Origin of the sequence: Natrarchaeobius versutus, assembly GCF_041205745.1 — an archaeon.
Classification (GTDB): Archaea; Halobacteriota; Halobacteria; order Halobacteriales; family Natrialbaceae; genus Natrarchaeobius; species Natrarchaeobius versutus.
On sequence record NZ_JBGFCC010000007.1, the window covers coordinates 57,672 to 113,913 of the forward strand.

At 64.0% G+C, this 56,242-nt stretch carries 56 protein-coding genes (1 of these 56 running past the window's edge); 21 read left to right on the plus strand and 35 right to left on the minus strand.

The window, feature by feature from the left end:
- Positions 1–49: the final stretch of an ABC transporter substrate-binding protein gene (locus AB7C87_RS15795; protein WP_369730451.1), read on the plus strand. Its footprint begins 1,541 nt before the window's first position; the window shows 49 of its 1,590 coding nt (coding positions 1,542–1,590); the start codon falls outside the window, past its left edge; the stop codon is at positions 47–49.
- A 102-nt stretch (positions 50–151) separates the two neighbouring features.
- Here the strand turns inward: AB7C87_RS15795 and AB7C87_RS15800 are convergent, their stop codons facing one another.
- Together AB7C87_RS15800 and AB7C87_RS15805 are read right to left on the minus strand one after the other, a co-directional pair.
- Positions 152–841, minus strand: a complete 690-nt coding sequence (locus tag AB7C87_RS15800; protein ID WP_369730452.1) for a creatininase family protein — start codon at positions 839–841, stop codon at positions 152–154.
- A gap of 163 nt (positions 842–1,004) precedes the next feature.
- Positions 1,005–2,129 carry a Gfo/Idh/MocA family protein gene (locus AB7C87_RS15805; protein ID WP_369730453.1) on the minus strand — a complete coding sequence of 375 codons (1,125 nt, stop codon included), beginning with the start codon at positions 2,127–2,129 and terminating at the stop codon, positions 1,005–1,007.
- A gap of 198 nt (positions 2,130–2,327) precedes the next feature.
- Here AB7C87_RS15805 and AB7C87_RS15810 point away from each other — a divergent pair, with 198 nt between their 5' ends.
- Positions 2,328–2,570, plus strand: coding sequence for a sporulation control protein (locus AB7C87_RS15810; protein WP_369730454.1), 243 nt, complete (start codon positions 2,328–2,330; stop codon positions 2,568–2,570).
- A 110-nt stretch (positions 2,571–2,680) separates the two neighbouring features.
- Here AB7C87_RS15810 and AB7C87_RS15815 read toward each other — a convergent pair whose 3' ends face one another.
- The 8 genes from AB7C87_RS15815 to AB7C87_RS15850 all read right to left on the minus strand — a co-directional run bounded on the left by AB7C87_RS15815 (position 2,681) and on the right by AB7C87_RS15850 (position 11,489).
- Positions 2,681–3,649: a sugar phosphate isomerase/epimerase family protein gene (locus tag AB7C87_RS15815; RefSeq protein WP_369730455.1), complete on the minus strand. Its 969-nt coding sequence runs from the start codon at positions 3,647–3,649 to the stop codon at positions 2,681–2,683.
- 123 nt (positions 3,650–3,772) lie between these two features.
- On the minus strand, positions 3,773–4,939 hold the full coding sequence (locus AB7C87_RS15820; protein WP_369730456.1) for a Gfo/Idh/MocA family protein: 1,167 nt from the start codon (positions 4,937–4,939) through the stop codon (positions 3,773–3,775).
- A gap of 111 nt (positions 4,940–5,050) precedes the next feature.
- Positions 5,051–5,254 (minus strand): DUF8005 family protein, encoded by a 204-nt coding sequence (locus tag AB7C87_RS15825; protein WP_369730457.1) that lies wholly within the window; start codon positions 5,252–5,254, stop codon positions 5,051–5,053.
- Positions 5,247–6,461, minus strand: coding sequence for an ABC transporter ATP-binding protein (locus tag AB7C87_RS15830; RefSeq protein ID WP_369730458.1), 1,215 nt, complete (start codon positions 6,459–6,461; stop codon positions 5,247–5,249). Before AB7C87_RS15830 ends, AB7C87_RS15825 begins: the two co-directional genes overlap by 8 nt.
- 2 nt (positions 6,462–6,463) lie before the next feature.
- On the minus strand, positions 6,464–7,477 hold the full coding sequence (locus tag AB7C87_RS15835) for a carbohydrate ABC transporter permease (protein WP_369730459.1): 1,014 nt from the start codon (positions 7,475–7,477) through the stop codon (positions 6,464–6,466).
- 1 nt (position 7,478) lies between these two features.
- Complete coding sequence (locus tag AB7C87_RS15840; RefSeq protein WP_369730460.1) at positions 7,479–8,492, minus strand: carbohydrate ABC transporter permease; 1,014 nt, start codon at positions 8,490–8,492, stop codon at positions 7,479–7,481.
- Positions 8,493–8,494: 2 nt separating this feature from the next.
- Positions 8,495–9,955 carry an extracellular solute-binding protein gene (locus AB7C87_RS15845; RefSeq protein WP_369730461.1) on the minus strand — a complete coding sequence of 487 codons (1,461 nt, stop codon included), beginning with the start codon at positions 9,953–9,955 and terminating at the stop codon, positions 8,495–8,497.
- Between the two features lie 457 nt (positions 9,956–10,412).
- A complete protein-coding gene (locus AB7C87_RS15850) occupies positions 10,413–11,489 on the minus strand; it encodes a TrmB family transcriptional regulator (protein ID WP_369730462.1) in 1,077 nt (358 codons plus the stop codon).
- A 116-nt stretch (positions 11,490–11,605) separates the two neighbouring features.
- On the opposite strand from AB7C87_RS15850, the gene AB7C87_RS15855 reads away from it, so the two are divergent.
- Positions 11,606–12,436 (plus strand): DUF8054 domain-containing protein, encoded by an 831-nt coding sequence (locus tag AB7C87_RS15855; RefSeq protein ID WP_369730463.1) that lies wholly within the window; start codon positions 11,606–11,608, stop codon positions 12,434–12,436.
- Here AB7C87_RS15855 and AB7C87_RS15860 read toward each other — a convergent pair.
- The 5 genes from AB7C87_RS15860 to AB7C87_RS15880 all read right to left on the minus strand — a co-directional run bounded on the left by AB7C87_RS15860 (position 12,423) and on the right by AB7C87_RS15880 (position 19,360).
- Positions 12,423–13,376, minus strand: coding sequence for a carbohydrate kinase family protein (locus AB7C87_RS15860; RefSeq protein WP_369730464.1), 954 nt, complete (start codon positions 13,374–13,376; stop codon positions 12,423–12,425). The two genes, AB7C87_RS15855 and AB7C87_RS15860, sit on opposite strands and share 14 nt — an antisense overlap.
- 221 nt (positions 13,377–13,597) lie before the next feature.
- Entirely contained in the window at positions 13,598–16,102 is a 2,505-nt protein-coding gene (locus tag AB7C87_RS15865; protein WP_369730465.1) for a beta-glucosidase family protein, read from the minus strand.
- Between the two features lie 213 nt (positions 16,103–16,315).
- Positions 16,316–16,930, minus strand: a complete 615-nt coding sequence (locus AB7C87_RS15870) for a nitroreductase family protein (RefSeq protein WP_369730466.1) — start codon at positions 16,928–16,930, stop codon at positions 16,316–16,318.
- 346 nt (positions 16,931–17,276) lie between these two features.
- The gene (locus AB7C87_RS15875) at positions 17,277–18,353 is read right to left on the minus strand and encodes a methionine synthase (RefSeq protein ID WP_369730467.1); all 1,077 of its coding nucleotides are present in this window, start codon (positions 18,351–18,353) and stop codon (positions 17,277–17,279) included.
- Positions 18,350–19,360, minus strand: a complete 1,011-nt coding sequence (locus tag AB7C87_RS15880) for a 5-methyltetrahydropteroyltriglutamate--homocysteine methyltransferase (protein WP_369730468.1) — start codon at positions 19,358–19,360, stop codon at positions 18,350–18,352. Before AB7C87_RS15880 ends, AB7C87_RS15875 begins: the two co-directional genes overlap by 4 nt.
- A 282-nt stretch (positions 19,361–19,642) precedes the next feature.
- Here AB7C87_RS15880 and AB7C87_RS15885 point away from each other — a divergent pair, with 282 nt between their 5' ends.
- Positions 19,643–20,500 (plus strand): SDR family NAD(P)-dependent oxidoreductase, encoded by an 858-nt coding sequence (locus AB7C87_RS15885; protein ID WP_369730469.1) that lies wholly within the window; start codon positions 19,643–19,645, stop codon positions 20,498–20,500.
- A gap of 2 nt (positions 20,501–20,502) precedes the next feature.
- A complete protein-coding gene (locus AB7C87_RS15890) occupies positions 20,503–22,542 on the plus strand; it encodes an AMP-binding protein (protein ID WP_369730470.1) in 2,040 nt (679 codons plus the stop codon).
- Between the two features lie 133 nt (positions 22,543–22,675).
- Here AB7C87_RS15890 and AB7C87_RS15895 read toward each other — a convergent pair whose 3' ends face one another.
- The 4 genes from AB7C87_RS15895 to AB7C87_RS15910 form a co-directional block, all read right to left on the minus strand.
- The gene (locus tag AB7C87_RS15895) at positions 22,676–23,737 is read right to left on the minus strand and encodes a Brp/Blh family beta-carotene 15,15'-dioxygenase (protein WP_369730471.1); all 1,062 of its coding nucleotides are present in this window, start codon (positions 23,735–23,737) and stop codon (positions 22,676–22,678) included.
- Positions 23,730–24,518 (minus strand): lycopene cyclase domain-containing protein, encoded by a 789-nt coding sequence (locus AB7C87_RS15900; protein WP_369730472.1) that lies wholly within the window; start codon positions 24,516–24,518, stop codon positions 23,730–23,732. Before AB7C87_RS15900 ends, AB7C87_RS15895 begins: the two co-directional genes overlap by 8 nt.
- Before the next feature lie 186 nt (positions 24,519–24,704).
- Positions 24,705–26,558: a cation:proton antiporter domain-containing protein gene (locus AB7C87_RS15905; protein ID WP_369730473.1), complete on the minus strand. Its 1,854-nt coding sequence runs from the start codon at positions 26,556–26,558 to the stop codon at positions 24,705–24,707.
- Positions 26,559–26,697: 139 nt separating this feature from the next.
- On the minus strand, positions 26,698–27,552 hold the full coding sequence (locus AB7C87_RS15910; RefSeq protein ID WP_369730474.1) for a bacteriorhodopsin: 855 nt from the start codon (positions 27,550–27,552) through the stop codon (positions 26,698–26,700).
- Between the two features lie 505 nt (positions 27,553–28,057).
- On the opposite strand from AB7C87_RS15910, the gene gatB reads away from it, so the two are divergent.
- The 5 genes from gatB to AB7C87_RS15935 all read left to right on the plus strand — a co-directional run bounded on the left by gatB (position 28,058) and on the right by AB7C87_RS15935 (position 32,698).
- Positions 28,058–29,548, plus strand: a complete 1,491-nt coding sequence (gatB, locus tag AB7C87_RS15915) for an Asp-tRNA(Asn)/Glu-tRNA(Gln) amidotransferase subunit GatB (RefSeq protein WP_369730475.1) — start codon at positions 28,058–28,060, stop codon at positions 29,546–29,548.
- 54 nt (positions 29,549–29,602) lie between these two features.
- Positions 29,603–30,619, plus strand: a complete 1,017-nt coding sequence (locus AB7C87_RS15920) for an MBL fold metallo-hydrolase (protein WP_369730476.1) — start codon at positions 29,603–29,605, stop codon at positions 30,617–30,619.
- Between the two features lie 116 nt (positions 30,620–30,735).
- Positions 30,736–30,870, plus strand: a complete 135-nt coding sequence (locus AB7C87_RS15925; RefSeq protein ID WP_369730477.1) for a transporter — start codon at positions 30,736–30,738, stop codon at positions 30,868–30,870.
- Between the two features lie 93 nt (positions 30,871–30,963).
- Complete coding sequence (locus AB7C87_RS15930) at positions 30,964–32,295, plus strand: NAD(P)/FAD-dependent oxidoreductase (RefSeq protein WP_369730478.1); 1,332 nt, start codon at positions 30,964–30,966, stop codon at positions 32,293–32,295.
- Positions 32,296–32,371: 76 nt separating this feature from the next.
- A complete protein-coding gene (locus AB7C87_RS15935; RefSeq protein WP_369730479.1) occupies positions 32,372–32,698 on the plus strand; it encodes a hypothetical protein in 327 nt (108 codons plus the stop codon).
- A 13-nt stretch (positions 32,699–32,711) separates the two neighbouring features.
- On the opposite strand, the gene AB7C87_RS15940 is transcribed toward AB7C87_RS15935, so the two are convergent.
- Together AB7C87_RS15940 and artA are read right to left on the minus strand one after the other, a co-directional pair.
- Positions 32,712–33,425 (minus strand): metallophosphoesterase, encoded by a 714-nt coding sequence (locus AB7C87_RS15940; protein WP_369730480.1) that lies wholly within the window; start codon positions 33,423–33,425, stop codon positions 32,712–32,714.
- Positions 33,422–34,435, minus strand: coding sequence for an archaeosortase A (gene artA, locus AB7C87_RS15945; protein WP_369730481.1), 1,014 nt, complete (start codon positions 34,433–34,435; stop codon positions 33,422–33,424). The genes AB7C87_RS15940 and artA overlap by 4 nt, the downstream gene beginning before the upstream one ends.
- A 147-nt stretch (positions 34,436–34,582) precedes the next feature.
- Between artA and AB7C87_RS15950 the strand changes: the two genes are divergently transcribed.
- From AB7C87_RS15950 to AB7C87_RS15970, 5 genes are all read left to right on the plus strand, one after another.
- Positions 34,583–34,819, plus strand: a complete 237-nt coding sequence (locus AB7C87_RS15950) for a DUF7979 domain-containing protein (RefSeq protein ID WP_369730482.1) — start codon at positions 34,583–34,585, stop codon at positions 34,817–34,819.
- 169 nt (positions 34,820–34,988) lie between these two features.
- Positions 34,989–35,399: a DUF7124 domain-containing protein gene (locus tag AB7C87_RS15955; RefSeq protein ID WP_369730483.1), complete on the plus strand. Its 411-nt coding sequence runs from the start codon at positions 34,989–34,991 to the stop codon at positions 35,397–35,399.
- A 115-nt stretch (positions 35,400–35,514) separates the two neighbouring features.
- Positions 35,515–35,991: an OB-like fold-containing membrane protein gene (locus tag AB7C87_RS15960; protein ID WP_369730484.1), complete on the plus strand. Its 477-nt coding sequence runs from the start codon at positions 35,515–35,517 to the stop codon at positions 35,989–35,991.
- Entirely contained in the window at positions 35,991–36,542 is a 552-nt protein-coding gene (locus AB7C87_RS15965) for a metal-dependent hydrolase (protein ID WP_369730485.1), read from the plus strand. The genes AB7C87_RS15960 and AB7C87_RS15965 overlap by 1 nt, the downstream gene beginning before the upstream one ends.
- A 54-nt stretch (positions 36,543–36,596) precedes the next feature.
- A complete protein-coding gene (locus AB7C87_RS15970) occupies positions 36,597–37,133 on the plus strand; it encodes a DUF5815 family protein (RefSeq protein ID WP_369730486.1) in 537 nt (178 codons plus the stop codon).
- A gap of 152 nt (positions 37,134–37,285) precedes the next feature.
- Here AB7C87_RS15970 and AB7C87_RS15975 read toward each other — a convergent pair whose 3' ends face one another.
- Both AB7C87_RS15975 and AB7C87_RS15980 read right to left on the minus strand, forming a co-directional pair.
- Positions 37,286–37,540, minus strand: a complete 255-nt coding sequence (locus tag AB7C87_RS15975) for a DUF3194 domain-containing protein (RefSeq protein WP_369730487.1) — start codon at positions 37,538–37,540, stop codon at positions 37,286–37,288.
- Entirely contained in the window at positions 37,541–37,936 is a 396-nt protein-coding gene (locus AB7C87_RS15980; protein ID WP_369730488.1) for a prefoldin subunit beta, read from the minus strand.
- A gap of 115 nt (positions 37,937–38,051) precedes the next feature.
- Between AB7C87_RS15980 and AB7C87_RS15985 the strand changes: the two genes are divergently transcribed.
- Positions 38,052–39,254: a DUF7350 domain-containing protein gene (locus tag AB7C87_RS15985; protein WP_369730489.1), complete on the plus strand. Its 1,203-nt coding sequence runs from the start codon at positions 38,052–38,054 to the stop codon at positions 39,252–39,254.
- Between the two features lie 63 nt (positions 39,255–39,317).
- On the opposite strand, the gene AB7C87_RS15990 is transcribed toward AB7C87_RS15985, so the two are convergent.
- The 7 genes from AB7C87_RS15990 to surE all read right to left on the minus strand — a co-directional run bounded on the left by AB7C87_RS15990 (position 39,318) and on the right by surE (position 43,237).
- On the minus strand, positions 39,318–39,800 hold the full coding sequence (locus tag AB7C87_RS15990) for a DUF2243 domain-containing protein (RefSeq protein ID WP_369730490.1): 483 nt from the start codon (positions 39,798–39,800) through the stop codon (positions 39,318–39,320).
- Between the two features lie 279 nt (positions 39,801–40,079).
- A complete protein-coding gene (locus AB7C87_RS15995; RefSeq protein WP_369730491.1) occupies positions 40,080–40,340 on the minus strand; it encodes a KEOPS complex subunit Pcc1 in 261 nt (86 codons plus the stop codon).
- A gap of 6 nt (positions 40,341–40,346) precedes the next feature.
- Positions 40,347–40,481, minus strand: a complete 135-nt coding sequence (locus AB7C87_RS16000) for a DNA-directed RNA polymerase subunit P (protein ID WP_124196427.1) — start codon at positions 40,479–40,481, stop codon at positions 40,347–40,349.
- 20 nt (positions 40,482–40,501) lie between these two features.
- Positions 40,502–40,765, minus strand: coding sequence for a 50S ribosomal protein L37ae (locus AB7C87_RS16005; RefSeq protein WP_149082781.1), 264 nt, complete (start codon positions 40,763–40,765; stop codon positions 40,502–40,504).
- Positions 40,766–40,807: 42 nt separating this feature from the next.
- Complete coding sequence (locus tag AB7C87_RS16010) at positions 40,808–41,020, minus strand: hypothetical protein (protein WP_369730492.1); 213 nt, start codon at positions 41,018–41,020, stop codon at positions 40,808–40,810.
- Between the two features lie 388 nt (positions 41,021–41,408).
- Positions 41,409–42,158 carry a DUF2103 domain-containing protein gene (locus tag AB7C87_RS16015; RefSeq protein WP_369730493.1) on the minus strand — a complete coding sequence of 250 codons (750 nt, stop codon included), beginning with the start codon at positions 42,156–42,158 and terminating at the stop codon, positions 41,409–41,411.
- A gap of 203 nt (positions 42,159–42,361) precedes the next feature.
- Positions 42,362–43,237, minus strand: coding sequence for a 5'/3'-nucleotidase SurE (surE, locus tag AB7C87_RS16020; RefSeq protein ID WP_369730494.1), 876 nt, complete (start codon positions 43,235–43,237; stop codon positions 42,362–42,364).
- Between the two features lie 221 nt (positions 43,238–43,458).
- On the opposite strand from surE, the gene AB7C87_RS16025 reads away from it, so the two are divergent.
- Positions 43,459–43,848 (plus strand): FxLYD domain-containing protein, encoded by a 390-nt coding sequence (locus tag AB7C87_RS16025; protein WP_369730495.1) that lies wholly within the window; start codon positions 43,459–43,461, stop codon positions 43,846–43,848.
- 130 nt (positions 43,849–43,978) lie between these two features.
- Positions 43,979–45,499, plus strand: coding sequence for a flippase (locus AB7C87_RS16030; RefSeq protein ID WP_369730496.1), 1,521 nt, complete (start codon positions 43,979–43,981; stop codon positions 45,497–45,499).
- A gap of 37 nt (positions 45,500–45,536) precedes the next feature.
- On the opposite strand, the gene AB7C87_RS16035 is transcribed toward AB7C87_RS16030, so the two are convergent.
- Positions 45,537–47,033, minus strand: coding sequence for an MATE family efflux transporter (locus tag AB7C87_RS16035; protein WP_369730497.1), 1,497 nt, complete (start codon positions 47,031–47,033; stop codon positions 45,537–45,539).
- Positions 47,034–47,311: 278 nt separating this feature from the next.
- Between AB7C87_RS16035 and AB7C87_RS16040 the strand changes: the two genes are divergently transcribed.
- Entirely contained in the window at positions 47,312–48,568 is a 1,257-nt protein-coding gene (locus AB7C87_RS16040; RefSeq protein WP_369730498.1) for an acyl-CoA thioester hydrolase/BAAT C-terminal domain-containing protein, read from the plus strand.
- A 205-nt stretch (positions 48,569–48,773) separates the two neighbouring features.
- Positions 48,774–51,263, plus strand: a complete 2,490-nt coding sequence (locus tag AB7C87_RS16045; RefSeq protein WP_369730499.1) for a DNA topoisomerase I — start codon at positions 48,774–48,776, stop codon at positions 51,261–51,263.
- A gap of 17 nt (positions 51,264–51,280) precedes the next feature.
- Here the strand turns inward: AB7C87_RS16045 and AB7C87_RS16050 are convergent, their stop codons facing one another.
- Positions 51,281–51,898 carry a TlpA family protein disulfide reductase gene (locus tag AB7C87_RS16050; protein WP_369730500.1) on the minus strand — a complete coding sequence of 206 codons (618 nt, stop codon included), beginning with the start codon at positions 51,896–51,898 and terminating at the stop codon, positions 51,281–51,283.
- A 302-nt stretch (positions 51,899–52,200) separates the two neighbouring features.
- Complete coding sequence (locus AB7C87_RS16055) at positions 52,201–52,845, minus strand: TlpA family protein disulfide reductase (protein ID WP_369730501.1); 645 nt, start codon at positions 52,843–52,845, stop codon at positions 52,201–52,203.
- Between the two features lie 189 nt (positions 52,846–53,034).
- Here AB7C87_RS16055 and AB7C87_RS16060 point away from each other — a divergent pair, with 189 nt between their 5' ends.
- Positions 53,035–53,838, plus strand: coding sequence for a LysE family translocator (locus AB7C87_RS16060; protein WP_369730502.1), 804 nt, complete (start codon positions 53,035–53,037; stop codon positions 53,836–53,838).
- A gap of 2 nt (positions 53,839–53,840) precedes the next feature.
- Here AB7C87_RS16060 and AB7C87_RS16065 read toward each other — a convergent pair whose 3' ends face one another.
- Positions 53,841–55,151: a DUF7544 domain-containing protein gene (locus tag AB7C87_RS16065; protein ID WP_369730503.1), complete on the minus strand. Its 1,311-nt coding sequence runs from the start codon at positions 55,149–55,151 to the stop codon at positions 53,841–53,843.
- Between the two features lie 258 nt (positions 55,152–55,409).
- Entirely contained in the window at positions 55,410–56,081 is a 672-nt protein-coding gene (locus tag AB7C87_RS16070; RefSeq protein WP_369730504.1) for an HD domain-containing protein, read from the minus strand.
- Positions 56,082–56,242: the final 161 nt, after the last annotated feature.

The following is a 56,242-nucleotide window of genomic DNA, read 5'->3' on the forward strand; positions in this document are numbered from 1 at the left end:
GACCGAGTCACGGTACGGGCTCGAGCAGGTCGAAATCGACGCCGAATAACCCCGATCCCGTTTTCTCGCCCAATCCCGTTCTCTTGCCCGACCTCGTTCTCTCGCCCAATCCCGTTCTCTCGACTCCGGGCGCATTCTACGCCGCGATCGACTACTCGAGTCGCTCGAGGTACGAAACCAGCGCGTCGACGGCGGTCTCGAACACCTGTTCGCCCTGCTCGGCTGTCGCACCGGTCGCGTCGCCGACCGCGCCGTTCTCGCTGAACTCGTCGGTGAAGTGGCGAACGACGCCGCCGTCGACGACGGTGTCCCACTCCGCGGCGTCTCCGTCGACCGGCTCGCCGACGTCCTCCGGACAGAGATACAAGAGGACGGACGTCTCGATTTCGCCGGCGTGGCCGACGTGATCTTCGATCGCGCGCATCCACTCCCACGGGTAGACGTCGAGATCGGTCGAGTCCGAGGCGGTCACCTCTCGCGAGAGGTGTGAGAGCGCGCCTCCATTTCCGCCGTGGCCGTTGACGAGAACGACCGTCTCGACGCTCGTCCCCGAAAACGAGGTGACGACGTCGCGAACGTAGCGTCGAAGGGTCTCCGGCGATACCGAAAGCGTCCCCGGAAAACGGCCGTGATAGGGAGCGATACCGACCGGAATCGGGGGCACGACGACGGTCTCGCGGTCGGTTTCTCCATCCGCCGCGACCGCGATCTCGTTTGCGACGATCGTATCCGTTCCGACCGGCGCGTGTGGGCCGTGTTGTTCGGTGCTTCCGACCGGCACGAGCGCCGTCGTCGGGGCCGCCTCGTCGATCGCCGTCCAGGAACTCCGCTCGAGTTGCATATCGATCGATGGCGGGACGATTCCAAAGACCCGTCGATGTCAGTCGTCCGACCGGCGACCGTAACGGACGGCGGCCCGACCGATAGGCGCCCGAAGGGGTGGCTTCGTCCGGCTATGGCTCCGCTCGGCGATCGGATGGACGATTCGAGTCGGTGTGAAAATCCTACGCCGGCGACACCCACTCACCCTGCTCGTCGCTGTCTTCGATCGCCGCGAGCACGCGCTGGGCGGCCAGCCCGTCCTCGAAGCTCGGTTCGAATCCGGTCCCCTCACTGACCGCTCGCAGGAACTCGTAGTTCTCGTGGACGAAGGTATGCTCCCAGCCGACGACGTGGCCGGGCGGCCACCAGTGGTCGACGTACGGGTCGTCCTCGTCGGTCACGAGGACCGTCTGGTAGCCCCGGTCGCCCTCGAGCATCACCTCGAGTTCGTTCAGCCGCTCGAGAGAGAACTGCAAACTCCCGTTCGAGCCCTGGATCTCGATCGTGTGATCGTTCTTGTGGCCGGTCGCGAACCGCGAGGCCTCGAGCGTTCCCATCGCGCCGTTTTCGAACGCGAGTTGCGCGGAGTAGGCGTCGTCGACGGTGACTGGGCGCGTCTCGTCGCTTCCGTCGACGGGTCGATCCTCGACGAACGTCCGGAGGTGGCCGCTGACACGCTCGATTTCGCCGGCGAGGTCGTCGTCGCCGACCAGAAAGCGGACGAGATCGACGGTGTGGGCGCCGAGGTCGCCAAGCGCGCCCGAACCGGCCAGTTCCTCGTCGTTTCGCCAGGACCACGGCGCGTCGGGGTCGACCAGCCAGTCCTGAAGATACCGACCGCGGACGTGATGGATCTCGCCGAGTTCGCCCGCCTCGAGCAGGTTCTTCGCGTACTGGATCGCGGGGACGAACCGGTAGTTAAACGCACAGCCGGCCGGAACGTCGCCGCCGGCCTCTCGAGCCGCCTCGGCCATCTCTTCGGCCCCCTCGAGCGTCGGCGCGAGCGGTTTCTCGCAGAACGTCGGCGTACCGGCCTCGAGGGCCGCGATCGACGGCTCGGCGTGGATGTGGTTCGGTCCGAGGTTGTAGAAGACGTCGACTTCGTCGACGACGTCCGCCCAGTCTGTCGCGGTCGACTCGAAGCCGAGTTGGTCGGCCGCCGCCGACAGCGCCTCTTCGTCGCGGCCGACGAGCACGCTCCGCTCGACGTCGGGCGCGTCCGGGAAGAACATCGGAAGCCGCGCCATCGCGTTCGCGTGTGCCTTGCCCATGAATCGGTAGCCGAGGACTCCGACTTTCAGTGTCATACCTAAACCTTCACAATAGCTGTAGTTAGAAGTTTCCGTCCCGGCGGTCCGATCAGGGGAACTGACCGCTCAACGAGTTTCGTTCGCGGGAGACGACGAGCAAAACACGAACGTCCCTCGAACACCGGGTTGGTCGTTCTTGAGCACTTTTCATCGAATCGGAGAAACTATATCTGTCACTGCTAAGTACAGTTCTCTATGCCCGCTATCAGCCTAGTATTCCTCGCCGCACAAGCCATTATTTCATCATTTGTCTATTATCTGGCGGGGAGATATGGGGCTCGTTCGCCATTAATCTCCGGCATCCTCGTTTTCGTGCTTGGATTTGCTCTTGTACTCGTACTCGACACCGTTATCTGGCTATTTGCGGTCGAAATTCTACTCATTCTTATCTACTTTGTTGGATTGCGTACGGAACGACAGCCTTCAGTTTCAGCGTGATTCACACAGGTCGATAGCGCTCAATACGCACACTGACCGGTCAGTTCACCGTGGATGTGGGTGGAACCAATATCGCGAGAAGGCGTCTATGACAGCCTCTCTCGAGACCGTTACTCGGCCCAGTACGCCTCGCCGGGTTCGGTCTCGAAGACGGCTCGCTGGAGGAGATCGATCGCCTTCTCGAGTCCCTCGCGGGAACTGGTCAGCGAGTCCTCGTGTTCGATGCTCAGGGTACCGTCGTAGCCGACCATCCGGAGCGTCGAGACAAGCTCTTTCCAGTGGGACTCGTCGTGGCCGTAGCCAACGGAGCGGAACAGCCACGAGCGATTGATCTCGTCGTCGTAGGCCGCGGTGTCGAGGACCCCTTTCAGGCGGGCTTGCTCCTCGTAGACGCGGGTGTCCTTGGCGTGGAAGTGGTGGATCGCGTCGCGTTCGCCGAGGAACCGGATCGCGTCCGTGATCGAGATTCCCTGCCAGTAGAGGTGTGAGGGGTCGAAGTTCGCGCCGATGCGCTCGTTTGTCTCCTCGCGCAGGCGGGCCATCCCCTTCGGTTCGTACACCAGCATGTTCGGGTGCATCTCGATGGCGACGTCGACGCCGTGGTCGTCGGCGAACTCGGCTAACTCTCCCCAGTAGTCGAGGGCGACCTCCCACTGGTACTCGTGAGCGTCTGCGTGTTCGGTCGGCCACGGAGCCGTGATCCAGTTTGGCGTCTCGTCGTTCGGACTCCCCGCCGGCAGGCCGGAGAAGCCGGTGACGGTGTTGACGTCGAGTTGGCCAGCGAGTTCGATCGCCTCCCGAAGTTCGGTGTCGGCCGCTGTCGCCTGCTCCTCGTCGGGATGTAACGGGTTGTTGTGGATCGCGAGTGCGCTGATGTGCATTTCGTACTCCGACAGCAACTCCGCGAGTTCCGCCTGGGCGTCCTCGTCGTCTAAATACTCGGCGCGTGGGAGGTGGACGTCACCGGGAAAGCCGCCGACGCCGGGTTCGATCGCGGAGACGCCGAGATCCGAGAGGTACTGGAGCGCTCCCTCGAGCGATTCATCTGCGAGCGGTGGGGTGTGAACACCGATGTCCATACGGCATGGTACCACGGCATCAGGCAAAGTAATTCCTATTCCGGAAGCGAGTAACGGCTTCGAGTTTCGCGCTCCGGCGGCGCTTCACCCGGGCGTCCGCTCGAGTCGCTGGTGGGCGATGGATCAGTCCTGACGTTCCTCGAGCGCGACGGATTCGTCTTCGGTACCCATCAGCGAGGCGGATTCGTCGTCCGCTTCGAGCGAGACCGTCCGTCCGCGCTCGCTCGAACGGTAGATGCCGTCGAGGATTCGCTGGACGGTCAGGCCGTCCTCGACGGCTCCGGCCGGGGTTTGGCCCCCGTCGCGTTCGCCACCGGAGCGGTTCGCGAGAATCGCTTCGACGAACGCGGCCTGCTCGTCAGCGTGGCTGTCGTTCTCGCGGGTCTCGATCGTTTCGTCGATCGTATGATCGGTGGCGCTCGCGCTTGCCGAATAGATCGTCAGATCGTCGGTCAGCAGGTCGAACCGCGCCGCCGCCTCGGTCCCGCGGACGACGAACTCGTGGGTCGGCGGCCGGTTCGTCGCCCAGGCGACCTCGAGGCTGATCGTCCGGTCGTCGTCACAGCGAACGAACGCACTCGCGGAGTCGTCGACGTCGAACGCGTCGGGACCGGCGTCGTCGCCCCACATCTCGATGTAGGCGTAGTCCTCGCGGTGACCGAACTGCGACCGCGTTACGCCGGAGACCTCGAGCGGATCGGGATAGTCGAGAACGTACATCGCAAGGTCGATCGCGTGGACGCCGAGGTCGATAAGTGCGCCGCCGCCGGAGACCTCCTTTCGGGTGAACCAGGAGCCGCGGCCGGGAATCCCCCGCCGACGGACGTAGTTGGCCTCGACGTGGGTCACCTCGCCGAATTCACCACGGGCGATCCGATCCCGTAGCACCGCTACAGCGTTCAGAAACCGGTTGTTGAACCCCACCATCGCGACGCCGCTCGAGTCGGCCGCCGCGGCCTCGATTCGCCGGGCGCTCTCGAGGGTGTGTCCGAGGGGCTTCTCGAGGAGGACGTGGATGTCCCGTTCGAAGGCGGCGACGGCGTACTCCTCGTGAAAACGGTTGGGCGTCGTGACGATCACTGCGTCGACGTCGTCGTAGAGGTCGTGGTGGTCGTCGTACACCTCGACGCCGTACCGATCCGCAAAGCGCTCGCGGGCTTCGGGTGCGACGTCCATCCCGCCGACGAGCGTGATCTCGGCCTCCTGCTCGAGGAGTCGGTCGGCGTGGTGATGGCCGATGTTCCCGAGACCGACAAGTCCGATCCGAACGGGTTCGTGGCCCCCGCTCATCGACACCACCTCGTCGAGGCTGAGTCGAATCCGCTTCGGGTCCCGTTCCGCGCTCCGGTCGTGATTCCGGACCGAGTGCGGCCGGCCGTTCGATCGTCGTCGTTCGTCGATTCAGTACAACTGCTCTTCTCGTTCCGATCGTTCATTCTGTGTGTCGGTTGGCTGCTCGCGTCGCGTTCGTCCGCGACGATACTGTCTGATTGCCGGTACGATCTTGTTCTTCAGGTCGAGACCGAACGAGACGATCCCGTAGATCCAGAAGAAAAACAACACGGAGAGCCCGCCGTAGTAGACGAGCGGGACGAGTTCACTCACGGCGACCACCGGAGTCGATCTCTGCCGGACGCTCGGTGGACGCTTCGCCTCGAGTGCCAGTCGAGACGTCCTCGATCCCGTGGACGAGCGCATCGCCCGACCGAGTCTCGAAGAGGTGGATCTTCGACCGGTCGAGGACGACGCTGACTCGATCGTCTTCCTCGATGGTCGAATCGGGATCGACGCTCATGAGCAACTGGTTCGAGGCGGTCGAGGCCTCCTCGGTCGTCATCGTGGCCTCTCGTGAGTCGTCGAGCGAGAGGTAGACGAAAATTTCGTCACCCATCGGTTCCAAGACGTCCGTCGTCGCGTCGATCACGGCCGACGAACTCGAGATCGACTCCGCCGTCTCGACGGGATAGATATCCTCCGGACGGACGCCCATCGTGACCTCGGCTCCGGTCTCGAGATCGAGTCCGTCGACGTCGAACTCGAGGTCGAAGTGTTCGGTCACGAGCCCACTGCCGGTGAGTTCGCCCTCGACGAAGTTCATCGACGGCGAGCCGATGAAGCCGGCGACGAACCGGTTTGCGGGCTCGTTGTAGCAGGTAAGCGGCGGGGCGATCTGCTGGAGTTCGCCGGCGTTGATGACGGCGATCCGATCAGACATCGTCATCGCCTCCGCCTGGTCGTGAGTGACGTAGATGATCGTCGTGTCCAGCTGTTTGTGTAGGCGCTGGAGTTCGGTTCGCATGTGGACGCGCAGTTTGGCGTCCAAGTTCGCGAGCGGTTCGTCCATCAGGAAGACGGCGGGTTCGCGCACGATCGCGCGGGCGATCGCGACGCGCTGTTGTTGCCCGCCCGAGAGTTCGTTTGGCTCGCGATCGAGCATCCCCTCTAGTTGGACGACTTCGGCCGCTTGCTCGACGCGACGATCGATCTCGTCCGTATCGAACTTGCGCAGACGAAGGCCGAACGAGACGTTCTCGTAGACGTCCATGTGGGGGAACAACGCGATGTTCTGGAAGACCATCGACACGCCCCTGTCCTTTGGCGGTAGGTTCGTGACGTCGGTCTCGCCGATGGTGATGGTTCCCTCGGTCGGTTTGGTCAGCCCGGCGATCGTCTCCATCGTCGTCGACTTGCCACAGCCCGAGGGGCCGACGAGACAGATGAACTCGCCATCTTCGATCTCGACGTTCATGTCGTCGACCGCGACGACGTCGTCGTAGCGTTTCGTGACGTTTTCTAGTGTTACTCGTGCCATGGTTACTCCTTGAGTGCTCCGTCGGTGAGTCCGCTAACGATCTTCTCCTGGGCGACAACGACGAGGATCAACATCGGCAACACGCCGACGATGCTCGCCGCCGCCATCAGATTGAAGTCCGTCGTATACTGCGTCTGATAGCTCAGGATCCCGCCGACGAGCGGCGACCACTGATTCGGTTCGTTCTGTAGCGCCATGATCGAGCTAAAGAAGTACTCGTTGTAGACGGCGATGAACGTCAACACGGCCGCCGTCGCCACGCCGGGTGCCGAAAGCGGCATGATCACGCGGAACAGCGCCCCCAGCCGAGTCGTCCCCTCGACGCGAGCCGCGTCCTCGAGTCCGTCGGGAATCTGGCTGTAGAACGTCGTGAGGATGAAGATCGCGAGCGGCAGGAACAGCGCGCTAAAGGGCATGATCATCGACCCTGGCGTGTTGACGAGCCGAGGCGGCGCGAACAGTTCGATTCCGAGGAACGGAACGACGATCGCGTTCCCCAGGAACGCGTCGAACAGCGGGATGAGAAACGCCGCCGGCGGGAAGTACGAGACCGCCAGGACGGCGAGCATCATCAGCCCGCGTCCGGGGAACTCGAGTCGGCCGAAGACGTAGCCCGCGAGGCTCGCGAGGACGATGACGATGATCGTCGTCACGCTCGCGAGCACGAAGCTGTTGAAGACGTAGAGGTGAAACGGCACCTGCTGGAACACCTCGACGAAGGCGGAGACGTTGAATCCCTGTGGCGTTGGGAACGGAATCTCCGCTCCGACGATCGGAACGGTGATCTCCCAATCACCGGCGAGAATCTGCGTGTTCGGCGTCAGCGCGAGTACCAGAAGCCAGTAGAACGGGAACAGCGTCGTGACGAGGAAGAAGCCACACGCGACGTAAAACAGCGCCCGATAGAGCCGGTTACGCTTGTCGGGGTCGTTGACGACGCCGTGGGTCCAGCGCTCGAGCGGTCCCTTGTTCTCGTCGTCGTCCGATCGCGTCGCAGGTTCGTTTGCAGTTGCCATCTCAGAGGCCCTCCTTGTACTGCTGGTAGATGACGCCCATCACGGCGACGGCGATGATGCCGGCGGTGACGAATGCGATCGCGGAGGCGAGCCCCCGGTTCGTGTTGAACGTTTCGACGACCATACACGACAGCGATGGAACCGTCGTACAGCCCGACACCGAGTCGATGAGGCCGTAGACCCGCATCGCGTCGATCGTCCGGAACAGGATCGCGATCCCGAGTGCGGGAAGCACCAGCGGGAACGTGATCAGTTTGAACTGTTGCCACTTGCTGGCCCCGGCGACTTCGGCGACGTCGTAGAGGCTCCGATCGATGCTCTGGAGCCCGGCGAGGATCAGCAGGGCCATAAAGGCCGTCGTCTTCCAGATGTCCGCGACGGTGACGATCAGGAGCGAACTCGCCGGATCGTTGAGCGTGTTCGTCTCCGCGACGAGACCCCAGCTGGCGAGGTACTCGGTCAGGAAGCCGGTGTCCGGATGGAACATCAGGTAGAAGATCATCCCCTGAATGACGATCGGGATCGCCCACGGGATGATGATCGCGGCCCGAACCCACCGTCGGCCACGGAACTCGCGATCGAGTACGAGCGCCTGTCCGAATCCGATGATCGTCTCGAAGAAGACGCCCACGACGGTGAAGATGAGCGTCACCGCCAGCGCGCTCCGCAACAGGCCGTCCACGTGGACGTACGGAAAGCTCCCGCTCGTCGTCACCTCCGGCAGGAACGTCGTCGTTCCCGGCATCCGCGCGTCGGCGTTGCCGGTGAACAGCTGGGCGTAGTTTTCGAGACCGACGAACTCGGGATCCGACAACACGTTCTGGTACAGCGACAGCTCGAACGTCCGCAACAGCGGATAGAGCGCGATCGCCCCCAGCAAGAGGATCACCGGGGTCAACAGCAGGTAGGCGAACCCCGTCTCCCCGAGGTTCTCCATCCAGCGCGTGATGGCGACGATCGGCCCCGATCGGTTCGATCGTTGTACGGGGCCGCTCGTCCGGTCATCGGTGGCCATACTTACTCTTCGGTGGCCTCGAGTCCATCTTGTAAGTCGGCGGCGGCGTCTCCGGGGCTCTTGTCACCGGAGACGGCCGCGTTGACTTCTTCGGCGATGAGTTCGGACTGATCCGGCCACACCGTCGTCACGGGACGTGGCATGGCGTTCTCGCCGGCCACCCGGAGCGTGTCCATGTAGTGGCCCATCGGCTCGACCTGCTCGGCCTCCTCGGTGTCGAACAGGTGGGGCTTCGGCGGGATCCAGCCCCAGAGGTCGAACATGCCGAGGTTGAACTGGTCGGTCATCGTCGCGCGAAGGACCTCGACGGCGTCGTCGGTCCGTTCGGAGTTCGGGTTGAGCGTGAGGTGCCACCCGCCGAGTGCGGCCGTCGAGCCGCCGGTTCCGGGTTGGTTCGCGTCCCCCTCGCTGACGGCGTAGGGGATCGGCATCGCGCCGTAGTCCTCGACGTCGAGTGGGTCGTCTTCCTCATCGACGTTCAGGTTGATCGCGTACGGCCAGTTGCGCTGCATGACGGCCTCGCCGTTGAGGATCGCCTCGCGGGCGTTTTCTTCCTGCCAGCCGAGAATCGAGTCCGGTGCGATTCCCGTGGGGTAGTCCTCGTCGGTGTGTTCGTCGTGTTCGTCGGCGACGAACGTCCGCATCATCCGAAGCGCGTCGACGAACTCCGGTTCGTCGACCGTTACGGGCCGGTCGCCGACCGGTCCGAAGAGGTTGTCGAAACCGCCGAAGTACGCGCCGCCGAACGATGACATGACCTCGTTCCACGTACAGCAAGCGGTCCCCTCGTAGACGTCCCACTGGGTCGCGAGGCCGTAGCTCGCGTCCGAACCCTCGACGATTTCCTCGGTGAGTTCCGCCCACTCCTGCCAGGTCATCGGTTCGGTCGCCCACGCCTCGAAGTCGTTCTCGTCGTAACCGGCTTCCCGGGCGTAGTCCTTCCGGTATTGCATCGTCGGATAGTCCGGGAAAATTGGAACGCCGAATAGGTCGTTCGTCTCGGGTTCCCGTGCCGTCGCAGTGAACGACTCGAAGTACTCGTCTTCGATCTGTGCGAGATCGTCGTCGTCGAGTTCGTCGCTCAGGTTCGCGATCTGACCGCGCTGAATAAAGACGTTTACCCAGCCGTTGTCCATGAGGAGCAAGTCTGGCTCCGTTTCCTCGGCCTGGAGCAGGTTCGTGTACGTGTCCCGCCGATCGCCCGTGTCCTCGTCGCCCGCCTGCAACCGGATCTCGATCCCGTCCGCGCCGCTGTCGTGGAACAGGTCGACGACCTGATCGCCGACCGCGTCGATCATGTTCGGATCGGCGCCGACGACGACGGCCTCCTCGGACGCCTCGTCGCCGTAGATACAGCCTGCCAGGCCCACCGCGGCCCCGCTGGCACCAGCCGCTTTGACGAACGTCCGTCGCGAGACGCTCGAGTCAGTTCGATTACCCTCCCGTGAGTGTCTCTCACTCATGCGAAAAAATATGATAGTCTCGACTATTTATATCTATCGGAGAGGTACAACAGGTGTAGTTAATTGATTAATCCAGTGGTATCCGCGGCTGATATAGTGGCCGCTTCCAGTCATTGGATACCTAATCGTCAGACGGAAGCTCGGCTCGAGTGATACGAGAACCACGTCGGCGAACGGAAAGACGATCCGTGAGCTGTGCGGTCTGTGTGTCGATCGGTACAGTCGTTACTGTCATCGGGTCTCGAGTGCATCCAATCGCCACCCGGCGGACGAATCGGGCACTGTCGTTGATCGGCGACGAATCGAACGAACGGAAAACGGACGGCCCGAATCATACGGTCTGCCGTCCGTCAGTTCCGGCACGACCGCGACCGAAAAGCGGTTGCGCCGAGAAATCGGGACAACAGAGCCGGTAAACCGGGATAGCAGAGCCGGAAAATCGGGACAGCAAACCGTCTCAGTCGATCGACTCGACGATGATCCGCATCGCCTCGAAGTCCTCGAGGAACGCACCCCAGCCGCCGACGGTGTACGTCCCGCCGTCACCCTCGATCGTCAGCGACGTTTCGCCGGCCAACTGAGAGAGTGGCGCGGACTGATCGTCGTCCATCGAGACGCCGGCGTAAGTGAGGTCGACGACCGCTCCGCGTTTGGTCACCTCCCTGCCGGTTTCGGTTTCGAAACCGCGAATCGCCGCCTCGATCGTCGCCCCGTCCTCGAGAAGTGGCTCGATGTCGCGAATACACTGCCGGAGGTCGACGTACGTAAACGGCGGTTCGTCCGGACGGTCGGTGTACACCGTCTCGAGAACCTCCCAGAGGCAGGTGATGAAATACCAGTTGAAGACGTACGCGTGGGTCCAGTCGTTGACGATGACGCCGTACTCGTTGGTCGAGCCACCGTAGGGCGAAAAGCACGTCCACGACCGATCGACGAGGGCGACGAACGGCGAGGGCAGGTCGCGACGGCGCGCCTCAGAGCACGCTCGCTCCAGTTCGTCGATCGGCGGAATCGTGAGATCGTTTGCGGTCTCGGGGAACAGACAGAGCCTGACGTCGACCCCGTTCTCCCGGGCCGTCTCAAGGGCGTCTGAGAGCTCGTCGAACTGTGCCGGCGTCAGTCCGATCTGGACCTGGCTCTCGGCCGCACGGATCAGTTCGTCGGCCCGCGCCAACACGGTATCGAGGCGCTTGACGATGCTCACCTTGTGTTCCTCGATGTCCGGCTGACTCCACCGATCTTCGATCTCCTCGGCCGCGGTCTCGAACCGATTCGCCCGCGAGCGTAGATCCGCGAGCACCTCCGCGGGGTCGTGAGCCCGCGCGTGGAGGCTGTCTTGCTCGTACGTTTCGACGTATCCCTGCTCTTCGAGCCCGCGTAACACGTCGTAGATCCGCGGATCGGGAACCGAACTCGCCTGTGCGACGTCGGTCGCCGACGCGGAACCGAGCTCGAGCAACGTCACGAACGCGTCCGCCTGATACGGCGACAGTCCCGCGTCCTCGAGCGTCTCGATCAGTTCCTCGGCGTCCATTCGGTCTCACCGGGAACGGTCGGAGTTTCGTTCATCCGAGTCGGATATCACACCCGTTGTAAAAAAGACTGTCTCCGTCGCTACACTGAAGACGATCGAACCGAAACCGGCGTCGCATGTCGGACCTCGTAGAGCGCGTTCGCCGGCCGGCGTCCACCGGGTCGAACCGCTGTTGGCCGTGTACGATCGCGAACGGACTCCTGTTGACGATCGTCGTCGGTGGTCTCGCACTCACCGGGCGGCGACTGGCCGCGGCCTTCCTGGCCATCGGTGGGGTCGCCGCGATCGGCCTCCGGGGCTATCTGGTTCCGTACACGCCCCGATTTGCACCTCGACTCGTCGCTCGCCTTCCGATAGCCGCGTTCGACCACGACGATCGAGCGGACGGCTCGCTCTCGGCGGTACCCGCCGACGGCTCCGGTGGCGCAAGCTCACGGCCCACACCGAGCGGTGAGGACGTCGTTACCGCGTTGCTCGAGGCCGGCATCGTGGTTCCCGTCGAGGACGACCTCGCGCTCGCGGATTCGTTTCGCGAGGATTGGCGCCGCGAGATGGCGACGCTCCGTGGCCGGAATCTCTCGGCTCTCACCGCCTCCGTCGACGACCTGACGGGGCCGTCGATCGACGCTCGAGTGGGACGTGACTGGCGCGGACGTCCCGCGACCGTCCTGCTTGCGGGTCCGAACGGGACGACCTCCCTCCCAAAACACAAAGCGGTCGCCGAACTCGCCGCCGCGCGGGCGCTCGAGTCCCGTCTCGAGGACGAACGGATGCGACTCGCCGCCGGTCGCCCGTTACGGTCGCTCCTCGAGCGGTGTCCCGTCTGTGACACCGATCTGACTGTTTCGCGCTCGAGTTGCTGTGGCGAGGTGACGCCCGCGGGTGAGACGCCGTCGGAGAAACTGTTCTGTCCGGACTGCGACGCTCGGCTCTTTACCTACGACTGATCTCTCGGACCGCCGCCCGGTCCGGCAGGGTGGTCATCGCGCCCGGTTCCGTCGTCGCGGCGGCCCCGACCGCATCGGCGAACGCGAGCGTCTCCTCGAGACTCCGTCCGCCTCGCATCGCCGCGATCGCACCGGCGACGAACGCGTCGCCGGCACCCGTAGTGTCGACGACGTCCGCTTCGTATCCCGAGTGCTCGGCCGCTCCCGCTGACCAGGGGGCGTCGTCGTCGGCGACCGCGAGCGATCCGTCGCCGCCTCGCGTCGCTAACACCGTGTGGGGGCCGGCCGCCAGGGCCTCTCGAGCGACGTCTTCGATCGAGTCGCCCGTAAAGCCAAGCGCCTCGAGCTCTCCGCGGGTCGCCTTCAGAACGTCGACGGACGCGAGCGCGTCCCGAACGATCACGCGAAGCGTCGCCTCGTCGGGCCAAAGCTCGGTCCGGGTGTTCGAATCGAACGACACCGTACAGCCAGCGTCGGCCGCCCGCTCGAGCAGATCGAGCGTCGCCTCGCGCGAACGGCCACTCGAGAGCGCGACGCCGCCCGCGTGGACCCACTCGAGGGTCGCGAGGACCGAATCGTCGATTCGGCCCGGCTCCATGCGCGTGTCCGCGGTTCTGTCGCGGTAAAACGAGAAGCTCCGGTCGCCCGCTTCATCGTGGGCGACGAACGCGAGCGACGTCTTCGCGTCGGGGTCGGCCTCGAGGAAGCGATCGGGAACGCCGTACTCGTCGAGCGTCTCCAAGAGGTAGTCGCCGAACGGATCCTCGCCGACGCGACTCCAGAACAGTGGCGTCTGCTCGAGGCGGGCGAGCGCGACGGCGACGTTCGCGGGCGCACCGCCTGGTCGCCGTTCGAACCCACCGACGCTCGAGATCGGTCCCGGGTGTTCGGGGAGGAAGTCGATCAGCGTCTCGCCGGCGACGAGTATCTCGTGGTTCATGCGCGTCAGTTTCCTCCGGCCGCGAATAATGTGTTGTGAATCGCGAGTCGAAACGAAAGTCCCTGCTGAAACGATTGACACACCGCTCACAGACAGCGCCCGGAGACCGGACGAACGGACCGGTCTCCGAGACGACTATCGTGAGCGGGTGTGCAAAGACGTTCAGGGGCTACTCTACCGTGGGGACGAGCCGCTTGGTGACTCCCTGCGGTCCGACACGCTCACTCGAGGATTCGGTATAGCGCCATCACGTCGTCGAAGGTTGCCTCCCCGTCGCCGTCGATGTCGTACCGGCCGGGGACCGGTTGGTCGTCGGTGATCGATGCCCCGTTTTCGACGGTGAGTGTCGCCGACTCTCCGCCGACGGACACCTCGTACTCGCCGGGCTCGACGACTAGCGGTCCGACGCCGGGCATATCGCCGGGGACGACCTCGAGCGTCGAGAGATCGAGGTGGACCTCGACGGTTTCGGAGTCGCCCGCCTCGAGGCGGACGCGATCGAAGCCCATCAGCCGGCGGTGGGGCTGGAGCACGGAGCCGTAGAACTCGGTGTTGTAGACGTCCACGACGTGTTCGCCGGCCATCTCGCCGACGTTCTCGACGGTCACCTGCGCCGTCACCGACGGCGTCGAGGCGGGATCGTCGACCGCCGGCGGTGACAGCGACAGCTCCGAGTACTCCCAGTCGGTGTAGGAGAGCCCGTGGCCGAACTCGTACTGGATCATCCCGTCGCTGGCGTCGACCGACTGTCTGGGCGGGTAGTCGTCGTAGCAAAGCGGGACGTGGCCGACGTGGGCCTCCCAGGTGAACGGCAATCGTCCGGAGGGGTTGTACTCGCCGAAGAGGGCATCGACGATCGCGACGCCCGCGTCACTGCCGGGCTGGCCGGCGAACAACACCGCGTCGAGGTGCTCGAACGTCTCCTGGGTCCCGCGGGGACTCCCGGCGAGGATCACCCCGACCAGCGTCGTCCCGTCGTCGGTCTCCGCGTCGACAAGTTCGACGAGTTCCCGTTGGGCGTCGGGAAAGCGCATCCTGTCCCGGTCGCCGAACCCTTCGTTGTGTGGCCCCTCGCCGAGGACGACCACGACCGCGTCGGCGTCTCCGGCGGCGTCGACGACTGCCTCCGCCTGCTCGTCGGTGACGTCGAAGAAGCCGTTGTCGAAGTTCTCGTAGATGCTCTCGTACGATGCCGGATCGAACTCGGTTGGCACGTGCGTGAGCCGATCGCCGAGGCGATCCTCGAGTTCACCCGCGATCGTGTGCTGGCGCGGGCGCGGCCCACCCGGGCTCAGGTCGCCGTCCTCGACGCCCTGCCAGCCGAGCGTCCAGCCGCCGTGTTGCATCAGGAACCGGTTCTCCGTTCCGCGGTTCACGCCCGGCCCGGTCACCAGCAGTTCCTCGGATCCCGAAAGCGGGAGCGCTTCGGTTTCGTTCTCGAGCAACACGAGTGACTGCGTCGCCAGTCGTTCGGACGTCTCGGCCGCCCCACCGACGAGGTCGCCGATCTCGTCTTCCGGCGCGTACGGCTCCGCGAACAGGCCGAGATTCAATTTGAGTTCGAGGATGCGCCGAACGGAGTCGTCGATCCGTTCCTCGGCGATCTCGCCGCGCTCGACGAGATCGACCGTTGTCTGGATAAACGCCGAAGGCGGCGTCTCGTCGCCACACATACAGACGTCGATGCCGGCCTCGAGGCCCTCCCGGACCGCTCGGCGCCACCCCTCGTCGGTGTCGGGCAGATACTGATGGTTGGAGATCTTCCGCTCGAAGTCGTCCCAATCGCTGACGACGACGCCGTCGAACCCCAGCCGATCCCGAAGATACTGGGTCAACAGCCATCGCGAGGAGTGGGCGGGTTTACCGTTGACCGCGCCGCTGTTGACCATCACCGTCTTCGCCTCCTCGAGTGTGCGGGCGTAGGGCGGGAACTGCCGCGTCCGGAGGTCGCGCATCGACGTCCGGGCGTGTCCGCGGTCCTTTCCGCTGTTGGGCGTGCCGTAGCCGCCGACGTGTTTGACGGTCGCGGCGACGCGGTCTGCCCGTTCGAAGCCACGCGCTCTGGCTTTCCCGAGTTCGCCCAGGAGCATCGGGTCCTCGCTGTGGCCCTCGAAGTACCGGCCCCACCGCATATCCCGGAGGATATCGACGGTCGGCCCGAAGTTCCAGTGACCGCCCATCGCCGCGACCGCCGCGCCGGTGTGGGTCGCGGCCTCCTCCACGAGGTCGACGTTTCGCGTCGCACCCACGTTGAGCCGCTGGGGAAAGCTGGTACAGCCGTCGAGAAAGCAGTTTCCGTGGAGGGCGTCGCCGCCCCAGAGAAACGGGATCCCGTGGTCGGTCTCCTCGAGTGCGAACTCCTGGAGCGCGTTGAGCCCCGCGACGAACTCCTCGCCGTTCCACGTCGGCCCGGACGCGCCGCCGTTTAACACGGAGCCGACGTGCAGTTCCGAAAATAGCTCGCCGACCGTCGCCACGTCGTCGTGCATCGCGTACGGCGCGTCCGGATCGAACGCCGAACCGCCGAGTGCGACCTGGGTCATCTGTCCGACCTTTTGCTCGAGTGAGAGGTCGTCGACGAGTTCCGCGATGCGTTCGTCGTTCGGTTCCGAAGCGTCGTCGCTCGAGCAACCGGCGAGCGCCGCGGCCGTCGTTGTGCCGGTCGCGGCGACGAACGTCCGTCGTGACGTCCCGCGGTCGCCGCCGTCAGGTTGGTCGGCGTTCATGATCGTACAAAATTAAATTCGGTCCCGGATAATTATTTTGTGGGGTATTCACCGGTACCGCGTTCGTGAATCGCTTCGGGGCCGAGCCCCGTTATACTGCCTGTAACCTGTTCGAAAGGGCGAGAAACGAGGCGAAAGGGCGAGAGAGAAGGAAAGTCGGGCGTCGGTCCGGCGGGCCCGATGAGTGCCGTCGTCGCTCCGACCGGACGGCGATTACTCGAAGCCGCCCCGGTGGGTAATCTCGTCTACGGACTTTCGATCGCTCGGTTGTTCGCGCTCGCGAAGCTCCTCGGAGAGCGTCTGCGGCGGCGCGCGTTCCCCGACGGCGAACATGGCCTCGACGGCGAACTCGCCGGGAACGTCGAGTTCCTCGGCGGCACCCTCGTAGTCGAAGCCGGCCATCCCGTGGACGGCGAGTCCACGACGCGCCCCCTCGAGTGCGAGGTTCTGCCAGGCCGCACCGGTGTCGAAGGAGTGGACCGGTGCCGGTTCGCCGTTGTGGTCGAACGTCGTCTTCGAGACGATGACGGCGAGCAAGCCTGCGTCGGCCGCCCACGCGTTGCCTTCGCTCAGGAGATCGACGAACGTCTCCCACTCCTCGTCCTCGGGTGTCGCGTAGAGAAATCGCCAGTGTTGATTGTTGAACGCCGACGGTGCCCACCGCGCCGCTTCGAACAGCGGGAGGTACTCCTCCTCATCGAGGGGCTCGCCGGTCATCGCCCGGGGCGACCAGCGATTGACGAACAGCGGGTCGACGTCGTGGTCGGGATCGCGGTGTTCGGCGACTTCCTCGTCCAGTTCGGCACGGGAGTTTACGGTTTCTTGCATCGACCGATCGTTCGAACCCGACCCATATGTACGTTCCCGGACACGCCAGTCACCAGGTGACGTCCACGTCGTCGGCGAGTGTCCACGTGTGACACGGAAACGTGTCGAGATCACGGTATTCGATCGGAACCGTCTCGAGAACGGGACGATCACAGGACGAGACGATCTGACAGCAGTCCCGCCACTACGGCCTGTTGTACATCAGTAACCGACCTACCCGCGAAACGTCTGCGGGTGGGCAAGAACTGCGACAGCAGTCCGTCTCATACGGTTTACTGTAGATCATTTCCGGCGAGACCGCCGCCCGGATCGCGGTCTCACCGGTACATCGCTACAGTAATCCGTATCAGTCGTCGGCGGGCGTCGGCGTGCCGCGCTCGACGTCGATCTCGCCGGCGTCGAGTTTGGCCTCGACGTTGCGGGCGGCCTCGACCATGTTCGCCATCTTGCCGTAGGCGACCTCGCGGGGCAGGAGCTTGACGCCGCAGTCGGGCGAGACGACCAGCTGTTCCGGCGGGACGACCTCGAGTCCTTTCCGGATGTTACGTTCGATCTGTTCGACGGACTCGACCTCGGCGACGTGGACGTCGGTGACGCCGAGTGCGAGATCGGCGGTGAACTCGGGATCTTTGAAGACGTCGAGCTGGTCGTAGTCGCCGTTGGCGAGCTCTAAGTCAAACTCGTCGACGGGGAAGTCCAGAATTTCGGGGTAGATCCGGGAGTAGTCGCCGTAACAGACGTGCAGTCCGATGCGGACCTCCTCGGGGATGTCGTCGACGATGTGCTCGAGGGCTTCGCCGACGATAGCGTGGTCGTCGGGCGTCGTCGCGAGTGCGGGTTCGTCGATCTGGATGTAGCGCGCGCCGGCCTCGACGAGCTTTTCGATCTCCTCGTTGACGAGGTCGGCGACCGCGAGCGTGAGGTCGTCGTCGTCCTCGTAGGCCTCGTTGAACGACCAGTTCGCGAGCGTGTACGGGCCGGTGATCGGCACCTTGACCGGCCGGTCGGCTGCGGCGGCGGTGAACTCGTACTCGTCGACGAGCCAGCTGTCGGTGTACTCGACTTCGCTCACGACGGAGGGTTTGTCGAAGTAGTTGTGTCCCCAGACTTTGACGGGGCCGTTGAACTCGTAGCCCTCGATGCGGTGGGCGAAGAACTCGACCATCTCGTTGCGCCGCATCTCGCCGTCGACGACGACGTCCAGGCCGGCTCGTTCGTGTTCGGCCGTAATGAGGCGGGCGGCGTCGTCTTTGGCCTCCTGCCAGTCACCTTCGTCGAAGCTGTGGTCGGGGTCCTGGTAGAGTTCCTTCGCCCGGTTCAGCCACTTCGGTTTGGGATAGCTGCCGACGACGGTCGAAAGCAGGAAGTGATCGTTCTCGTGATCGTCGGGTCGGAACTGGTCTCTGTTCTCGTTCGTGGTCATGTCGTGGTCACCTCCGCGTCCGCGAGCGCCGCGGCATCCGCGAGCGCCTCGAGTTTCGCCTCGTACTTGTTGTACGGCAGGTAGAACGTCTCCGTGTTGGTCGTCAGATACACCGTCTCGAACTCGGAGACTGGAAGCTGATCGTACACCCAGTCGACGCGGTCGCGGATCGCTTCGGGCTCCTCGACGAGCGTGTTCTGGCCGTCAGCGAGGCCCAGCGAGACGTCGTCGGTCGTTCCGTACTCCTGGACGTTGTAGAGGTTGTCCTCCTGGTTCGCCACGAAGTCGAAGCCGACCGCGTCGATGTCGGCGTCCAGCAGGTGAGCGTAGACTTTCTCGGAGAGGGCGCCCCAGTAGGGCTGGACGACGACGTCGGCGTCGGTCGCCTGTGCGACCCGATCGATCGCCTCGCTTGCGCGCTCGTCCTCCCCGTCGCCGGGGGCGTCCTCGACGAGCGAAGGCTCGAGCAGGTACAGCGTCTCGTGAGCCGGGAACGCCTCGACCTCGCCCGCGAGGAACTCGGCGATCGCGGCGAGGAAGTCCGCGTCGTCTCCGTAGTGTTCGTCGGTCGCGAGTTCGGCGAGCGAGTAGGGGCCGGGGAGGACGGCCTGCAGACTCCCGTCGGCCGTCAGATCGGCGGTGGCCTCGAGTTCCGAGGCGACGTCCCCCGAGAAGTCCAATTCGTCCGTGACGACCGGCTCGCGGTAGAAGTTGTTGTTGTCGTAGTAGCGGACGATACCGCGCGTTTCGACGGCGTCGTGAACCGCGAGTGGGTGTGCGAGCATGTCGTCCCAGCGAAGTTGGCCTTCGACGACGCGATCGAGTCCGGCTTCCTGCTGGACGTCGATCACTTCCTCGCGTGCCTCTTCGTAGGCCGTCGTGATCTCTTCGCCCTCGTCGCCGCTGATCAGGTCGTGTTTCTGATGCCCCTTGAGGCTCGAGAGCTCGTCTTTCGCCCAGTCCGGGAGCGGATAGAGCCCCGTCGTGGTCGATACGTACTCAGTCATCGTGGCTCGGGCTAGGCTATACCGACGCTTAATATTTTCCATCCTCGCTAATACGCCTCGGTAATCTTTGGCGCGGTAGTATTCGAGGCCGAATTAGTCGTGTTGGGCGTTTACACCCCACATAGTCGTCGAACGACGCGAACGCCGAGTGCCGGAGGAGCGACGGTTCGTGATGCGTGGGATATCGGATCTCGAGGACTGCTTAGGGGCGGTGGGTTCGACGTTGATATGTTAACGCGGTTGTTTAGCGTGCTTCGAGCTAACGTATGTCGTGAACGGATTATGTCCCAGGATCGGGTTACACCGCCGCCAGTAACGGACGAGCGGATTCACAGGATCGACGATGGATCGTTCACCGCCAGGAACGTCTGCCTCGTGACCGGGGGCGGGTCGGGAATCGGACGGGCGACGGCGCTCGTCGCCGCCGGAAACGGCCTCACCGTCGCGGCGACGGACGTCGACGAGGACGGACTGGACGAAACGGTCGACCGAAGCGAGGAACTCGACCTCGAGGGAACCGTCGAACCGATCGTCGGGGATCTAGCCGAAGACGACGACCTCGAGCGGATCGTCGACCGGGCCGCGACACTCGGCGACGTCAAATATCTCGCGAACGTCGCCGGCGTTCAACACATCGATCCGATCGACGAGTTTCCGATGGATGCCTACGACCGCATCCACCGGATCATGTTGCGTGCACCGATCTACCTCTCGAAACTCTGTATCCCACACTTTCGGGAGACTGCGGACGGGACCGGATGCGTGGGTAATATGGCGTCGGTCCACGGCCACTACGTGACGAGCGACAAGGTCGGCTACAACGTCTCCAAGTTCGGGCTTCGGGGACTCACCCAGTCTATCGCGGCCGAAGGCGACGGGAGGATTCGGTCGTTTTCCGTCAGCACGGGTTACGTGAAGACGCCGCTCGTAACGAATCAACTCGAGGATACCGCACAGCAACGCGGAATTTCGGTCGAGGAGGTGATCGAGGAGGTGATGCTCGGCCAGTCGCGGGTCACGGAGATGATGGAGCCGGTCGACGTCGGGAATCTGTTCGCGTTCGGCTTCTCTCACCTCGACCGGCACCTAGACGGCGGCGACCTGTTGTTTGATGGTGGTATGACGCTTACCTATCAGTAACCATGTCAGGAGATGGCACTCTCGAGGACGTCGGCGAGGTCGTTCACGACCCTGACGAGGCGTTTGCCGAGTCGACGAACGTCGCTGCCTTCATGCGTGAGTACGGGATCGACGACTACGACGAACTGATCGAGCGGACGACAACAGAGCTCGAGGACGAACCCGAAAGCGGAGTCGACTGGTTCTGGGACGAGGTCGTCGGCTATCTCGACCTCGAGTTTTACGAAGAGTACGACGAAGTGCGAGACGACGGTCGAGGCGCGAGCCGCGGCGGACCGCAGTTCACCGACTGGTACCCCGGCGGGCGGCTCAACGTCGCCCACAACGTCGTCGACCGTCACGCCGCCGTCGACGAACCACGGCGGAACGCGGTTGCGACGATCTGGGAGGGCGAAGACGGCGAGGTTCGCGAGGTGACCTACCACGAACTCCGCCGGCGAGCGAATCAGGTGGCGAACGCCCTCGAGGAGCGCGGCATCGAGACCGGCGATACCGTCGGACTCTACATGCCGATGGTGCCCGAGGTCGTCTCCATCCTCTATGGCTGTTTCAAGGTCGGCGCGATCGCGGTGCCGATCTTCTCCGGGTTCGGCGTCGACGCCGTCGCGACCCGCCTCGAGGACGCCGAGTGTTCCGTGTTGTTCACCGGCGACGGCTTCTCCCGCCGCGGCGACCCGATCTTCCTCAAGTCCTCGGCCGACGAGGCGATCGTGCAGGCGGGTCACGTCGAGCACACCATCGTCTTCGATCGACTCGGCTCGAGCGATCCGCAAAACGAACACGAGATCCCCTGGGCCGACGGCCGCGACGAGTGGTGGGACGACGCCATCAAGTCCCAAGCCGACGAGTACGAGACGAAATCGCTCGACTCGAGCCAGGAGTCGATGCTTCTCTACTCGTCGGGAACGACGGGGAAACCGAAGGGGATCGTCCACACGCACGCAGGGGTGCAAGTCCAGTGTGCCAAGGAACTCTACTTCGGCTTCGATCTGAAGCCCGCGGATCGGTTCTTCTGGGTCTCCGACATCGGCTGGATGATGGGGCCGTGGACGTTGATCGGTGTCCACACCTTCGGCGGAACCGTCTTCATGTACGAGGGTGCGCCCGACTATCCGGGTCCCGATCGGTTCTGGGAGATGATCGATCGCCACGGGCTGACGCAGTTCGGTATCTCGCCGACGGCCATTCGTGCCCTGCGAAAATACGGGGACGAACCGCTTTCCGGTCACGACCTCTCCTCGCTTCGAGTTCTGGGATCGACGGGCGAGCCCTGGGACCCCGAATCCTGGCGGTGGTTCTACGAGACCGTCGGCGGCGGCGAGTGCCCGATCATCAACATCTCCGGCGGCACCGAGATCTGTGGCTGTTTCCTGATGCCGATGCCGAACCAGCCGCTGAAACCCTGTACCCTCGGCGGGCCGGGGCTGGGGATGGATATCGATATCGTCGACAGCGACGGCAACTCCGTGGCGGAGGACAACGAGCGAGGATTTCTGGTCGCTCGAGACTCCTGTCCGTCGATGACCAAGTCGTTGTGGTCGGGCGACGAGCGCTACCTCGCGGAGTACTGGTCGACGTTCGAGGACCCGCCGTTGTGGGATCACGGCGATTGGGCCCAGAAGGACGCCGAGGGATTTTGGTTCCTCCACGGCCGTGCCGACGACGCGCTCAACGTCGCCGGTCGCAAGGTCGGCCCCGCCGAAGTCGAGGGTGCGCTCATCGACCACGAGGCCGTCAACCAGGCCGCCGCCGTCGGCGCACCCGACGAGACGACCGGCACCGCCGTCGTCGCCTACGTCGTCCTCGAGGACGGCTCCGAGGAGGGAGACGATCTCCGTGAGGAGTTGCGCACACAGGTCGGCGAGGAACTCGGCAAACCGTTCCGGCCGCGCGAGGTGCTGTTCGTCGACGAGTTCCCCAAGACGCAGTCGGGCAAGATCATCCGTCGAGCAATCGAGGCCACCTACACCGGCGAGGACCTCGGGGACCTCTCGAGTATCGAGAACCCCGAGGCGCTCGAGGAACTCGACGACGCACGGTGAACGAAGCGACTCGACGGTACACGGTGAACGAAGCGACTCGACGGTACACGGTAAGCGTCCGTAGCTGTGACCGACCCCCTCGAGATCGAGACGCGGCACCGGTCGTGCTCGCTCCCCGGGCCAACGGTCCGTATCAGGGCGACCAGAGACCCGCCTCGAGATCGAGTAGCGTGACGACGACCACGTGCGGGATCGTCAGGACCGCGATACCGACGAGGTAGAGTCCCATCGCCTCCTCGAGCGTCGCTGGCGTTGCCGGAATCGAGAGCGTGAGCCCGATGAAGACGAACAACGCGGCGGCGGTCAACGGCGCCGCGTCCCTCGCGAACCGGTCGAACGCGAGCGACACGTTCCCTTGCACCAACGCCCCGTTTGCACGGTCGTCGAGCAACATCGTTCTGAGTACGTGCCTGAGCGAGTGCCACAGCGTGAAGTAGAGCCCGATAGCGAGGATCGGCGCCACGACGGCGAAGTACGCGAGCAGGCCGAGTGTCTCCGCGACGTCGACCAGCCAGGGTCCGCGATCGTCTGCGTGAAAAAAGCCGACTCCGAGCGTGACGGCGATCAGGGTACCGAACCCGGCGGCGACGGCGAGACGCGTCGTTGGGGCGAAAACCGGGTCGAGTGCCGTCGCGGCCGCGGGATCGAACAGGCCGATCAGCGCGCCGGCGACGAACGCGTACTCCGCGGGGAACGCGATCAGCGGGACGAGCATCGGGAGGCCGCCGCGGACGGCCGCGGTCAGGACGCGCAGAAATCGCGTCTCGAGGTGGTCGGCACCCGCGAGTTCGACCAGCGCGTAGACGTCTCCCTGTCCCCAGTGGGCGAGCGTAACGAGGATGAAGAGCGCGAACGCGACTGCTGGGGCGAGAAACCAGACGAGGGCGTACAGCGATCCGCCGACGAGGTAGAGCACGCCGACGAACGCCAGATCTCGGCGGGTAACCGGTTCGCCACGGGCGCGCGCCAAGACGAGATGATCGACGGCACCGTGGGGGAGTCCCAAAACGAGGGCGCTCGCCGCCAGCGGAAGCAACTGGACGGGCCGCGGCAGGGACCCGCCGAGGACGGTGATACTAACCCCGAGGACGATCGAGATTACCCCTCCGGCGAAGGCGATCCTCGCCGCGAGCGCCTGCGGGCCGGCCGCGTCGGTCGGCGTACCGGACCGAACGCCGGTCGGTTCGTCAGCCATCGGTCGATTCAGCGGAGAATCGGCTCGCGAGACGATGCACCAGCGACAGCGACCCGAGTTCGGCGCGACGGTCGAGGACCCACACGTAGAGGACGAGGCCCTGTACGACGAAGACGTTCGCCGCGAGGAAGAACAGCGCTTCCTCGAGCGGGAGGCCGGCGAGACCGACTCCGATCGTGTGTGACTCGGAGATCATCCAGATCCCGAGCGAGATGGCAATCCAGTCGGCGACCCACAGATAGAGGGTCGGCACGCCGATGGCGAGCAGGAGTTGCCGTCGCTCACGGAGGAGATACGTGAGGCCAAAGCCCCACTGGATCGCGAGGATCGGGCCGGCCCACAAGAGGATCGCGCCGAGGTAGAACGTCGACGTCGTCCCCAGAAGCACCCACCCGCCCGCACAGATCCCAACTCCGGCCAGCACGCCGGCGAGCCGATGATTCGCGGGGAGCCGGAGTGAGACGTCGGAGACGTCTAGAAACTGGAAGAGCCAGAACGCCGTCAACGTCGTCTGGAGGACGAAAAAGAGATACTCCTCGAGCGGCGTATGCCAGATCGTCGCAAGGACGGCTCCCTCGCCGTACCACCAGACGCCTTCGGGGATCATGGCGTTCGTCCAGGGGGTGGTGTACGCCACTGCGAGACAGACGATGATCGCGAGACCGGAGAGCTCCTCCCGTCCCCACCGTGCTCGCTCGCGTCGGGCCGCCAACCAGCCGAGGACGAGGATCGGCGGGATCGTAAACACGAGGTGAAACTGCAGGTAGGTGAGTGAGTTCATCGTACGTGAAATTTCCGTCCCTCGTCGGCCGTCGACGGTCGTACTCGATGCGTCTTCGTCAAATCGACCCCTCGAGTGTGCCGTCCGTCGTCACCGTCGTTTCGGTTTCCCTCGACTGCTCTCGACACTCTCATACTGGTGGGTAGTGAGGAACTGTCAAAATGACACACCCATACTAGTAGGGGATTACTCGTCGTGAGGATGGAACCGCTTGACTGCGCTTCCGACGGCGTCGTCGCGTCCGATGAACGTGACTCGGTCACCCGCCTCGAGAACGGTGTCCGCACCGGGGACGGAGGTTTCACCGTCACGGGCGACCACGGCGACGATGCAGCCGTCGGGTATCTCGGCGCTGAGTTCGCGGATCGTCGCCCCGTCGAGTTCCGTGGCGGTGACGACGATCTCCTGGGCGTCGTGGCCCTCGCCGAGTTCGTTCATCCAGTGGGCGAGTGCCGGCCGTTCGATTTCGTTGTCGATCGACCAGGCGGTCGCGCTGGCGACGTCGATCGCTCGCACGTCGAGTGCGTCGAACGCGTCGACGTTTTCGGGGGAGTTCACTCGGGCGACGACCTCCTCGACGTCGAATTTCGTGCGTGCCAGCTGTGAGACCAGCAGGTTGACGTCGTCGTCGGCGGTCGTCGCGACGACGAGTTTTGCGTCCTCGATGCCGACACCCCGGAGCGCGTCAGCGTCAGTTCCGTCGTCTTCGTGGGCCGTGAACCCGTCCTCTCGCAGGTCGGTGACGTTCTCGGAATCGCTATCGATCAGGTGGACGTTCTCGCCTCGTTGCTCCAGTCGAGTGGCGAGCGCCCGGCCGACCCGGCCGCCGCCGACGATGATACTTTTCATCGGAACCACGTGCAGGTACTCTGCGATCTGTCTCGCGAATCCGGCCTGAATGACGACCGTAATGAAGATGACCAGAAAGACCGTCCCGGCGAGCGTCTGGGCGGCTTCGAACTGGCCAGCGGCCTCGAGTTCGATCGCGAACAGCGTCGCCACCGAGGCGGGGATAATCCCGCGCGGGCCGACCAGCGAGAGGAAGTACTTCTCGGCGCGGCTGAACCGCCAGTGAGTCGTCGAGATTGCGACGAGGACCGGTCGGACGATTAGCGTCACTGCAACGACGACGGCGATGCCGCCGAGACCCAATCCGAGTAGCGCGTCGAAGTCGATCAGCGCCGCCAGCGAGATAAAGACGAAAGAGAGCACGACGAGCGTGAGATCGCGGTTGAACTCGAGGATCTCCTCGCGGTGGGGAAACTCGAGGTTGCCGAGGACGACACCGGAGGCGGCCGCGGCGGCGACCCCGGTCTCGGGGAAGATCGACTCTGCGAGCCCGAAGGCGACGAGCGCACCCGTGAGGGTCACGAGCCGTGCCGCCTGCGTAGCATTGCCGGCGGGGAGATCGGCCTCGACCAGCAGGTACCATACGACGCCGGCGACGATGATGCCGACGCCGAGGCCGGCGACGAGCCGCTGGAGGAACGAGACGGGAATCTCGGCCGGCGCGTCGCCGACGACGAAGACCTCGAAGATGACGATCGCCAGGACCGCCGCGGTAACGTCGTTGAAGATCCCCTCGGCCTCGAGCGTCGCGGCGACGTGCTCGCGGACGGTGACGACCTCGAGAAGTGGCGTGATCACGGTGGGACCGGTCGCGATCAGCAGGGCGCCGACGAGTGCGGCGACGTCCCACCCGGTTCCGAGAAAGAGACGAACGGCGAGGGTCGTTCCGACGAACGCGATCACCGCGCCGATCGTCGCCATTCGGACGACGGCGCGTGGTGCCTGTGAGAGCCGCTCGCGGCGGAGGTGAAACGCGCCGTCGAAGATGATGATCGCGACGCTCAGGCCGACGACGGTCGCGAGGCCGTCACCGAACGTCTCTATCGTGACGAATCCCAACACCTCGGGACCGAGGGCGACGCCGACGACGATCAGGAAGAGGACGCTCGGGACGCGGAGTCGCTTGGCGAGCACCTGCGCGCCGACGCCGAGCGCGAGGATGCCGACGACGATCGGGAGTGGGTCCGTCACAAGTCATTCACCGTTTCGGTGAATAAATCGCCCTCCGAGCAGAGGTGACGAGCGCTGCCACCGAAGGGAAGGGGGTCGAACGGAATCACTGCCCCACAGTTCGCAAACCCAACCGGGCGACGACGGACAGCAACCCGTCTCAGTCATCACCAGGGATACCCACGCCCTTCAACGTAGAGCCGTAGTCAGCGTCGGCGGTGATCGTCTCGGGCTCTTTGACGACGTACAGCACGATCAACACCGTAACGATGTACTTGGTGATGATGTCGAGGACGCTGTATCCCCAGGAGGTCATCCAAATCTCGAGGAGGGCAAAGCCCTCGACGCCGAGCGCCCAGAGGATCGGGTAGCCGAACCAGCCGACGACGGTGAGGATCTTTAGCTTCGTGAACAGGTCCCCTGTACCGGTCTGCTCGGCCTCACGGGTCCAGTCGACCAGGATCACGTAGACGATCACCAGGAAGAAACTCGAACTGAGCACGAACCACCACCAGCGCATGAGATACGAGGAGGTGGTCAGCGCGGCGGCCAGACCGGTGACACACATCGCGATCGTCATCGCGACGGTAGTCGTGATCTTCGTGAGGTTCGAGCCGGCGATCATCCCGAGGACGATCAGGATGAACGGCGTGGAGAACGTCCACGTGAGGTAGCGACCCCACATCGTGAGGACCTCCTCGCCCGCGAGCGGGTGGCCCGCGGGCATCTCGATGAAACTCAGCGTCAGCCCCGACGTGAGCCCGGTATAACTCGAGATCGAGACGACCGAGATCAGCATCGTCGAGACGACGATCAGCTTCGTGCGTGGGTCGGTCACTCCCCGGGTCATCGCGACGATAAAGAGAATCGTCAGGCCTGCGAGGGCGATGTTCGCGACGAACGACAGCGCGAGCAGCGTATCGTCGAACACGAACTCGAAGATCTCACGCTGGGTTTCGGGTGTTTGTAGCAGGATATCCTGTGCGGACGCTGTTAGTAGTCCAGTCGGTTCCATGACTCTGTTGTCACGTTCGAGCCCACCCACACTGAACTGCGCTCCAAACTGGTAAGGTCTCGTCACCCGAATCGGGGAGACGAGCGTCGTCGAAATAATTCTGGCAGGACTGAACGGTTGCCGTCCCCCGCTTATCACAGCTACGTGATGGCCGCCTGTCGGCGTTCGGATGTCTTCCCGTCGAGTTCACCGGTGATGAACTGGGTCCGTAGTGCCTCGAGTACGATCTCGGCAAAGCCGGTTCCCAGACGCATCGATAGCGCCGAGAGGCCGACAGATGTCCTCACCAACGCGAGCAGTACCGTTATCCACGGCGGCCGGTGGTAGATCAGGCTGGGAAGGCCATTCGCACCCGTTGGACGTAGGGCTGTGTAGTGATTGGACCGAGTTCGCACAGCCTCGGAAACTGTGACGAGTCGCGGCGATCACAGCCGGCTACGGGCGCCTCGTTCGCGACGACTTCGTCCCGTTACGTTTTACCCTGCCCGCCCCGAATCGGTGGCCAATGACCGCACAAACCGTCCAGCAGGGTGATCTCGTGACTGTCATCGGCCTCGAGGTCCACGTCCAGCTGGAGACCGATACGAAGATCTTCTGTGGCTGTTCGACCGAACAGACCGACGAGCCCAACGAGAACGTCTGTCCGGTCTGTCTCGGTCTACCGGGTGCCCTCCCCGTCCTGAACGAGGGTGCCGTCGAGGCGGCCGTCAAAATCGGGAAGGCGATCGACGCCGACATCCCCGAGGAGACCCGCTTTCACCGCAAGAACTACTACTATCCCGACCTGCCGAAGAATTTCCAGATCACCCAGTACGACGAGCCGATCTGTGCCGATGGCGAACTCGAGATTTCGGTCGAGGGAACGCGTCGCTCGGTGACGATCGAGCGCGCGCACTTAGAGGAGGATCCGGGCAGCCTCCAGCACGTCGGCGGCGGGATCGACACCGCAGACTACACGCTCGTCGACTACAACCGCGCCGGCACGCCGCTGATGGAGATCGTCACCGCGCCGGACTTTCGCAGTCCCGACGAAGTGCGGGCGTTTCTCGCCGAACTCGAGGAGGTTCTCGAGTATCTGGGCGTCTTCGACGCCGAACGGGACGGCAGTCTCCGCATCGACGCCAACCTCTCGATCATCCCCGAGGACGAAATCGACGGCGACGACGCAGACGAGATCGGCGAGGAGGCACTCGCCACGGCCAACCGCACGGAGGTCAAGAACATCTCGAGTCACAAAGGTGCCGAAAAAGCGCTGGCCTACGAGGAGACGCGCCAGAAAAACGCTATTCAGCGCGGTCGCGCGGTCGAACAGGAGACTCGACACTGGGACGAGGCTCGGGGCATCACGGTCTCGATGCGCTCGAAAGAAGAGGAGAAAGATTATCGGTACTTCGAGGAGGCAGACCTCCCGCCGCTTCGCGTCTCGGACTGGAAGGAGACGATCGCGATCCCAGAACTGCCATCCGCTCGCCGCGAGCGGTTCGGAACCGAGTACGGTCTCGACGAGGAAGCCGCCTCGAAGCTCACCTCGACGAAGCAGGTCGCGGACTTCTACGAGGACGTCGCGGCGGAGTTCGATCCCGACCTGGCGGCGACCTGGGTCGCGGACAACCTGCTTGGCGAACTCAACTACCGCGACATCGAGATCACCGAGATCGAAGGCCGCCTCGAGGAGGTCAAACGACTCGTCGCGCTCGTCGACGAGGACGAAATCACGGCGAAAAACGCCCGTGAGACGGTGCTCCGGTCGATGCTCGACGACGGGCACACGCCGGACGAAGTCGTCGCCGAGGAGGGCCTTGGCAAGACGAGCGGGGACGAGGTTCAACAGGCCGTCGTCGAGGCGGTCGACGAGAACCAGGGGGCCGTCGAGGACTACGAGTCCGGCGACGACGGCGCGATCAACTTCCTCGTCGGACAGGTGATGCAAAAGACCGGCGGCAGTGCGGATCCGGGCGACGTAAACCAGTTGCTGCGGGCCGAACTGGGCGAATAGCGTACCGTTCCGTGACCCGGCGAATTATGGCCTGCCGGCGAGTTGGATTCTGATATGGATCGGATCTCGCTGGGGAACGAGGAGTTCGAAGGAAACAACAACGCGTACGTCCTCGACGGCGGTGACGGCGACGCCCTCGCGCTCGTCGACACCGGTATCGCAATGTCCGACTGCCGGGCACAACTCCGGACGGGGCTGGCCGAACGCGGCTACGAGTTCGCCGACGTCGACGATATCGTTCTCACACACTTTCACCCCGACCACGCGGGCCTGGTCGGTGAGATTCAGGCCGAAAGCGATGCGACGGTTTACGTCCACGAGGCTGACGCTCCGCTCGTCGCACAGGACACCGATGCAGTCGCCGCCTTCGACCGGCAACGTCGAGACGTCCTCGAGGAGTGGGGCCTTCCGGACGAACCCCGGAGTGAACTGCTCGGATTCCTCGAGGCGGTGAGGGAGATTCAAGGTGAAGGGGCTGACGTGACGTCGATCGCGGACGGTGATACCGTGGCGGTCGGCGGGCACACGCTCGAGGCGGTTCACACGCCCGGACACACCGCGGGCCTGTGCTGTCTCGAGATCGGAGAGATGCCAGAAACGACCGGTGGAGACGAAGGCGTCGACGGCCTCGAGGCGTTCGTCGGCGACGCTATCCTTCCGGTATACACGCCGAACGTCGGCGGCGCGGACGTCCGCGTCGAGCGCCCGCTCGAGAAGTATCTGACCTCCCTCGAGAGGATCGCCGACCGAGAGTACGATCGGGTCTGGCCGGGACATCGCGATCCGATCGACGACCCGACCGACCGGGCACTGACAATCCGCGACCACCACCGTGAACGGACTGGGAACGTCCTCGAGGTACTCACAGAGCACGGACCAGCCGATCCGTGGACGGTCAGCGCCCACCTGTTCGGCGACCTCGAGGGAATCCACATCCTCCACGGTCCGGGTGAAGCCTACGCCCACCTCGATCACCTTCGCCACGAGGGGATCGTGGCGCTCGAGGACGGCGAGTATCGGTTGGTCGACCCCGACGCCGACATAGCGGCGGTCGTCTCCTCGACCCACTGATTTCGGGGCCCTCACTGTGTGGGTGTCTCTCGGTGACGACCACGCTCCCGATCGGTATTTATGTCGGCTGGCTATGCATGCTCCAGCGATACCCGTGCGTTCGTGGAGGGGTGTGTATGGTCAGGCTCTCGACGGGCGTCATCCTCGCCGGCATCGTATTGCTTTTCGTTCCGATCCCACCGATCGCAACCATTCTCGGAGTGTTAGTTATCCTCACCGGCGTTCTGCTCAGGGTGTTTACCGGCATGTAGCGCGTGGCCGGACCACTCGAGTCCGTATCGTCCTCGTGACCGTCGACTACTGTAAGGTCGAGCGTTTATCCGTTCGTCGTCCGATGAACCGGTATGCAGTCGACTCCGCGAGTGCTCGTCGTCGGCGGCGGTCTCGCCGGCCTCGTCGCCGCGCGCCACCTCGCTGGCGGCGGCGCCGACGTCACGCTCACAGAGCGCAGACCGTCGGTCGGCGGACGGGTACGGACGACGACCCGGGATGGCTTTCGGTTCGATTACGGCTTCCAGGTGCTCTTTACGGCCTACCCCGCAGTTCGTCGGGAATTAGATCTCGAGGCGCTCGACCTTCGTCCGTTCGCACCGGGTGCGACGATCGCTCGGGCAGGTCACCGATCGCGGCTGGTCGATCCGCTCCGGGCGCCGAGGGAGCTTCCGGCCGCGCTGTTCAACCCCGACGTCACGCTCGGTGACAAACTCCGCGTGGCGACGCTCAGGTGGACGCTCCGCAACCGTGCGTTCGACGAACGCTTCGAGTCGGGACACGACGCCTCGATCGACGCGTTCCTCCGCGAACGCGGGTTCTCCGATCGGTTCCTCGAGCGTTTTGCCGGCCCGTTTTACGGCGGGATCACGCTCGACCGCTCGCTGTCGACGTCGAAACGGATCTTCGAGTACACGTTCAAAGCGCTGGCGGCGGGTGAGACCGCGGTTCCCGCAGAGGGGATGGGTGCGATTCCGATTCAGTTGGCCGATTTCGCCGAGGCGGAGGGGGCGACGATCGAGAGCGGCGTCGAGGTCGAGTCGGTTTCGGCTGACGTCGTCTCCGGGTCGGGGACCGATGCCGACTCGAGTGGCTCCACTGATGCGAGGGTCGCCGTCGAAACGGACGGCGGATCGTACGACGCCGACGCCGTCGTCGTGGCGACGGACCCGCGGACGGCTCGATCGCTCACCGGTGTCGACCCGACTCCGACGAACGGACGAGCTTGTGTGACCCAGTACTACTCGCTCCCAGCCGACACCGGAATCGAGAGCGGCAAACGGATCGTGTTGAACGCCGACCTCGACTCGGAGGGGCCGAACCACGTCGTTCCGACGAGCGATATTGCCCCCGAGTACGCACCCGAGGAGGCAACGCTGATCAGCGCGACGTATCTCGGCGACCGCGAGGAGACGGACGAGGAACTCGCCGCGGCGACTCGAGAGTCCCTCGAGTCGTGGTATCCCGAACGGGCGTTCGACGGATTCTCCCTCGAACACACCGACCGGATTCCGTTCGCGCAGTTCGCACAGCCACCCGGCGTCCACGATGAACTGCCAGATGTGCGCGACCCCGACGGTCCGGTTTACCTCGCCGGCGACTACACTCGCTGGTCGTCGATTCAGGGTGCGATGGAAAGCGGTCGTCAGGCGGCAGGGGCCGTCCTCGAGGATCTCTCGAGGTGATTCAACCGCCGTCACTCGAGACTCCCGGCGGTCGTCACACAACACTTTTGTCAGCAAATACATAATTCTCGGTTACATGATCGAAACGGAGACGCTCTTCCTAGCGCTCGTGTTCTCCGTCGGCGGTGTTCTGGGCGGGCTGAACGGGTACCGTATCTACACGGCAGCACAGCGAACGCGAGCGCGGCGGCTCTGGACCGCCTACTTCGTCGGTTCGCTGCTCGAGAGCGTGGCCGGGATCACCGTTTTCGTGTGGGTTTTCACGAGGAGAATGCCGTCGGTGTGGCTGTTTGCAGCGCTTGTCGCACTCCCGCTGCCGGTGATACTCGTCCAGTGGCGGATGCACCGGAAGATGGAGTTCGAGAGCCGATTAGACGGCTGGCTGTCGAACCGCGCTCGATAGCAGACGGTCTCGATCACAGCAGCTTGCGACACTCCCCGAGCGGCGGAAACCACAGCGGCTCCCCCTTCGAGTCGTCCCAGACCGCCGGGTAACAGGCATCCACGTCAGTGACCAGCGGCGACTGGAAGTCTCGAGAGCGCATCCCGTTGACGGTCGCGCCGGCCGCGGCCCGCGTAAACGCCGGCAGGACGAGGACGTCAGCCCCGTCGTATATTTCGAGACCGTAGAGGAAACAGGGGCGCTTGCGACCCTCGAGGGAGATCGCCGGATGGTCGTGGCCGACGACGTACCGCGAGGCGTCGGTTTCGGGCCGCTCGTGGCCGTGGCAGACGACAGTCTCGTCGTCGGCCAAGCGATACTCCGCCGTCGTCTCGCCGCTGAAAACCTCCTCGAGCATCGTGTCGTGGTTGCCGGGCGTCACGACGAGCGATGCGTCCGCGTCGGCGACGGCCTCCTCCAGCGCCGACAGGTCGGATTCGACGCCTCGCGGGACGTACTCGAAAGAGTGGAGGAGGTCGCCGGCGACGACGACCGTTTCCGGCTCGATCCGCTCGAGGACCGCCTCGAGACGCGTTCGGACGTCCGTCCCGTCGCCGATCGGCGCGTCGACGCTCGAGGCGACGGCGCGTCCGAGGTGGACGTCGGCGAGAATCAACGCGTCGGCGTCGGGGACGGAGACGGCGCGTTCCTCGAGCGAGAACGGAAGGTCGACGTCGACTACGGTCATCGATCGGCGTCGGGACCGCCGTCGGCGCGAACCTCCTCTTTGCCGAGGGCCTCGAAGAGGTCGTACTCGTTGCCCGTCAGAACGAAGAGGACGTCCTCGAGTGGCTCGAGGATCTCCGGAACGATCCTGACGATGAGATACGTGATGGCGACGAGCGCGACGACCGACAGCGTCTGGGCGATGTAGTTGTGTGCGACGAGAAACGAGACTCGCTCGGGTTGGGCGCCCATGTACGTGGTCATGAACGAGACCAGCCACTCCTGTTGGAACCAGCCCCATGGAGAGGCCAGGCCGATGAAGACGTTTCGGACGAGGTTCAGGAACCAGATGATGCCGACGGCGAGTGCGATCCCGGTCAGCTTCCGTCGGAGCGGCGCCTTTACGGCCGCGATCAACCCGCCGAAGATAGCCATGCTCCCGATCCCGGTACACGCGAGGACGATGTACGTCGTTCGTCCGGTGACCGTCTCGTCCGGATCGAAGTCGAACCGACTGTAGTAGCCGTTTGCCCCCTCGTTGATGCCGGGGCTGTGGCCCAGAAGCTCCATTCCGAAGTGCGTCTGAGCGGCGGTCGTCTCGATGAGCCACTGTCTGACGAACGGAATCGTCTCCGCGGGGAGATAGATCAGACCCATAATCGCGACGGCTTTCGAGAGCAACAGAAGCGACTGGCGACCGCCGTACAGGAGGTAGCCCGTGTACAGACACAGCGGCAACGCGGCGACCGAGAGCACTGTCTGAAGCGGGCTCTGTGCGTCGTAGTAGTAGTACGGCACCATCGTCAGCCAGAAGACACCGAAGACGAGCCAGGCCGCCGAGGCGAGCACGCGAGCCGCGTCCGGTTCGCCGCGCCACTGGAGGACGATCGCGAGAAAGAACGCGCCGATCGCGATCCAGGCCAACGCGTCCGTCATCCCCGAATCGAGTACGGTCGACGCGATCGACGTCACGCCGATAAACTCCGGGCTGACGGCCAGTGCGGATTCGGCCCCAGCCGATGCGGTCGGCATGTTCAGGCTGAACGAAGGACTCTCCTGCTATCAACTTGACGCCTCGTCGCAACGACCGGGCCACTCGAGTTTCGGGCCAGTTCGACCGGATTCAGCGTGAACGACCGAAGTAGTTAAGTACCGCTATGCTATTCGGTATCAATACCCATGTCATTCAGTGACCGTTCCGCGAGCGAGTTTCCCGGCCGGCCGTCGACGCTTCGTCGCGTCGAGACGGTCGAATCGGGAGCGACGGTGAGACACGTCGATCAACTCGAGTCCGCGGCGCTCGAGGAGTTCCTCGAGATGCTGGCCGGCGATCGATCGACGATTCCGCCGGAGAGCGAACTCGAGGAAGGTGAGATCGTCGTCTTCACCGACTACTACCGCGTCGAACGGAGCTGATACGGTCTACTGTCCGTCGGTTCCGGTGGGGCCACGACTCGGGCGGCAGTCCCACTCCACCGGCACACCGCCACAGCAGTCCGGACGACAGGGCGGTCAGGGCATAGAGGTGTGCCGTCCGATGGGACGTATCGAAGCCGTTTTCCCCGGTGCGGCCGTTCGATCGGGTATGAACGGCGACAGTGACATGACCCTCGCGTTCGAACTCGAGGCGCTCAAGCAACTCGCTTCGCCCGAGTCCGTCTTCGAGGACGCTCGAGGGTGGACCGAGTACATCGGCGTCGTCTCCGAGAAACCGACCTACGTCGTGACGAACTTCACGCGAAAGAACCGGATCCGTCAGGACTTCTTCTCCGGCCCACGGGGCAAAGCCGAGAGCCTCGAGGGCGTCAAAAACCAGTTCGACACCGACCGGTACGTCTTCGTCGGTGCGGACGAAGAAGACGAGGCGCTAGCCGACGACGTCGGCTGGGAGTACTTGGCCGTCGACGACGCCGCCGAGGCGGCGGAGTGGGTGCTGGCGACGACTGCTGGTGCCGAGGAAGACGATGCCGAACCCGTCCGCGACGATTGGCCCTAGAATCACCGCTTTTCCGACCCGAGTTCTGACCTCCGGTATCGAGCGACCGTTTCGAGCACCCAGTCGGATTCGATCCATTTATCTTCGGTTGTTCGAATCGAAATAATCGGCCACAATGGATACGCGACACCGGCTTCTCGGAATTCTCGTCTTGCTCGTCGTGACCGGTGGGTTTTGCGTTCAGTTTGCGATGGCTGACGTCTGGACGCCGAGCCAGTCCGACCTCGCCGACGACCCGCCTGCGTACGACGGCGAACGGGTGATAATGTTCGGAACGGTGCAGACGATCGATCAGGAACGCGACGCCGTCGTCGTCTCCGACGGAACCCTCGAGGTCCGGGTGACCGACGTCGATCCGGAGACCGTCTCCGGACTCGAGCCGGGCGGCGAGATACAGGTTGCCGGCACGTTTCAGGCCGATCCGTCGACGATTACAGCCGACGAGGTCGTCGTCGACATCGAGGGATCCAGTGACAGGCGGTACGTTTACGGGACGTCGATCCTGGGCGGACTGCTCGCCGTCGCCGCCTTCTTGCGGACGTGGCGGATCGACGTGCGCGGCTTCCGGTTCGTTTCGCGGGGTGAGCGGTGATGGCCGAACTGTTGACGCACGTCCTCCTCGCGTACGCGGCCTTTACGGTCCTCGGCTGGTACGTCGAGTGGATCGACGACCGCTGGATCGCGGTCGGAATGGTCGGGTCGATCCTCCCCGAACTGAACCGGCTGGCGCTCGTCGTCTCGAGCGGGCGGGTGTCGTCGCTTCTCGGCGTCCCGTTCGCGTGGGATGCCCTTCATACCGTCGTCGGTGCGGCGTTGCTCTCGGGAATCGGCGCGCTTCTGTTCGCCTCCTCGACTCACCGCAGGCGCGCGTTTCTCGTCCTCTTCGCCGGTGGCCTCTCACACCTGGTCGTCGACCTTCCCCAGCAGTATGCGGACGGACGCATGCTCACCAACGAGTATCTGTTTCCGCTGACGACGTGGCGGCCGCCGACACCGGGGTGGTACGTCTCGGCCGATCGATGGGTTCTCGTCTTCGCGTCGGGCGTCACGCTCGCGATAGTGCTATTCGATCGGTATCGAGTCCGACCGTCCGACGCGGATTCGACCTCGACCGGCTCGGTCTCGGATGGACGCCAGTCCTGAGCGCTCGCTCGCCGAGTCGCCGACCTTATGACTTCGCCGGCCGAACGTGAACTAATGGCAGAACCTCGCGTCCCCGGTTCCGACCCCGATCGGCGTCTCGAGTTACCGTCTGGGGAGACGATCGACCCACACGACATCGATCTCGGGATGCGCGAGTGGGTCTGTTCCGACGGCACGCGCCACGCCGTCGTCACCGACGTCCACCCCCCATCGAGATTTTTCCCCGAATCGCTCGTGGTCGTCCTTCGGGAGACGATCGACACCGCAGACGAGTTCGACCAGTTCGGAACGCCCCACCTCATGGGCGTCGTCATGGAGGAGTTCCCGGAGAAGGTCGTCGTCCACGACGCGAGCGACGACGGCGCCGTCGGCTACGCCATGCTGTGGATCACCGAGTTCGACGCCCGGCGACTGCACGAGATCGTCGTCGAACTCGTCGTCGAACTGATGGACCACGCGATCAGCCACGCCGAGGACGACGAGGCGGTCGGCGAGTTCGAATCGCAGATGCTCGAGTTCGACGTCGGCGAGTTCGTCGACCAGTACCGAGCACAGCGGGAGTTCGAGACCGAACACGACCAGGCGTTGTAAATCCCATACGTGCCGGAGAGCCCGCGGACGGTCAGTGCGTGATCGGACTGACGCGTTCGCGAAATCGGCTCCGACCGGTGTTTCGACTGACGAATCGTAATTTCAGGGGTCTCGTCCGGACCGGCGAACGAAACACCGGTCGTCCGCCGACGTTACGCCTCGAACAGGTCGTCGACCGCCTGCTGGGCGGTGAGCGCGGCGTCGTCTGCAACCCGTTCGGGGTCTGCCCCATCTACGTCCTCAGGGACGTTGATGTAGACGTCGACCTCGAGGGTGCCGTCCTCGAAGCTAACGGTAACGTCACAATCGCGGACGCTCGACTGTTTGTACCGCGAGAATATCACCCCTTCCGCGGCGTCGGAGGCCGTCTGAACGACCTCCTCGTCGGTCGGTTCGTCCTGGGTCATTTACGCGCCGCCGGCACCGGGACCGCCGGGACCTGCCGGACCGCCCATGCCGCCACCGCCGAGCAGTTCTTCGAGTTCCTCCTGTAGGCCCTCGAACTGTTGCTGGACGCGCTCTTCCTGTTTCTCGAGCGTCTCGAGTCGGATCTCGAGGGAGTTTACCTTGTCGTCGAGTTCGTCTTCGGCCTCGTCGTACTCCGTCTCGACGAGGAGTTCGCCAACTTGGCGGTACATGGCCGTCTCCTCGTCGATCTCTTCGAGTTGCTCGAGGGCGTTTTCGGCTTCGGTGAGACTCGACTCGGCCTCCTGTTTCTGGACGGCGACCGTCTGTGCGGTCTCCTGAAGGTCCTGGAGTTGCTCGATCTTTTCCTGGGCTTCCGGGGGAAGATTACCTTGCATGATTCGATCCTCGCCCTCCGGACGTAAAAAGTCAAGCTTTCGTGTCGAACGATTCTGTCGGCGGCCGGGAAAGGGAGGCCACACGTCTTTCATCCCGTTCGGCGTGCGGGTTAGCATGCGTCGTCGTGAAGCGCTCGCGGCCGGCGGTGTCGCTCTCGGAACTGCGTCGGCCGGCTGTCTGTCGTCCCTCCGGCGCGAAGACGCCTGGCGCGAACTGGTCGTCGATCCGCCAGACGGCGTCTACGTTCCGCCCCACGCCGACGAGATGGTCACGGTCGGCGAGGCAACCGACGGCGGCCGTGAGGTTTCACTCCACGTAACGAGGCCCCACTCGTTTTGGACTCTCGCCGGCGCAGAACGAAGTCGCGCGGCCGTCCGTTCGCGACACGACCTCCACCTGATGGTCGACGTTCGGGATGTGGGGTCTGGTGTGATCGTCCCCTCGACGGTGACGACGACGATCCAAAGCGGGACCGAAGCCGAAACCGCCACGAACGGCGGAGAGTCGACCGACCGCCGGACTCTCTGGCCGATGCTCTCCCAGCGAATGGGCGTACACTACGGTGACAACGTCGCACTCGAGGGCGAGGGCACCGACGCGGTGACGGTGCGGGTGGGGCCGACGCTCGCGGATCCGATCGGTCCGCTCCCCACCGAACTCGAGGAGTCGGCGAGCGTCGATATCCCATTCGAGTACGATCCCGCGACGATCGAGGGTCTCGAACGGCGGCTGATCGACGCGAACGAGGGCCGCGGCGAACCCGACGCACTCGAGCCGATGGGGAATCACGGCGACGGCTCGAACGCCGCCAATTATAGAGACGGCTCGAGTAACGACGGTCACGGCGACGGTTTGGGGAACGACGGTCACGGCGACGATCTGTCGGTGGGTGGCCCGGTGGATCGCTCGCCGTTCGACCGCGCCGGGGCGACTCGAGTCGGTTCGGCTTCGGTCGGGGATCTCGATTGTATCGTTGTGATCGTGACGGACCTGGACCGTGGCGAGGCGAACGCGGATACCGCGGAATCGGTTGCGCTCGCGGTCGCGGTGCGGACGCCGTACAACCGGTATCCGATCCCGTTCGCCACGCTGTCGGCGACGATCGCGCGAGAGGGCAACGGGATCGCCGCCGGGTCGCTTCGGGAAGTGATCGATCCGCGGGACGGCCACCACTACAGGACGGACGTCGATCCGGCCCTCCTCGAGCGCGGCGACCAACTCGCGATCATCGTCGAGACGCCGCCGCAACTGGCTCGTCACGAGGGGTACGAAACCGCGTTTCTCGAGACGGGAATGGCGACGGTGAACCTCGAGTGAGCGTCTCGAACCGTCTCGGGGACCACGTGTGTTCGCGTTCACGAGCGCGTTCGGACCACGCCGTCAATCCGATGTCGTCGGCCCGTCTCCCGTGGCCGATCGAAGGACGAAGAGCCCGAGTGCGAGGAGGAACACGCTCACGACGAGCCAGGGTGGGTTCCACGCCTCGGTGCCGTGGACGACGTTGTGCAGGTCGAGTACGTAGTGACTGAGGACGCCGTCGATCACGTTGAAGACGCCCATGCCGACGACGATCGAGCCGACGAGATAGCGCGTCGAGAGTCGGCGATCGGTCCCGTTGACGAGCTCCCAGAGAAGTCCGAATCCGACCGCCATCACGGCGAGCATACCAAGCAAGAACAGCCCGTCGATCATGACGTTCGTCCGGAGGCCGTCGAGACTATACGGATCGTAGAACCCCGAAAGGAGATGGTGGGTCTGGAGCGTCAGGTGAAAGATCACGGTGTCGATGACGGCACCGAACCCGAAACCGATGATCCCGGCCGAGAGCAATAGTCGACGTCGTACGCTTGCAGCCGTCGCCATACCTCGGCTCCAACGTCCGCGGGGAAAAGCCGGGGACCGGCGTCTGCCACGAGTTCGAACGAGGACGACGGGACGACCGCCCGACGTCGGTTCACAACGAGCGAACACAGCACAACGGGACGGTTCGTCGAACGGTGGCTCATACGATTTGCTGTCAGTCAGTTCCGGCGCACCCGCGATCCGGGCGGCGGTTGCAACGGTGGACTCGCTGCACTCCTCCACCGAGACTCGTCTCACACGGTTCGACTCACCGCCGGGACATCGGGACAGTAATCCGTATCACTCGAGCGTTCGGCTACCGACGTCGGCCGTCCGCTCGGCGACGTCGACGAGCGAAAACCAGGTGTTGAGCGCCGCCCGAAGCGCGACGACGTCTTCGGCGTCGACCTCGAGGCGGACGGTTTCGCCATCGCGCTGGATTTCGGTTCGTGATCGCTCGTCGTCGATCTCGCCGACTTCGCGGGCGACGCTCTCGGCGACGATACGGGCGACCGACGCGCGCTCGTAGTCGAACTCGAGGGTCGCGTCGTGAAAACTCACGGGGCGTTACTGGACGCCGACTTCCTTGACGTCGCGGCTCCGTTCTTTCAGGAGCACGCGGTGTCCGCAGTACGGACAGCGAACGCCGCCGTACTCGTCGAGCTGGACGTCACGTTTACAGCGGGAACATTTGTAGCTCATGCGTTGTGGGTGTATCGCGGTTATTCGTCGTCTTCGGACAGCGCCGCACGGATCGAGCGCTTGACGGTGCGCCCGGCGGGCGTCTCCGGGCGGTAGGCGCCGCCGGTGAAGACCTCGCCGGTCTCGTCGTTCTTCCAGATGCCGGTGCCGACGCGGGTGACGGAGTCGCCGTCGACCTCGGCGTTTTGCATGTCGTCTTCGATCTCGCTGACGCGACGTCGTGCGACCCGACCGTAGCGAGCGCCGAAGCGGCCCGCGCTACCGACTTTTCCTTTCTTGGCCATAGTACTGCTATCTATCGCTAGCGGATTCATAAAGCTGTTGAGTCACGTCGATTCCTCGGACGAACGCTCGGCGACCGGTCCAGCGACTAGTTCTCGAACGATCAGCGCGAGAGCCGCCAGGTATCCAAGCGGTGCGATCGGCGCGACGAGCAATCCGGTCCCGATGCCGGTCGCCGCGATGACCGATCGGAACGCGAGCCCACTCACCGCGAGTAGCGGGATCACAGCCAGGACGGCGTCGGCGCGCTCGAGCATGGCTAATTACATCTAATTACGCCGGGAGGGATAAGGAGCCGAGAACCAGCAGGCAGTGTCGGTTCCATCGACTCGTGACAGTATTTGTACGGTGACTGAGACGGGTTCCTGTACCGATCTACCGGCACAACCGCGACCCAAAGCGATTGTGCCGGAACTGACGGATAGCAGACCGTACGAGACATCTCGGTGGGCGACTCCCCCGAGGATTCAATTCGTCGAGTCGATCGTCGAGAACCGCCTCGAGCGCGTTCGGTTATAGTACCAACTGAAACGATGTACACACCGATCGCCGATCCGTCTGGCGATCGGGTGTGCATTGACGTTCAGTGGCTACTATAGTATCCCGGCGCGGCCGGAGATCCTTGCCCGTGAGGCGGGGCGGATGTCAACGGAACTCGGCGTCCGCGAGCACGTCGTTTAGGTCGGCGCGAATCCGCTCGCCCATCTCCCGATCCCTGGCGGTCGTCACGACGCGGTTTTCCTGGACGCTCGAGCCGTCCCGGATGAGCATGCGGACGTTGCCGCCGTCGTCCGCTCGGGTGACTTTCGCTCGGAGGCCCGATTGCGAGCCGGTTCCGCCGGCGTCGATGGGACCGGGGATGACCTTCTTGACGTGCGGGTGGTCGGCCACCGCGTGAATCGCCCGCATCCCCGTGCGGCCGCCGATGAGCGTCGAGTGACTGCCGCCGATTTTCTCCGACGGCGGCGTCTCGACGACGTCGAGTGCGCGTTTTCCGCGCCGGTCGAGAACCGCCTCGACGGGGTCGTCGTCGTCCACGCGGTAGAAGGGGTAGTGGATACGCTCGCGGACGGTTCGAATCACCGCTCGAGTTCCGCCGGCGTAGATCTCTTCCGGTCGTTTTCGTCGGATCTCGTCGGCGATCAGGCCCGCGAAGTTGCGCAGTTCGACGATCTCGTTTTCGCCTTCTTCCGGCGTCGTCGTGATCGTCGTCTCTCCGACGATCGGATGCTCGCCCCCGCGGGCGGACGCCTCCTCGTCGTCCTCGGCGAGCATCGTCAGCGTCGCCCGATCTCGTGCCGCCTCGAGTACCACTGCCACCGTGTTCCGCTCCCGGCAGACGAGACAAAAGTCCCCGGGTTTCTCGAGCGGCGACGCACAGTGGCGACACTCCATACCCCGAATTATCGTCGGGCCTGTAAAACCGCCGCGTTTTGAACCGGGAGGGATCCGCGTCGGGCAGTCTTCCTCGGATCGGAGCCACTGACGTCCCATCCGACAGCGCACGTACCAATCCGTCCAACAATAGACGTCCAACAACGCACGTACCACACTGTGACCGCTTTGTGATCGGTGTCCGTCGTTTCGAACGGTCTGTTTCAGGTGCGACCGGAGGCGACGCGCTCGAGCAGGTCCTCGACGACGGGCGAGTCGACGAGTTCGTAGGGGACTCGAAGCGGAGAGATCGAGACGTTGCCCTCGAGGACGGCGTGTCTGTCGGTGTCCGCCGGATCGGGGATATCCCGGTTGGCCATCTGCTGCCAGAGTCGGTTGGTTAGCCGGAACCGGCCGTTCTCGACGGTCGCGTCCATCTCGTAGACGTCGGTCGGTCTCGTGATCTCGAGACTCGGCTCGGATCGGTCGGGCGTCGGAGCGTTGACGTTCAGATAATCGACGCGGTCGAACAGGCCCGTTCCGGATGCGCCGTCGACGATCGCCGCCGTCAACTCCGCGGCCGGCGAGAAGTCGGCGGGCTCGAGCGGTTCGTCCATTCCGAGGGTATCCATCGAGACGGCGATCGACGGCACGTCGAGAAACGCGGCCTCCATCGCGGCGCTTACCGTTCCGGAGCGCGCGAAGACGTAAGTCCCCAGATTCGCCCCGTCGTTACAGCCCGAGACGACGAGATCCGGTGTCCGCTCGAGGGCGTTGACACCGACGATAGCACAGTCACACGGCGTTCCGTCGATGGCGTAGCCGAGTTCGTGGTCCGCGTGCGGGACTGGGGACGTAAACTGCCCTTCGGCCATGTCGATCGCGGACGACTCTACCTCTCCCCCGTCGAAATCCGGTTCGTCGTTCGACGCCGTACGGCCGTACGATAGCGACCGACCGACTGCACTGCGATCACGGTCGGGTGCAACGACGGTGACCGAACCGACCGTCGAGAGCGCGTCGTGGAGCGCTCGAATACCCGGCGCATCGATCCCGTCGTCGTTCGTCAAGAGGATCTCCGGCTCCGCTGGCAACTCCATACCCGACCCGTTGGAGGTGCGACGGGATACGAGTACCTATCGTAGCCACTGAACGTCATCGTACACCCGTTCACGATAGTCTGTCCGGAAACCGGTCCGCTGTCCGGTCTCCGGGTGCTGTCTGTGAACGGTGTGTACATCGTTTCAGTTGTTAGGATATCGCCGCCGTTCGGACGGAGTGTCCAGAACCCTCAAGGCTCGGCCGGCCGAACTGTGGATAGATGCACCGCCGCGGGTTCCTCTCGCTTTCGCTCGCCGTCGCGGTTTCGGGCTGTCTCGAGTTCGTCGAGGACAACGGCGAGGAGATCACCGAACCGGCCGACGTCGAAATCGCGTGGTCCGACCTCGTACGCGACAATCCCGGAACCGAGGACGAACGCGTCTACGTCTGGGGCGTCGTTCGGAACGTCGGCGATCGGACGCTGAACTACCTCGAGATCCGGGCCACGTTTTTCGACGGGGAGGGCGAACAACTCGAGAGCGTCATCGAGAACGTCGACGAGGACGTCACCTCCGGCGAGGAGTGGCCGTTCGAAGTCGAATTCCCCCGCTTCGGCGAGGAAGCGGCCGACGTCGACTCGTACGAACTCGAGCCGGCGACGGGTGTCTGATGGAGTCATCGGAGGGACTCGAGCGAGCGCCTCCGCCGACACGAATCGCGGCTGATCCGACGACCGAGGGGGCAACGGGAGGGGGAAACCTGCGAATGCGGTCGACGGACGAAATCACTAGAACGGGGACATGACCGATCAGGACGAGGGCGTCTCGACGCTCGCAAAGCAAGGCAGTATCACGTTCGTCGGGAACGTCGTCAACGGCGTCTTCGGCTTTGCGATCGTGATGTTGATGACGCGGTTCGTCAGTCCGTCGGTGTACGGGCTCTTCGTTCTGGCGACCTCCGTCATCCTGTTCATGCAGGTGTTTGCGAACCTCGGATTACCGCTCGCGATCGACTACTTCGTTCCGCAGTACTTAGACGAAGACGAGTACGGAAAGGCGAAAGGGGTCATCGTGCAGGTGACCGCGACCGTCCTCGTCACGTCGTCGCTCGTGGCGTTCGCGCTCGCGGTCAGCTCCGAGCTGTTCAGCGATCTCTTTCAGGAGCCGTCGATGCGGATCGCGCTGTTGTTCCTCTCGGTGACGATCCCGATGCTCGCGGTTTACAACGTGCTATTGACCTCCTACTACAGCATCAAGAAGCTTCAGTACCGGGTCATCATGCGCGACCTCGTCCGCCCGATCGTTCGCTTTGGCGTCACCGCGGGGCTCCTGCTCGTCGGATACGGGCTACTCGGACTCATCGTCGGCTACGTCGTCGGACTGTTCGTCGCGATTACGATCGGCGCGGTCGTCTTCACCTACAAGGCCTGGGACCTCCTCTCGAGGCGGGTGGAGTTCGTCGCGGCCGGCCCGCTCGTGAAATACTCGGTTCCGCTCGCGATGACGAGCGTCGTCTTCGTCCTGATGGGCCACGTCGATTACTTCGTCCTCGGGTACTTCCTGGATTCCGACGACGTCGGGATCTACCGAGTCGGCTACATGCTCGGTTCGGGTCTGATGATTATTTTCAACTCCCTGTCGCCGGTGTTCAAGCCGCTGATCGCCGAGACGAGAGACGACATCGCGCTGGTCCAACGACGATTTCGGATCATGGCCCGCTGGATCGCCGCGATCACGCTCCCGATCGCGATCGTCCTCTCGCTGGGTGCGAGTTCGTACCTGGCCGTCCTCTATACGCCCCAGTACGCCGAGGCGAACGCCGTCGTCGCGTTGCTCGCCGGCGCGTTCCTGTTCAACGTCACCTTCGGCGGCCCCGACGGCTCGTTGCTCCAGGGACTCGGATACTCGCGGATCGTCTTCGCCAACACACTCGCACTCTTCGGGACGAACTTCCTCGTGTCGGTGGCGCTCGTTCCGATCCTGGGAATCGAGGGCGCCGCGATCGGATCGGCGACGGCGCTGTTTCTCGTCGGCGGACTCACGCTCGTGGAGATCTACCACCTCGACGGGATCCACCCGTTCACGCGGGACTTTGCGAAGGTCGTCGGCGCTGGCGTCCCCGCAACGATCGCCGGCGCCCCCGTCGTCTACTTCCTCGAGTCGGATCTCCTCGTCGCCGCAATCCTTCCGATCGCCGTGGTCGGGACGTACCTCTTCACCTTGATCGCGAGCGACGCGTTCACCGACGCGGACGCCCAGATGGCCGCAGAGTTCAGCCCGACGCTCGAGAGGTGGTTGCCGGTCGATCGGTTCGATCGGTAACGAGACGTCCCAAACCGATCACTGGTGTGTATCCGCATCAGTCGTCGACGAACTCCGTGTCGCCGTCGGCACCGCGTTCCGCGCGCTCGACGCCTTCGGTGTCGGACGTGTCGTCGACGATCCCCTCGCGCCAGGTACCCAGCCGGAACCAGACGACCGCGACGGCGAAGGAGGCGACCATGCCGAACGAGTACGCCCACCAGATCCCTTCGATCCCCCACTCGAGGGCGCTGATCGTCACGCCGATGCCGGGAACGGTGAGCGTCCAGGCGAACGCGAGCACGAGCGCGACGGGAACCCGGAAGATCCACCGCGAGAGAAACGAGAGTACCATCGCTTCCCGGGTGTTTCCGGCGCCGCGAAAGGCCCCCTGGATGACCATCACGCCGGCGAACAGCGCCCAGAAGGGCGCCAGGATCCGAAGGAAGACGACGCCCTCGGCGATCACCTCGGGGTCGGCGACGAACACTCGCATGGCCTGGGCGGGAAACGCCACGATCACGGCCGCGACGGCGAAGATGAGGAGCATCGTTCCTGCCGTTGCGGTTCGAGTCACGGCCGCGGCGCGGTCCGGTGTCTTCGCGCCGAGGTTCTGCCCGACGCCGGTCGCCGTCGCGTTTCCGACGGCGCCCGACACCGCCCAGGTGACCGACATCAGTCGGACGCCGATCCCGTAGGCCGCGGTGGGTGCGGCGCCGAAGCGAGCGACGAAGCCGGCCATCGCGACCGACGCGAAACTTCGCGCCCAGCCGTCGATCGTCGCCGGATAGCCGACGTCGATCAACTGTCGCAAAATCGCCGGATCGGGGGCCAGATCGCCCACTCGTAACCGAACGCCGAAGCCACCGTCGAGGAGGATGTAAATTCCCGCCACGGCGGCGACAGCCCGCGAGATGAACGTCGCGATCCCCGCCCCGCGGGTTCCCATCTCGGGGAACGGCCCCCAGCCGAGGATGAAGAAGGGATCGATCACGACGTTGACGCCCGCGGAGACGAAGACGAGCCACATCGCCGTCTTCGTATCCCCCGCACCCTGGAGCGAGGAACGAAACGCGAAGAAGAGAAACGTCAACGGAAGCGCCAGAAAGATGACCTCGATGTACGCGAGCGCTTCGACGAACACCTCGTCGCGGGCCCCGATCACCCACAACAGCGGCCGCCGGAAGTAGAGTCCGACGGCGGCGAGAACGCTCGAGACGGCGATCGCGAGTAACACCGTCTGAGCGACGACCCTGTCGGCCATCCGATCGTCGTCGGCGCCGACGTGCTGGGAGACTAACGCGATAGTGGCCGCGGTCAGCCCCATCGCGGTCGAGACGAACATCCACGAGAGCGGAAACATCAGCGAGACGGCGGCGACGGAGATACCGCCGTCGCCCAGCCGACCGACCCAGAACATATCGGCGAGGTTGTAAAACGTCTGAAGGAGGTTTCCGAGGACCAACGGCCACGCCAGGTTCAACAGCTTCGGGGGGATCGACCCCGTCGTCATATCGACGCGCTTTCGATCGGTTTCCGGTTCCGTCTCTGCCACGAATTGTACTCCGCTGAGTGTCTGTCCCGGACGCGTGAAAAGAACTCGGCTCGCGGGTGCGGGTTGCCGCCATCGTCTCATTGCATTCGGCCGGCAGTTCCTCGGCGCGCTCACGGCGGGTATCGCGGTCTCGGACTGGTCGCAGACGTTCGAGGCGCTCCGTGGCGGACGACGGCCAGCGCCCGCATTCGTATCCGATCTCCGGATTCATACCAGTGAATTATTATAATCCACAGTATGTTTTTAATGCTTAAATCATATCGACGAATCGTTGACGTATGGATACGTCCGGGGGAACGCTGAACGAATCGAATCGGCGTCGGTTTCTCGGTTCGTGCGGGGCGGGGATCGTCGGTACGATGAGTGGGTGTCTCGACGAAATTGGGCCGATTGGGGAATCCGAACCGGTGTTCGATCACCCCGACTCCGTCCGAATCGACGAATCGTTCCCGCTCGAGATCGGCGGGCTACCAACGGGTGAGCAAATCGAGGTGATCGCGACTGCGGACGACGACAACGGCGTCACGTGGTCGACGACTGTGACGTACGAGGCCACCGACGGAACGATCGATCTCGAGACGGACGCCCCGCTTGGAGCGACAGACGGGGAAGCCGGCACGGGACGGTTGATCCAGTCGATGGAGACGACCGGTGGGGAGGGATCGACGTACGCTCCGCCACCGGAAGAGACGCTCTCGCTCGAGGTGGCAGTCGACGACAACGTCCTCGGTACGTCGACGATGACGCGAACCTTCGGCGATCCAGATCTCACCGTCACGGAACTCGACGAGGGACCGGTCGGAGTAGCGTTCGAACCACCGGGTTCGCAGACTGTCCCGGCCGTCGTGGTCTTACACGCCTCGGAGGCGGAACCGCTGACCGATTACGCACGCATGCTCGCTTCGAACGGATTCGTCGCTCTTGCACTCCACTACTACGGGACGGAGGGACTCCCGGACGAACTCGTCGAGGTTCCACTCGAACTCGTCGACGAGGCGGCGACGTGGTTGCTCGATCACGACCGGGTCGAGGATTCGCAGGTGGGACTGTTCGGGCGGGCGAGAGGGGGCGAACTCGCGCTGTTGGCCGGGAGCCGACTGGATTCGACCGGACCCGTCGTCAGCCTCAACGGGAGCGGGGTCGTGATACCCGGACTCACGCCCGGTCATGCGACCGAACACGCCTGGACGGTGGACGGCGACCCCATTCCCCACTTTACCGGCGACGACGACGAACTCGAGGCGGCGACGATCGCCGTCGAAGAGAACGATGGGCCGGTGTTGCTCGTCTCGGGTGCCGAAGACCTGCTGTGGGAGTCGACAGAACTCACGTCGGTAGCCCAGGACCGCCTCGAGGAACGCGACTTTTCCGACGAGTACGACCACCTCGTCTTCGACGACGCCGGCCACGCCATCCGATATCCGTACGTGCCGACGGGAAATCGGGAACGACTCCAGCTGGGCGGGACGTCCGCCGGCTACGCACGAGCTGATGCGACGTACTGGCCACGGGCGCTCGAGGCGCTTCGGTCGTAGCTCGTCGCAGGAGGACTCCACCGTCGTGCCGACCCAATAGCCACTGGTAACACCACACGCGCGTAGCGCGACCACGCGCACACCCGCGCTGTCTACCGATTTTGGCGAAAGCGTTATCAGATCCTCAGTCGTACCGACCGACGATGCAGGATACTCGCCCGCTCGCGCCCGAGCCGCTCGCTCGAGATCCGGGAGGTGACCTCACGTGGAGTTGATCATCACCGAGAAGGACAACGCCGCCAGACGGATCGCGGACATCTTAAGCGGCGAGAGCTACGACTCGAGTCGCGAGAACGGGGTCAACGTCTACGAGTGGGGTGGCAAGCGCTGTGTGGGGCTGTCGGGACACGTCGTCGGCGTCGATTTCCCCTCGGAGTACTCCGACTGGCGGGACGTCGAACCGGTCGAGTTGATCGACGCCGAGATCGAAAAGACCGCGACGAAAGAGAACATCGTCGCGACGCTTCGCATCCTCGCGCGCAAGGCGACCCGCGCGACGATCGCGACCGACTACGACCGCGAGGGAGAACTCATCGGGAAGGAGGCCTACGAGATCGTTCGCGACGTCAACGAGGACGTTCCCATCCGCCGCGTCCGCTTTTCGTCGATCACCGAAAACGAGGTCCAGAACGCCTTCGACCAGCCGGAGGATCTCGATTTCGACCTCGCCGCCGCGGGCGAGGCTCGCCAGATCATCGACCTCGTCTGGGGCGCGGCGCTCACTCGATTTCTCTCGCTGTCAGCGGGGCAACTCGGCAACGACTTCATCTCCGTCGGCCGGGTGCAGTCGCCGACGCTCAAGCTGATCGTCGACCGCGAGCGCGAGATCCAGGCGTTCGACCCCGAGGAGTACTGGGAACTCTTTGCGGACCTCACGAAGCAAACGGACGGCGCCGACGCCTTCGACGCCCAATACTTCTACCGCGACGAGGACGACAACGAGGCCGAGCGCGTCTGGGACCAAGACGTCGCCGAATCGGTCTACGAGACGCTCTCCGGGGAGGAAGCGGCGACGGTCGTCGACGTCAACCGACGCACGCGAACCGACACACCGCCGGCACCCTTTAACACCACCCAGTTCATCCGCGCGGCCAGCTCGCTCGGCTACTCCGCCCAGCGGGCGATGTCGATCGCCGAGGACCTCTACACCGCTGGCTACATCACCTACCCGCGAACAGACAACACCGTCTACCCCGACGATCTCGATCCCGAGGAGCTACTCGACGACTTCGTCGGTCACCCGACGCTCGGCGAATCCGCCGAAGACCTCCTCGAGGCCGACGAAATCGCCCCCACGGAGGGCGACGAGGAGACGACCGACCACCCGCCGATCCACCCGACCGGCGAGATTCCCGCCCGCGGAGACGTCTCCGACGACGAGTGGGAGGTCTTCGAACTCGTCGTTCGGCGGTTCTACGCGACGGTCGCCGACGCCGCCGTCTGGGAGCACCTCAAGGTCGTCGCCGAGGTCGGCGACCACCGGCTGAAAGCCAACGGGAAACGACTGCTCGAGGCCGGTTACCACGACGTCTATCCGTACTACAGTACGTCCGAGAACTTCGTCCCCGACGTCGACGAGGGCGAGGAGCTGTCGATCGACGCGGTCGAACTCGAGGACAAAGAGACCCAGCCGCCACGTCGGTACGGCCAGTCGCGGCTCATCGAGACCATGGAGGAGATTGGGATCGGAACGAAATCAACGCGGCACAACACGCTCGAGAAGCTCTACGATCGGGGCTACATCGAGAGCGATCCGCCACGCCCGACCAAGCTCGCGATGGCCGTCGTCGACGCGGCCGAAAACTACGCCGACCGGGTCCTCAGCGAGGATATGACCGCCCAGCTCGAGGCGGATATGGACGCCATCGCCTCCGGCGAAGCCGGGCTCGAAGACGTCACCGACGAGTCCCGGGAGATGCTCGAGGAGATCTTTGCAAGTCTCGCGGACTCGCGCGAGGAGATCGGCGACCACCTGCGCAAGTCGCTGAAAGACGACAAACGTCTGGGCCCCTGTCCCGAGTGTGGCGAGGATCTGCTCGTCCGCCGAAGCCGCCACGGCTCGTACTTCATCGGCTGTGACGGCTATCCGGACTGTGAGTATACCCTCCCGTTGCCGTCGACGGGCAAACCGCTCATCCTCGAAGACGAGTGTGAGGAACACGGCTTGAACGAGGTGAAGATGCTCGCGGGCCGCCAGACGTTCGTCCACGGCTGTCCGCTCTGCAAGGCCGAGGAAGCCGGCGAGGGACCGATTCTTGGTGACTGTCCGGAGTGTGGAGACGAACACGGCGGCGAACTCGCGATCAAGACTCTTCAAAGCGGCTCGCGGCTCGTCGGCTGTACGCGCTATCCCGACTGCGAGTACTCGCTCCCGCTCCCTCGCCGGGGCGACATCGAGGTTACCGACGACTACTGTGACGAACACGACCTCCCGGAACTCGTCATCCACAGCGGCGACGAACCCTGGGAGCTGGGCTGTCCGATATGCAACTACAAGGAGTTTCAGGCCCGCGAGAGCGAGAGCGGTTCTAATCTCGAGGCGCTCGAGGGGATCGGGGCGAAGACGGCCGAGAAACTCGCGAGCGCGGGTATCGAGAGCATCGACGACTTGACCGACGCCGACCCGGACGACGTCGCCGCCTCGGTAGACGGAATCAGCGCTGACAGGGTCAAAACCTGGCAAGCGAAAGCCTGATCCAACGGCTCGTTACCTCAATCGGTATCGCCGTTCGACGACCGATCGGGTTCGCTCGAGTCCGACTCCCGCTCGAGGGCGGATTCGGCGGCTCGAACGATATCGGTGGATCGCTGAACGCCGATCTCGTGCCACCGTTTCTCCCCGCGTTCGTCGACGACGATCGTCGCGGGGTAGCCGACGACGCCGTAGCTCGCGGCGAGACTGGGAGTGGCGTCGTATCCCACGTACCAGTTCCCGCCGAGATCGGCCCACCACTCCCGGAGTTCGTCCTCGGGCATGGTTTCGGGGGTCTGGTACGTGATCGACGCGACGGTCACCGCGTCGTCGGATGTCTCGAGGAGAGCGTCGTGTGCCTCGGCGAGGCGGGGGATCTGCGCTTGACACTGACCACAGCCGGTGACGAAGAACATCGCGACGGTGACGCCGTCGTTCGGCACGGCGACGGTTCCGGCCTCGCTTCCGCGTGCGTCGATCGTTCGGATCTCCTGTGATCCGGAATCCGCCGTCGATTCGGCGTCGTCCGGCGCTGGATCGTCCGTGCCGAACGTCGGAACGCCCCACCGGACGACGCCGCCTGCTCCGGCGAGTACACCGATGCTCGCGGCGCCCGCAACGAACTCGCGTCGATTCATCCCGAATTCACCCCGTGACTCGCCGGCTCGGCGACACCCACGTGAAACGTCCTCGTCGTTCGGGCGTCGACCGGAGCTTCGAGTCGGGTGTGACGAGACGCATCGCTCGCGACTCGGTCGACTCTCGAACGGTCGGTGACGGGCTGGTGGACGTCACGCCGATCCCCGTTCATACACAGTGGTCGGTGACGAGTTCCAAAGAGTTCACTGGTTCGATAGACGAACCGAACTCGAGTCGGTCACTGGAACAGGCGTGTTAGTCACCGGTGCGGCCGAGTCGGTCACTGGGGCCGTCGAGTCTGTCACCGAAGCCGTCGAGGACCATCGACGTCCCGTCCCCACTCGGTCGACTGTGCCTCGAGGGCCGTCCTGACGCCCGTCACGACGTTGCTCGGGGCAGTTCCGTGAGTGCTTCGCCAGTGAACCGACCCGTCACCCGCCATCGCGATGGTCGTCGGAAATCCGCTGACGTCGTAATACTCGTTGAGCAAGCCGCCATCGTCGACTCCGACAGCCCAGTTGCCGTCGTGTTCGTCCCACCAGTCGGCCAGTTCGGATGCGGTCGGGTCCAACCCGAGGACCGGGTCCACCACCGACAGAAATCGGACCGGTATGTTCTTCTCGCCGTCGTACTCCTCGATGAGGCGATCTCTCGCTTCCCGGATCGTCGCGATCATCTCCTCGCTGGTCGGACATTCCGTTCTCGTGAAATTGAGAAGAAGGACGTACTCGTCAATCGGCACGGAGATCGTCCCCGCCTCGCTCCCGGGGGCATCGACGGTAGAGACGTCGAAGGGCGGACGTGATCGGTGGTCGTCGCCGTCGGAATCGCCATCGCTGTCGGAATGGTGGTCGTCCGATCCATCCGTCCGCACACCGCTCGATCGAAGACACCCCGATATCGCTCCGACCGTCGCAGTCGCGAGGACGAGTTCCCGTCGTTTCATACCTCGTGTTGGTCTCTCGACTGGGGCCCAAAGAATCGATGGATCACCACCGCGATCCGACTCACGGTCCAACAACACTGAGATGGAGCCATGGAGCGTGTGACAGGGATCCACGACTCCGACTAGCGGTACGGAACCCAGAACCAAAAACACATCACAATCGGACTGGAAATAGCCGTTTTCTCCGGTGTGGACGACTTTCCTCCACGAACGAACGGCTTCCCGCCTCTCGGGATGGATAGCGGCTTCTGGAAAGCGTCGTCCTCGAGACGGCGTCCTTTTCACGACCGGTACCCGACTCTCGACCGATCCACCGTGACCGTCGTCGTCACCGCGCTTGCCGGCATCGTCTTCGGTCTCGCCCTCGCCGCACCACCGGGGCCGATGAATGCGATCATCGCCGAGGAGAGCGTCCTCCGTGGATGGTCCGCGGGGTTTCGCGCTGGTCTCGGCGCGATGCTCGCCGACGTCGTCTTTTTCCTCCTCGCACTGGCAGGTGTCGTCGCGGTCGTCGACTCGTATCCGGCCGTTCGACCGCTCCTCTACGTGCTCGGCGGCGTTCTCATGTTGTACTTCGCCGTCGGTGCCTTCGAGGAGGCCAGATCCGCCGCGTCGTTTACCGACGTCGACCCCGGTGAATCGAACGGCTTCAAAAAGACGTTCGTCCTCTCGCTGTCGAACCCGTACCAGATCGGCTTCTGGCTCACGGTCGGCGTCGGCCTCCTCGAGACGGGACAACTCGACGTCTTCGCGCACGTCCCCGGCGTTGGCGACCTTCTCCGGAACGCGCTCGTCGTCCAGACCGGATCCCCGACGCTTCTGGTCGGCTTCTTCGCCGGGATTGCCGTCTGGATCGTCGCCTATCCGGCGGCGTTGGTCTCGGCGGGCCGTCGCGTCGATGCCTTCGCGCCGGCCGTCGCCGCGTTCAGCGCTGTCGTCCTGTCGGGATTCGGGATCGTATTTCTCGCGATGGGAACGTTCCGCGTCCTGTAACCTTACCGACTCGAGTCGTCAGATCTTCCGTGTGAGTCCCCTCCACCCGACTCGTCGTCGCTCGTTCTGTCGCTCGAGCCGTCCATTTCGTCGCTCGAGTCACCCCACCCGGTCGACTCGCCCCAGGTGGATGGACCGCCCCAGGTCTCCGATTCGTCCCCGCTGGCGCTCGATTCGTCGGAATGGGATCCACCCGGACTGCTCGATCGGTCGGACGAATCGGTCGTCCACTGCGAATCACCGTCTCCACTTGTTCGATCGTCACCGCCCGGTCGATCGTGTCCTCCCCACGAGGAGCTATCGGTGGTCGTTCCAGCGCTTCGGCCGCGGTCGGTCTGGGCGCCGCGAGCACGACCGGCAGTCGCCGATCCGCCCGACCGCACGGCACTACGCTGTTCCGGAATGAGATCCAGACTTCCGTCGGTGTCGCCGAGGATCAACAGCGCGTAGTATCGAACGTAGGCTCGAACGGGTGTCTCGACGAACGATCTGATGTAGAGGTAGATCAGGTAGGCGAGAAATCCAGCCACGCCGACGAGAATCGCGAGACTGCGGTCGCCGTCTACCAACATCATCGACGGGAAGACGAACACGAGGCTGCCGATCATCGTGACGAAAAAGGTGACGATGCCAAACACCATCCACAGACAGAACCCGATCACCCACGCGACGGCGAGAAACGCGACCGTTTCACCGAGGTTCGACCGGATCGTCGATGCGATCGTTCGCCAGGCGCTGATCGGACCGCAGTCCTCGAGGGCCATTACGGGAACGACGAACGCCGTTGTCAGCGTGTAGATCGTCCATAGTACGACGTATCCGAAAAATCCGACGAAGAGAGCCGAGAGGATGAGTGGGAGCGCGAGGTCGTCGATATTCCCGACGTCGCCGAACACCGCTGCCAGGAGAATCGGGGTTGCGATCGCCAGAATCAGCGCGGTCCACAACGCCGCACGAAACAATACCAGCCACAGCCCGTGTCGAAGGTTCGCCCGAGCGTACCGACGGACGTGGATCGCTTCCGATCGCAGTGACTCGAGGAAGACGAACTCGAAGAGTGCGGAGAGATACCTGAACACGACGTAGGCGACGATTGCGCCGACCCCGATCAGATACTCGATCGGAATCCCCATCGGGTCGTCGACGGAGAACATCGCCATTGTCGGATTGATATCGAACAACCGGGTGCCGGCCTCGATGCCGCTGATGAGCAAAACGACGAGTGCGATTTTGAGCCATCCGGTCGCGCTGAGCGAACTGAGGTACCGTTTCGTGACGTCGAAGGCGTCACTCAGGTTATCTCCGGCATACATGTTGGTTATCGAACTAGTGTGTGGTCGCAAGTACTTTCTGATACACGGCCGCCATTACGGCCCCGAACGCCGGTCCGTGGCGAGCGATTCAGCGACCGAGATCCGTCTCCGTGTGGCCCTCTAATACAGTCTGCTGTAACGATTTACCGGTGCAACCGCAGGACTGCTCGCGGTTGCACCGTCAATGACTGACAGTAGTTCGTATAAATCGGATACGGATCGACGTTTTGCGTTTTGCGTTTCGACGCCCTGTGAGCGTTACCCCATTCCGGCGATCTCGTCCTCGAGCCACTCCCGGAACCACTTAACGCGTTTGAGTCGCTGGTGGGCGATCCCTTCTGCGGTCTCGCTTTGAACCCGAGAGGCCGCGTCGTAGCCGCGCTCGAGGACGCGTTCGATCATCTCGTCTGCGTCCATGTGAGTGCGTGCTTCGTAGCCCATTCGCAACAGCATCAACGCGGTGCCGTTCGCGCCGATCTTGTCGAGCAGATCGGCCTCGATAAGACACTGCGTCTCGAGTGCGAGATCGTTCAGGTTCCCCTGGTAGGAGTGGTGTTCGATCGCCTGACATACCTGCTTGATGAACGACTCGGGGTACTCCGAACGCGATTCGAGATACTCGCGAGCGACGCGAGCGCCGGCCTCGGCGTGGAGTTCCTGGTCGGCCTCGAGTTTGGCGACGTCGTGAAAGAGGGCGGCGACGCGAGTGACGTCGATGTCGGCACCTTCCTTTCTGGCGATCTCTTCGGCGAGATCGACGACGTTGAGGATGTGGTTGTGTCGGTACTCCGCGGAGTGCCACGGATACCAGCGCATGCGGCCGCCTTCTTCTTCCTTTTCGACGCTTGCCGCGAGGTACTCGAAGACGAACCCTTTCATCTCCTCGAACTCGGTGTCGGGTACCCTGTTTTCTTTTATTTCGACGCCCACGAGAGATCCCTCCGCAATAGACGAACGATAGTCATTGACAGAATGTTCGGTAGTTTCGCTCTTTAGCCTTTGGTTCGGTATACGGACGGATTCGACGATTGTCACCGATGTCAATCGTTTCCCTCCGCTCGCCGTTCGTGGTGGTGAAAACCGACCCACAC

Bases quoted from the DNA above. Each gene is read 5' to 3' on its own strand.
- gatB (WP_369730475.1), top strand. From the start codon at position 28,058: ATGACCGCACAAACCGTCCAGCAGGGTGATCTCGTGACTGTCATCGGC.
- AB7C87_RS16005 (WP_149082781.1), bottom strand. From the start codon at position 40,765: ATGGCCAAGAAAGGAAAAGTCGGTAGCGCGGGCCGCTTCGGCGCTCGC.
- AB7C87_RS16040 (WP_369730498.1), top strand. From the start codon at position 47,312: ATGGATACGTCCGGGGGAACGCTGAACGAATCGAATCGGCGTCGGTTT.
- AB7C87_RS15980 (WP_369730488.1), bottom strand. From the start codon at position 37,936: ATGCAAGGTAATCTTCCCCCGGAAGCCCAGGAAAAGATCGAGCAACTC.
- AB7C87_RS15870 (WP_369730466.1), bottom strand. From the start codon at position 16,930: ATGCAAGAAACCGTAAACTCCCGTGCCGAACTGGACGAGGAAGTCGCC.
- AB7C87_RS15810 (WP_369730454.1), top strand. From the start codon at position 2,328: ATGCCCGCTATCAGCCTAGTATTCCTCGCCGCACAAGCCATTATTTCA.
- surE (WP_369730494.1), bottom strand. From the start codon at position 43,237: ATGGAGTTGCCAGCGGAGCCGGAGATCCTCTTGACGAACGACGACGGG.
- AB7C87_RS15850 (WP_369730462.1), bottom strand. From the start codon at position 11,489: ATGGACGCCGAGGAACTGATCGAGACGCTCGAGGACGCGGGACTGTCG.
- AB7C87_RS16050 (WP_369730500.1), bottom strand. From the start codon at position 51,898: ATGAATCGACGCGAGTTCGTTGCGGGCGCCGCGAGCATCGGTGTACTC.
- AB7C87_RS15990 (WP_369730490.1), bottom strand. From the start codon at position 39,800: ATGGCGACGGCTGCAAGCGTACGACGTCGACTATTGCTCTCGGCCGGG.
- AB7C87_RS15900 (WP_369730472.1), bottom strand. From the start codon at position 24,518: ATGAACTCACTCACCTACCTGCAGTTTCACCTCGTGTTTACGATCCCG.
- AB7C87_RS15955 (WP_369730483.1), top strand. From the start codon at position 34,989: ATGAACGGCGACAGTGACATGACCCTCGCGTTCGAACTCGAGGCGCTC.
- AB7C87_RS15950 (WP_369730482.1), top strand. From the start codon at position 34,583: ATGTCATTCAGTGACCGTTCCGCGAGCGAGTTTCCCGGCCGGCCGTCG.
- AB7C87_RS15885 (WP_369730469.1), top strand. From the start codon at position 19,643: ATGTCCCAGGATCGGGTTACACCGCCGCCAGTAACGGACGAGCGGATT.
- artA (WP_369730481.1), bottom strand. From the start codon at position 34,435: ATGCCGACCGCATCGGCTGGGGCCGAATCCGCACTGGCCGTCAGCCCG.
- AB7C87_RS15830 (WP_369730458.1), bottom strand. From the start codon at position 6,461: ATGGCACGAGTAACACTAGAAAACGTCACGAAACGCTACGACGACGTC.
- AB7C87_RS15910 (WP_369730474.1), bottom strand. From the start codon at position 27,552: ATGGAACCGACTGGACTACTAACAGCGTCCGCACAGGATATCCTGCTA.
- AB7C87_RS15860 (WP_369730464.1), bottom strand. From the start codon at position 13,376: ATGAACCACGAGATACTCGTCGCCGGCGAGACGCTGATCGACTTCCTC.
- AB7C87_RS15890 (WP_369730470.1), top strand. From the start codon at position 20,503: ATGTCAGGAGATGGCACTCTCGAGGACGTCGGCGAGGTCGTTCACGAC.
- AB7C87_RS15840 (WP_369730460.1), bottom strand. From the start codon at position 8,492: ATGGCCACCGATGACCGGACGAGCGGCCCCGTACAACGATCGAACCGA.
- AB7C87_RS15835 (WP_369730459.1), bottom strand. From the start codon at position 7,477: ATGGCAACTGCAAACGAACCTGCGACGCGATCGGACGACGACGAGAAC.
- AB7C87_RS16000 (WP_124196427.1), bottom strand. From the start codon at position 40,481: ATGAGCTACAAATGTTCCCGCTGTAAACGTGACGTCCAGCTCGACGAG.
- AB7C87_RS15815 (WP_369730455.1), bottom strand. From the start codon at position 3,649: ATGGACATCGGTGTTCACACCCCACCGCTCGCAGATGAATCGCTCGAG.
- AB7C87_RS15935 (WP_369730479.1), top strand. From the start codon at position 32,372: ATGATCGAAACGGAGACGCTCTTCCTAGCGCTCGTGTTCTCCGTCGGC.
- AB7C87_RS16015 (WP_369730493.1), bottom strand. From the start codon at position 42,158: ATGGAGTGTCGCCACTGTGCGTCGCCGCTCGAGAAACCCGGGGACTTT.
- AB7C87_RS15855 (WP_369730463.1), top strand. From the start codon at position 11,606: ATGTCGGACCTCGTAGAGCGCGTTCGCCGGCCGGCGTCCACCGGGTCG.
- AB7C87_RS15925 (WP_369730477.1), top strand. From the start codon at position 30,736: ATGGTCAGGCTCTCGACGGGCGTCATCCTCGCCGGCATCGTATTGCTT.
- AB7C87_RS16065 (WP_369730503.1), bottom strand. From the start codon at position 55,151: ATGTATGCCGGAGATAACCTGAGTGACGCCTTCGACGTCACGAAACGG.
- AB7C87_RS15940 (WP_369730480.1), bottom strand. From the start codon at position 33,425: ATGACCGTAGTCGACGTCGACCTTCCGTTCTCGCTCGAGGAACGCGCC.
- AB7C87_RS15930 (WP_369730478.1), top strand. From the start codon at position 30,964: ATGCAGTCGACTCCGCGAGTGCTCGTCGTCGGCGGCGGTCTCGCCGGC.
- AB7C87_RS15820 (WP_369730456.1), bottom strand. From the start codon at position 4,939: ATGAGCGGGGGCCACGAACCCGTTCGGATCGGACTTGTCGGTCTCGGG.
- AB7C87_RS15920 (WP_369730476.1), top strand. From the start codon at position 29,603: ATGGATCGGATCTCGCTGGGGAACGAGGAGTTCGAAGGAAACAACAAC.
- AB7C87_RS15805 (WP_369730453.1), bottom strand. From the start codon at position 2,129: ATGACACTGAAAGTCGGAGTCCTCGGCTACCGATTCATGGGCAAGGCA.
- AB7C87_RS15965 (WP_369730485.1), top strand. From the start codon at position 35,991: ATGGCCGAACTGTTGACGCACGTCCTCCTCGCGTACGCGGCCTTTACG.
- AB7C87_RS16055 (WP_369730501.1), bottom strand. From the start codon at position 52,845: ATGAAACGACGGGAACTCGTCCTCGCGACTGCGACGGTCGGAGCGATA.
- AB7C87_RS16025 (WP_369730495.1), top strand. From the start codon at position 43,459: ATGCACCGCCGCGGGTTCCTCTCGCTTTCGCTCGCCGTCGCGGTTTCG.
- AB7C87_RS15865 (WP_369730465.1), bottom strand. From the start codon at position 16,102: ATGAACGCCGACCAACCTGACGGCGGCGACCGCGGGACGTCACGACGG.
- AB7C87_RS16030 (WP_369730496.1), top strand. From the start codon at position 43,979: ATGACCGATCAGGACGAGGGCGTCTCGACGCTCGCAAAGCAAGGCAGT.
- AB7C87_RS15845 (WP_369730461.1), bottom strand. From the start codon at position 9,955: ATGAGTGAGAGACACTCACGGGAGGGTAATCGAACTGACTCGAGCGTC.
- AB7C87_RS15975 (WP_369730487.1), bottom strand. From the start codon at position 37,540: ATGACCCAGGACGAACCGACCGACGAGGAGGTCGTTCAGACGGCCTCC.
- AB7C87_RS15875 (WP_369730467.1), bottom strand. From the start codon at position 18,353: ATGACCACGAACGAGAACAGAGACCAGTTCCGACCCGACGATCACGAG.
- AB7C87_RS16010 (WP_369730492.1), bottom strand. From the start codon at position 41,020: ATGCTCGAGCGCGCCGACGCCGTCCTGGCTGTGATCCCGCTACTCGCG.
- AB7C87_RS15880 (WP_369730468.1), bottom strand. From the start codon at position 19,360: ATGACTGAGTACGTATCGACCACGACGGGGCTCTATCCGCTCCCGGAC.
- AB7C87_RS15960 (WP_369730484.1), top strand. From the start codon at position 35,515: ATGGATACGCGACACCGGCTTCTCGGAATTCTCGTCTTGCTCGTCGTG.
- AB7C87_RS15985 (WP_369730489.1), top strand. From the start codon at position 38,052: ATGCGTCGTCGTGAAGCGCTCGCGGCCGGCGGTGTCGCTCTCGGAACT.
- AB7C87_RS15895 (WP_369730471.1), bottom strand. From the start codon at position 23,737: ATGGCTGACGAACCGACCGGCGTTCGGTCCGGTACGCCGACCGACGCG.
- AB7C87_RS15970 (WP_369730486.1), top strand. From the start codon at position 36,597: ATGGCAGAACCTCGCGTCCCCGGTTCCGACCCCGATCGGCGTCTCGAG.
- AB7C87_RS15800 (WP_369730452.1), bottom strand. From the start codon at position 841: ATGCAACTCGAGCGGAGTTCCTGGACGGCGATCGACGAGGCGGCCCCG.